A 57,671-nucleotide genomic window follows, 5' to 3' on the forward strand; every position below is an offset into this window, starting at 1 on the left:
ATGAAATTACCGTATTGACTGGTTGGCCAAATTATCCGGAGGGGAAAATTTATGAAGATTTTAATAAATATCCCCAAAAATACGCAAATTTTAATGGTGTGACCGTAGTACGGGTGCCTTTGGCTCCTCGGGGTCAAAGCGCGCTGCGGTTAATGATCAATTATTTTAGTTTCATATTTTCAGCATCACTGCTAGGTTCGTTAAAGTTGGCCGGGAAGAAATACGATCTTATTTTTGTATGTGGACTGTCCCCCATCACTGTTGCTATACCTGCGATTTTTCTGAAATTCATAAAAAAAACACCAATTGCACTTTGGGTATTGGATCTATGGCCGGAATCGCTTAGCGCAGTAGGCGTTGTGAAATCCAAAAAAATACTTGATGCCGTTGGAGTCTTGGTAAGATTTATATACAAAAATTGCGACTTGGTATTGGCCCAGTCTAAATCTTTCATATCCAGTATTGGGAAATACTGCAGTGAGAGTGAGAAAATAAAATATTTTCCCAGTTGGTCTGAGGATTTATTTAATAACGAATCAGTTGTAAGCGCTCCTGAAGTGGAAGCGAAGAAGGATATATTTAATATATTATTTTCGGGGAATATTGGCGATGCGCAGGATTTTCCAACTATATTAAATGCTGCGGAGTATCTTCGTGAACGCAGTGACATACGATGGATTATCGTAGGTGACGGGCGGATGGCAGGTTGGGTCCGGGAGCAGATAGTAAAAAGAAACTTGCAAAACAATGTGGTAATGACTGGCCGCTTTCCTTTGGAAAGAATGCCATCTTTTTTTGCCCATGCCGACGCCTTGCTGGTCTCGCTTAAAGCGAATGACATCTTTGCCATGACGATCCCAGGCAAGGTGCAAACTTATCTTTCGTCTGGATTGCCAATTATCGGCGCGATAGATGGTGAAGGGGCCGAGGTAATTCGCGAAGCGGGAGCTGGATATGCGTGTAAAGCGAGCGATGCAGAAGGTTTGGCTGCTGTTGTTGCCAAGATGGCGGCATTAAATGTTGAAAAACGCGATTCGATGGGTAAGGCTGGAAAAGCTTATTATGTTGCACAATTTGAAAAGAAATTTTTGATCGATAAATTAGAAAGCTATTTTCATAGCATGAGTTTAAATAAAAATAGTGCATAAGATATTTGTCGCGGAAATAAATAATTTTTTCGAGGCGTTGCGAGTTGCTATACCTCCACGTCAAAATATCTTGAACTGGTGGCCCGTGGTCAGTGGAAATGCAGCGACTCAGAAGACTGTTTCGTTTTTTTGAACAAGATTAAGTGATTTTATATGAAGCGTATTTTCGATCTCTTTTTAAGCCTGTTGCTACTGTTGTTTTTTGCTTTTCCACTTTTAATTATTGCTTTCTTTGTTAGAATAACATCAACTGGCCCAATCTTATATTGGTCTGATCGAGTAGGCCGGAATAATGCTATTTTCTCGATGCCCAAGTTTCGCACCATGCTGGTAGAAACTCCTGCAGTGGCGACTCATTTGCTGGCCGATCCTGGCAAATTTCTGACCCCGATCGGTTCCTTTTTGCGTAAATCGAGCCTGGACGAATTACCGCAACTGTGGAGCATAATCAAGGGTGACATGAGTTTTGTTGGTCCAAGGCCTGCACTATACAATCAAGATGACTTGATAGCATTACGTACTACATACGGTGTAGAGCATTTGTTGCCGGGCTTGACGGGCTGGGCCCAGATCAATGGACGGGATGAGTTACCCATTCCGGAAAAAGTAAAGCTGGATGTTGAATATCTGCAGCGGCAATCTTTTTCTCTTGATATGAAAATTATGTTTCTCACTTTTTTGAAAGTTATCCGAAGAGATGGGATTACGCATTGATAATTTGCAAATGCCGAAAAATTTATCCAGAAAGTACTCAAATTTTCTTATGGTCGTTAATCGCTGAATTGCCCACATGATTCCTTTTTTAAGCCTCTCGCGTCTTCATAAGCAAATAATTGCAGTCACTGCAGATATTATTCTGTTGCCATTAACGTTTTGTTTGGCGATATGGTTACGTCACGACGGTCTTAATAGTTGGTTGTTGCATCAATATGGCTTGTTGATTACCGCGTTACCCTTGATATCGATCCCTATTTTCATCAAGCTAGGGCTGTATAGAGCTGTCATTCGTTTCATCGACCACAAGATTGTTTACGTTGTGGTCTTTGGTGTAACGTTATCGGTGATTGCATTGGGTGCTCTTGGCACTTTTACGCAAACTGCGGGATACTCCCGCGCAGTTTTTGGTATCTATTGGGTTAGTGCAATCTTATATGTGACCGCAAGCCGATTCTTGGCGCGAAGCTACCTGCTACGTGCCAGCGGGGTGAAAGGGGTGGTGCGGGTTGCAATTTATGGGGCTGGTCAGGCCGGTACACAGTTGGCGAGTGCGCTCCGAGCGGGCAACGAGTACTTACCTGTTGCGTTTATTGATGACAAGAAGGAATTGAACAAGGCGTCTATCGCCGGTATCAAAGTTCACACCGCTGACGATTTACCTAATTTAATTGCCCGGTACAATTTCAAAGAGATTTTGCTGGCAATGCCGTCCCTGAGTAAGCTGCAGCAAAAACATATTCTCGATAAATTAGAGCCGCTCAAAGTCAAAATCAAGGTAACGCCACCCATCAAGAGCTTGATTAATGGCGAGCTGCGCGTGCAGGATATTCGCGAAGTCGAAATCGAGGATTTACTGGGGCGTGATCCGGTCGAGCCTAATCCGGACTTGATATCAGCGTGTATTACGAACAAATCTGTGTTGGTGACTGGAGCAGGCGGCTCCATAGGGTCTGAGCTATGTCGCCAGATTATCAGGCAACGTCCGTCACGACTGATTTTGCTGGAAATGTCAGAGTTTGGTTTGTACGCGATTGAGCAGGAGTTGGCCGAGTTGCAGCGGAGCTTAGGGCTAAAAATTGAATTATTGCCGTTTCTTAGCTCTGTGTTGGAAACTGAGAAATGTACTCGCATCATGCGTACCTTTGGCGTTGAAACGGTGTACCACGCTGCAGCCTATAAACATGTGCCATTGGTTGAACATAATCCGATTGAGGGCATCCGGAATAATGTGTTTGGTACCTTAAGCGTGGCGAAAGCGGCGATGGCCGCTGGCGTCAAATCATTCGTACTGATTTCTACTGACAAGGCGGTGCGCCCGACGAACGTAATGGGTTCAACCAAACGTTTCGCTGAGTTGATATTGCAAGCATTTTCACGTGTACAAGCTAAGGGTGCATCAAAGACCAGATTCTGTATGGTGCGTTTTGGTAATGTGCTCGGTTCGTCCGGTTCAGTGGTGCCTTTGTTTCGCAAGCAGATCATGGCGGGCGGGCCGCTTACCTTGACTCATCCTGAAATTACCCGCTATTTCATGACGATCCCGGAAGCTGCCCAGTTGGTATTGCAAGCGAGTGCCATGGGTCAGGGCGGGGACGTATTTGTATTGGATATGGGAGACCCGGTAAAAATCATTGATCTGGCGACGCGAATGGTGCATTTAAGCGGACTGGATGTATTGTCTGATTTGACGCCCGATGGCACCATAGAAATCAACCATGTCGGCCTGCGACCTGGAGAAAAGCTCTACGAAGAGCTTTTGATTGGTGAAAATGTCGAAGGGACAGAGCATCCGTTGATCATGCGCGCGCAAGAAGTAGAGATTCCGTGGGTGATTTTGGAAGGGTTGTTGAATAAGTTGGAAGAAGCATGCGCCAATTTTGACCATGAGGAAGTGCGAGAATTATTATTGCGTACAGTCGCCGAGTATACGCCGCAGTGTGGAATTGAAGATTTCATATGGCGCGCCAAACGCCACTTACCAGAAGCGGGCGACACGACGCTGCATTAACACAGGCGGAAAAATTTTGATTGAATTTCATTTGTCGGGGGTGGCATGGATTTATCCGGATTAACAGTAGTTGAGTTGCGTGCATTGCAGGATCAAGTCAAGCAAGCTTTGAAAGATCGTGAGCACCTGGAATTGGCCAAGGCACGCGAACAAATTTTGGCAATCGCCCAAAATGCGGGGATCTCACTGCAGGATTTGCTGGGCGCTCAGTCGCGCGGCAAGCACGCTGCGTCCAAGACCAAAGTGGCGGTTCGTTATCGCCATCCGTCGGATCCGTTGTTGCAATGGACCGGCCGTGGTCGTCAGCCTAAATGGGTTCAGGACTGGGTCGCTTCCGGTAAGTCGCTGGACGCCATACGCGTGTAACAATCACTGTTGTTTCTGTCGTCTGAAAAATAGTGCTGGCCTGACGACCGGCACTCAAAACTAAGACAGTGCCTGGAACCGGGCACTGTCTTAGTTTCGGCTAAACGTCCCATTTCTGCTGGTAGTGGCATGTGAACCAACAATTCACTGCGATTTTCTTGCCACAGAACGCCACATTCTCATTAAATAAAACCATGCTCCCGCTTTCAAAATCGATATTCAAGGCCTATGACATCCGCGGTGTCGTCGGCACCACGTTAGACGCCGGCATTGCTCGCCAAATCGGGCAGGCGTTCGGCGTTGCTGCGCGTGCCAAAGGCGAACAAGTAGTGATTATCGGCCGCGACGGCCGTTTATCCGGACCGGAACTGACCGCTGCCCTGGCAACCGGTTTGCAGGACGTCGGTGTGGATGTGGTGGATCTCGGCGTCGTGGTGACACCCATGGTGTATTTCGCGACCCATATACTTGGGGCGCAATCCGGGATCATGGTCACAGGCAGTCACAATCCTCCCGATTACAACGGGTTCAAGATGGTGCTGGCCGGTGAGGCGATATACGGCGACACCATTCAGCAGTTGTATCAGGCTATTGCGAATGGCAGTGTCAAGGCTACCGTGCCGGCGCCGGCCGGTAGCTATCGCCAGCATGACATCAAGGATGCCTATCTGCAGCGCATCGTGGGCGATACCAAATTGGCGCGGCCAATGAAGATCGTGGTCGATTGCGGCAACGGCGTGGCTGGCGCTTTTGCCGGCGAACTGTATCGCGCACTCGGATGCGAGGTGCAGGAACTGTTTTGTGAAGTGGACGGCACTTTCCCTAATCACCATCCCGATCCGGCGCATCCGGAGAATCTGCAGGACGTGATTCGTGCCTTGCAAAATTCCGACGCCGAGTTGGGATTGGCATTCGACGGCGATGGCGATCGTCTCGGTGTCGTCACCAAGGATGGCCAGATTATCTATCCGGACCGGCAGCTGATGTTGTTCGCCGCAGATGTGCTGACGCGTCATCCAGGCCGCGAGATTCTGTATGACGTCAAATGTACCCGCCACCTGGCGCCATGGATTGCCAAACACGGCGGTAAACCCCTGATGTGGAAAACCGGTCACTCGCTGGTCAAGGCCAAGATGCGTGAAACAGGCGCGCCGCTGGGCGGCGAAATGAGCGGTCATGTCTTCTTCAAAGACCGCTGGTACGGCTTTGATGACGGTCTGTACGCCGGCGTGCGCTTGCTGGAACTGCTGAGTCGCGAAAGCGATCCGTCGGCAGTGTTGAATGCATTGCCGCAATCCTCCAGCACACCTGAATTGCAATTGAAACTGGAAGAAGGGGAGAATTTCGCCCTGATCGAGAAATTACAGCGCGAAGCGAATTTCCCCGGATCTGACGAAATTATCAAGATCGACGGCTTGCGTGTTGAATATGCAGATGGTTTCGGCCTGGCTCGCTCATCCAACACTACGCCGGTCGTAGTAATGCGCTTCGAGGCTGAGTCGGAACAGGCTCTGGCTCGGATCCAGTCTGAGTTCAAGCGCGTGATTCTGGCTGCCAAGCCCGATGCATCGCTGCCTTTCTAATCAACCCGTCGAAGCGGCTCCGATTTGAACATCCTGATCGTTCGCGTCTCCTCTTTAGGCGATGTGGTGCATAACATGCCAATGGTGTCAGACATCCGACGTCATTATCCCGACGCGAATATCGACTGGGTCGTGGAAGAAGGTTACACCGGCCTGGTGCGCATGAATCCTGATGTGCGCCGCATCATACCGATTGCCCTGCGCCGTTGGCGCAAAAGCCTGTTGTCTGCCGCGACCCGGGCGGAAATGTCTAATTTCCGACAGCAACTCAAACAGGACGCCTACGATATCGTGTTCGATACGCAAGGTTTGCTGAAAACCAGCGTAGTAATGCGGATGGCGCGGCTTGCTCCCGGTGGCCAACGGGTCGGATTGGCAAACGCGACCGAGGGCTCCGGCTATGAGCCGCTGTCACGCATATTTCATACCAAGAGTGTCGAAGTAGGCCTGCATACGCACGCTGTATTGCGCGCCCGCGAAGTGGCGGCAAAGGCGCTCGGCTATAGCGTTGATGGCGTTGCAGATTTCAATCTGCATCCTCCTGCGATGACGCCCGCAGAGCGGCCCGCATGGCTGTCGGAGGAGGCATATGCAGTTTTTTTTCATGGCACGGCGCGCGCTGCCAAGCAATGGCCGAATGCTAGTTGGGTGCGCATTGCCGCCTTGCTCGCCGAACGCGGTCTGCCAGTGTTGCTGCCCTGGGGCAGCGATGGCGAAAGAAAAACTGCGGAGCAGTTGGCCAGCCAAATGACCAATGCGCAGGTGCTCCCCAAATTGCCATTGATGGAAGCGGTCTTGCTGGCCCAGCGTGCCGCATTGGTGATAGGCGTCGATACCGGCCTGACCCATATCGCTGCGGCATTCAACCGTCCGACCATTGAGTTATATTGCGATTCGCCTCGCTGGAAAACCGAAGGCAACTGGTCATCGCAAATTATCAACCTGGGTGAACTTGGCGCGGCTCCTACCGTGGAACAGGTTGCATTAGCGGTGGACAAGCTGACGCAACAAATCGACTGGCGGAAGGCAGCAGGAGTCGAACCTACCCGGGAGTGACTGGCACCCCCCACCGGGTTTGAAGCCCGGCCGCATCACCGGATACGTGTGCCTTCCTTGGTGCGCATGGTGCGCGCTTGGTGCGTTATCTTATCCTGATTCGCCATTCCAGCGCCATCAGAACCAGACCATCTCGCCGCCGCGCAATACGTGCGCATCACGTATGCGGCGGGTATAACCTATTCGATCGAAAAATTCCAGAATCTGGATGGCGCGCTTACGGCCTAGTCCTGTGGCGTCACGCCAGCGTGCGGCATTCACTCCGGTAGTAACTGCAGAGCCGTGCTCTGGCCTTTGTTCGCTAGCCACGCTCGCCAGCAGCGTAGCTAATTCACGGACACGCTCATGGTGATAAAACAGGTCGCGCTCAATTTGATATACCAGTCCTTGCCGCAGTAATTTACGCAATAGCTGCCGCACCGATTCCTCTGGAATTTTGTGTGTCTGCGCCAGTTCACGCACCCAGGGCGGATCAAATCCGGCGGCGGCCAGTGTTGGAAGCAGTTGCTGCGCCAGCGCCTGTTCGTCGTCTGACAGCGTTATCTTATGCTGCGGCAGGTGCAGCCACGGCCCGCTGCGCTGAATCGTCGCATCGCCTGTGAGGGAATCGACCACTGCCAACCACAGCGCGCTGTCCAGTGTCGGCAGCGTCATCCGTCGCAGGCGTGTGACGTCCACGCCTTGTTCGTCAGGAAAGCGTGCATGAAACTCTGTGAGCGCGGTAACCGTCAGCGTTCTTAAAGACTGCCATTGGGCAGACAGCATGACAAACGTATCCTGCTCTTGCGAACCGGTCGCAATGGATTGAACATCTTCCGGCAGTTGCAATGCGGTGGATGGCAATCCGCTGAGCTGCACCAGCATGGACTGGCGCACGCCGCCAGGCGCAGCTGCCTGCAGCAGCGCGCTGATGCCGGCGCCATTCAGCATGTGTTCGATCGCATCGAGCCAGGCGTGGCGTTCCGGCGTGCGACGCTTGCGTGCAGGGGCCGCCGGATCCAGCACATGGCCACCGCCGATGGTCATGTTTGCCTGCGCATTGCGGACGATAAAGCGGTCGCCCGGAATCACGCAGACAGGAGTTTCAAATTGCAGCTGCACTCTGCCGTGGTTGCCCGGAGATAGCGTATTTCCTTCCAGTAGCGTGACCAGGGCAACTTGATGCAAGGTACCTAAGTGCACATGCAGAGGAGAGCGATTACGCAGCAATACTCCGGCATGGGCCGACAGCTGAAGTTCCACATCAATCCGTGTCGACGGTGTCATTGCGCGCGGATCGGCCAGCCAGTCGCCGCGCTTGATGGCATCCTTGTCGATACCGCTCAGGTTGAGTGCGCAACGCTGCCCGGCGTGGCCGCTGGAGGCAGAGCGGTTTTGTACATGCAGGCTGCGGACGCGCGCCATGTCGCCGGCCGGCATCAGCGCGACGTGATCGCCGACGTCGACCCGGCCGGAAAAAACGGTTCCGGTTGCCACTGTGCCGTGTCCTGCAAGGGTAAACACCCGGTCGATCGCCAGCCTGAATAGTCCATCATCGCGATGTGGTTGCATGCGCTGTGCAACCTCTTGCAAATGGTGCTGCAGGGCGGCGGTTCCCGCATCTTGCGAGTCATGTGCCGCAACCGGAAAGACCGGGACGCCTGCCAGCGTGGTGGTCGCCAACAATTGCTGAATTTCGCTGGTGACTTCCGCAATGCGCGCTTGATCGACACGGTCGATTTTGGTCAGAGCCACGGCGCCGGTACTGACTCCCAGCCATTGCAGGATTTCCAGGTGCTCGCGTGTTTGCGGCATGACGCCGTCATCGGCGGCAATCACCAGCAATGCAAAGTCGATGCCGGAGGCGCCCGCCACCATGGTATGCACCAGATGCTCGTGGCCTGGCACGTCGATAAATCCCAATACTTCGCCATTCGGCAGCGGCGTGTAGGCATAACCAAGTTCAATCGAAATGCCTCGGACCTGCTCTTCCTTGAGACGATCGGTATTGACACCTGTCAGCGCCTTGATGAGTGTGGTCTTGCCGTGATCGATATGCCCGGCGGTGCCGACGATCATAGGGACAGATCCAGCAACTGCGTGTTGAACAAGCCCTCATCACGTTCTTCCAGGCAGCGGCAATCCAGCCACAGTGCGTCGTTGGCAATCCGTCCGATGACTGGGCGCGACAATTGGCGCAGGGCTTTTTCCAGTTTGTCGAGCGCGCGGCCATGGCGCTTGCCGCCATTGGCAGCATTTCCGGCACGCACCACCAGGCCGTAACTCGGCAGCTGGTCGACTGGCAGTGCGCCACTGCCAATCTGACTGAACATTGCTTCTGCGGTGACGGTGTAGTGGCTTCCCAATGCAATCTGCAATACGCTCAGCAGGCGTTCAGCCTGAGCACGTATATGCAACTGGTTGCGGGTAAGCAGGCGCAAGGTTGTGAGGCGCTCCGCCAGAAATTCCGGCGCCAGATAAAGTCTTAATACCGGCTCCAGTGCGGCCAGGGTAAGCTTCCCGACGCGTAATGCCCGTTTCAGCGGATTTTTTTTGATGCGGGCTATCAAGTCTGCGCGGCCGACGATAAGCCCTGCCTGCGGCCCGCCCAGCAGCTTGTCGCCGCTGAACGTCACCAGATCAGCTCCTTGCCGTATGGTTTCCCGTACCGTTGTCTCTCCGGGAAGGCCCCACTGCGTCAGGTCAACCAATGTGCCGCTGCCAAGATCAACCGTAACAGGCAGTCCGTGTGGCCGCGCCAGTTCTGCCAGCGTGGAAACGTCAACACTACGCGTGAAGCCGCTGATGGCGTAATTACTGCAATGAACCTTCATCAGCATCGCGCTGCGCGGTGTGATGGCGTTGGCGTAATCCGCCGGATGGGTACGGTTGGTGGTGCCGATTTCCACCAGTTTTGCTCCCGCGCGCTGCATGATGTCGGGGATGCGGAATGCGCCGCCGATTTCGACCAGTTCACCGCGCGAGACGATGACTTCTTTCTTCTGCGCCAGTGCATTCAGCATCAGTAGTACGGCGGCAGCGTTGTTGTTGACAACGGTGGCCGCTTCGGCGCCGGTGAGTTCGCACAATATGTCTTCAACCAGGTTGTCACGGTCGCCGCGGCCACCGGTTTCCAGATCGAATTCAAGATTGCCGGGAGATGTCAACGCACTGATTACCGCCTGCACCGCCTCATCCGGCAGCAGCGCGCGACCGAGATTGGTATGCAGCACAGTGCCGGTAAGATTGAACAATGCGCGCAGATGCAATCGACTGGCAGCTACCAGCTGCTTTCCGAGAATCTCGACCAGCTGTGAATTATCCACATCTGCCTGCACCAGTTTGCCGGCAAGGGCATCGGCCCTGAGCTTATCCAGATGCTTGCGTACAGCTGCAGTGAACTGAGTGCGCCCGTATTGCGCCATCAGCGGCTGGGCTTCAGTCAGGTTCAGAATACGATCGACCGAGGGAATGTCGCTGACAGAGGCGATCGAGGTAGTGGCTGCCTCGGCTTGCGTGATTGCACCAGCCATTCAGTTCTCCGTGGATTGCCAGAGTAAGGGGTTGCCGTGGCGGCGTGCGTAAACGGTTTCGCCCATAAGCAAATCGAGGGCCACGCTGGCAAGGTCATCGGCCAGCGGTTCGAGGTAAGGATCTTTTTCCTGGTAGAAGATCTTCAGCCAACTGTGGCATTCATCGCAGGTCTCGGCCTTGATGGCCGTCGAACCATCTTCTATGGCCTGGTAGGCGATACCTTTTGTGGAATCGCAATGGCTGCATTTGATGCGTACCATATGCCATTCGGCCGCGCACATGCTGCATTGCAGGTAGCGATGTCCCTGCGATTGCCCATCCATGCGCACCACGCTGGCAACCGGCGGTGAGCCACAGCATGGGCACAGGCCTGGTGTATCCAGCAGCGGCACATCGCGTTCGCGAAAGCGGGTCACCAGATCGCAGCACGCCACCTGTAAGGCCGCTGCGTAAAAAGGGGCACTGGCCGGATCGACAATCTCATGATTGTTGCGCAGGATTGCTTCAGCCTGACTGTCCCGCTCGTTGGCGCTGGTTTGTTGGAGTCGGGCTACCAGTTGCGTTGCGGCCGGCGGGATGTTGCCGGCGCTTGCGACGTGTTCGAGTAATTGGCCCAAGACAGTTTGCCAGTGCGGACTACGCACCTGGTCTGTAGCCAGAATCAGTGGCATCAAATGCGCGTGTGCCAGGTTGATGCGGGCCAGGTCCTGAGCATGATTGTCTGGCTCGCCGGCTAACTTGTTCAATGCTTGCTGCTGTGCCTCTGCCAGTACCGCCATCAGGTTCAGATAGCCGCCGATGGCATTTCCTGCCGCCAGCTGTTTCAGGCGTTGCGCGCGATTGCTGAATACGCTGGCGCGCTCCGGCAAACGAATGCGTGGAATGGCATTGTGGTCAAGTGCTTCGATTTCGCCCGGTTCGAGGATACGTTGCAAGTCGGTTCCTTCATTCGTCTGTCATTTTCCGGTACCAGGCCGGATGATGCTTGCGCGCCCAGGCACGGCTTACGGTGCCACGTGTCATGGCGCCTACCGTTCCCTTGATCCAGATGGCAGCGTAAATGTGCACGACGATGCCAACAATAAGCACGAAGCCGCAAAACGCATGCAGCACCACCGCAGCCCGGATTACAAATACCGGGAACATCCAGGAAAACCAGGCGCGCCAGATGACGATACCGGACAGCAGCAGCCCTATCATACAGGCGATCATGGTCCAGAACAGCAACTTCTGGCCACCGTTGTAGCGACCCACCGGCGGCAGATTTTCTTCGCGATTGCTGACCACGTCGCGGATACCTTTTAGCCAGGCAATGTCATTCTTTTCGATCAGATTGTAACGCCAGAAACCAACGGCCAGTATCGCAAAACAGACAAACATCACCAGCCCGATGAACGGATGCAAGATACGCGTCCAGGTGCCACCGCCCAATACAAAGGTGAGCCAGAACATCGCTGGATGGAACAACGCCAGTCCGGACAGCGCCAGCACCACAAACGTGATGGCAACCAGCCAGTGGTTGATGCGCTCCGTGGCGTTGTAACGTACGATGCGGTCTTTTTCTACATCTTGGTCGGCGTTGTTCATGGCGGCAGATCCTGCGAGTTGATGTTGGGATCGTGGGGATCATTCGTGTTGACAGCTGGCGTGCTGAGCAGCGCGGCACGCTTGGTGGCCGCATCGGTTTCCTTCTTCTCCGCCGCCTTGTCATCCTCCGAGACCTCGCTCGGTCCGACCTTGATATAGTGGAAAAATCCCGCCAGCGCCGTCAACGCGATACCTGCCAGCGCAAGCGGTTTGGCGGCACCTTTCCACAAACCGACCAACGGACTGATGTGCGGATTATCTGGCAGGCCATGATAGAGCGAAGGCTTGTCCGCATGGTGCAGCACATACATGACATGCGTGCCACCGACGCCTGGCGGGTCGTACAGGCCAGCTTGTGCGAAGCCACGCTCTTTTAAATCGACTATGCGCTCTTCTGCGTGCGCCTTCATGTCCTCTTTTGTGCCAAACACAATCGCGCCGGTAGGGCAGGTTTTGACGCAGGCCGGTTCCTGGCCCACGGCGACCCGATCTGAGCAGAGCGTGCATTTATAGGCTTTGTGGTCCTTCTTTGAAATGCGCGGCACATCGAATGGACAACCGGTGACGCAATAACCGCAGCCGATGCAGTTTTCTTCGTGAAAATCGACAATCCCGTTGTTGTACTGGACAATCGCTCCGGGCGAGGGGCAAGCCTTGAGACAGCCCGGATCTTCACAATGCATGCAGCCATCCTTGCGGATCAGCCATTCGAGATTGCCGTCCGGATTTTCGTATTCCGAAAATCGCATGACGGTCCACGAATGTTCCGTCATGTCAGGCGGATTATCCAGCACGCCGACGTTGACGCCGACCTCGTCGCGCAGGTCGTTCCATTCCATGCATGCGGTCTGGCAGGCTTTGCAGCCTATGCATTTAGTGACATCGATCAGTTTTGCGACAGTGCCGGTCACCGGCTCACGTACACCTGGCGGCGGCGTAGTGGTGGCCGAAACGCGTTTGATATCGAGTGATTGCAGGGCCATGGTTTCTCCTATGCCTTCTCAACCTTGACCAGGAACGACTTGAATTCAGGCGTTTGCGAATTACCGTCGCCCACACCCGGTGTCAGCGTGTTGGCCAGGTAGCCCGGTTTGGTCAAACCTTTGAAACCCCAGTGAATCGGGATCCCTACGTGATGTACCGGCTTGCCTTCAATCGTCATTTTCTTGATACGTTTAGTCACCACCGCCACGGCAATAATGTGGCCGCGCTTGGAACTGACCTTGACCCGCTCACCGGCGACCACGCCGACTTCCTTCGCCAGTTCTTCGCCAATCTCGACAAACTGTTCGGGTTGGAGAATGGCGTTGAGACGCGCATGCTTGGTCCAGTAATGGAAGTGTTCGGTGAGCCGATAGGTGGTGCCGACATGCGGGAATGCATCGGCCTTGCCGAACATGGCGCGGTCGTCGGGGAATACCCGCGCGCCCGGATTGCTGGTCGCCGCCGGATTTTTTGGAAACAGCGGGTTATAACCGACCGGCGTTTCAAACGGTTCGTAATGCACCGGGAACGGTCCCTCGGCCATACCGGCCTTGGCAAAGAATCGCGCCACGCCTTCGGGATTCATGATGAACGGCCCCATGCCACCGGCAGGCGCTTCATCCACCTTGAAATCGGGGACGTCGACACCGCCCCATTTCTGGCCGTTCCAGCCGATCAGATTGCGTTTTGGATCGAACGGTTTGCCATTGAGGTCGCATGATGCACGGTTGTACAGGATGCGCCGGTTAGCCGGCCATGCCCATGCCCAGTTCAGGGTTTGCCCGATACCGGTCGGATCGGAATTGTCGCGCCGCGCCATCTGATTACCCGCTTCGGTCCAGCAGCCGGCGAAAATCCAGCAGCCGCAGGCCGTGCTGCCGTCATCGCGCAGTTCTGCAAAGCCGGCCACCTGTTCGTTTTTCTTGCGGATGATCTTGGTAGCGTCCTTGGGATCCGCCAGGTCGCTGAGTGCGCGGCCATTGTATTCCCTGGCGAGTTCTTCCGCGGTCGGGCTTTCCGGATTGGCGTATGGCCATGACAGATTGAGGATCGGATCAGGATATTTGCCGCCGTCCTTGGCGTACATCTTGCGAATCTTCAGGAACAGTTCCGACATGATTTCCAGATCGCTGCGCGCCTCGCCCGGCGGTGGTGCTCCTTTCCAGTGCCATTGCAGCCAGCGGCCGGAATTCACCAGCGAACCGTCTTCTTCGGCAAAACAGGTAGTCGGCAGGCGAAATACCTCAGTCTGTATCTTGCTCGGATCGACGTCGTTGAATACGCCATGGTTCTGCCAGAACTCTGAGGTTTCGGTGGCCAGCGGATCCATGATGACCAGGAATTTCAGATTAGCCAGGCTGGCGCCGATTTTCCCCTTGTCCGGCGCAGCGGCCAGCGGGTTGAAGCCCTGGGCGATATAGCCGTTGACCTTGCCTTGCTTCATCAGCTCGAACACCTGCAGCATGTCATACGGCTTGTCCAGCTTAGGCAGATAGTCGTAGCCCCAGTTGTTGTCTGCCTTGGCGGCATCGCCCCACCACGATTTCATCAGGCTGACATGGAACTTGCCGTAGTTTTGCCAATAGCTGAGCTGATTGGGGCGCAACGGCTTGCTGGCGCGCACGGCGATATATTTACCGAAGTCTTGCTCGGATTCCGAGGGCAACGTCATGTAACCCGGCAGCAGATTGGTCATCAGTCCCAGATCGGTCAGTCCCTGGATGTTCGAGTGGCCGCGCAAGGCATTCATGCCGCCGCCGGCAATGCCGATATTACCGAGCAGCAGTTGCACCATGGCGCCGGTGCGGATGATTTGCGAACCGATCGAATGCTGGGTCCAGCCCAGCGCGTACAAGATGGTGCCGGCGCGCGTCGGCGACGCCGTGGATGCCAGCATCTCGCACACTTTCAGGAATTTCTCCTTGGGCGTGCCGCACACGCTCTCCACCATTTCCGGCGTATAGCGATCGTAGTGCTGTTTCATCAGGTTGAATACGCAGCGCGGATGGGCCAGGGTTGGATCGGTTTTTACAAAACCGTCGTCACCCAGTTCGTAATCCCAGGTGGTCTTGGTGTAGTTGTGTTTTTCCGCGTTGTAGCCTGAAAAAATCCCGTCGTCGAAAGTGAAGTCTTCCCGTACGATAAAGGTGAAGTCAGTGTAATTCTTGACGTATTCGTGTTGGATCTGATCCTTCTCCAGCAAGTAGCGGATGACACCGCCGAGGAAAATGATATCGGTGCCGGTACGGATCGGCGCGTAGAAATCCGCCACCGAGGCCGAACGCGTAAAGCGCGGATCAACTACGATCAGCTTCGCCTTGTTATGCGCCTTGGCTTCTGTCACCCATTTGAAACCGCACGGGTGCGCCTCGGCTGCATTGCCGCCCATGATGAGAATAACGTCCGAATTCTTGATGTCGACCCAATGATTCGTCATCGCTCCACGGCCAAACGTCGGGGCAAGACCTGCCACCGTCGGACCGTGTCAAACACGCGCCTGGTTATCGAATCCCAGAATGCCAAGACTGCGGATGGTTTTATGCGTCAGGTAGCCGACTTCGTTGCTGCTGGCCGATGCCGCCAGCATGCCTGTGGTCAGCCAGCGGTTGACGGTTAAGCCCTCCGGCGTCTTTTCGACGAAATTCGCATCCCGGTCCTGTTTCATCAATGTCGCGATGCGGCTTAGCGCATCGTCCCACGACATGCGTTTCCATTCCTTGGAACCTGGCGCGCGATATTCGGGGAACTGGAGACGGCTTGGACTATGTACGAAATCGAGCAAAGCCGCGCCTTTGGGGCAGAGCGTGCCGCGATTGACCGGATGATCCGGATCGCCTTCGATGTGAATGATACTGGGCGTGGCATTCTTGGCGCCATCACCGAGGCTGTACATCAGGACTCCGCAGCTGACGGAGCAGTAGGGGCAGGTGTTGCGGGTTTCGACGGTGCGCGTCAGTTTGTATTGACGTACCTCCGCCAGCGCGGGCGCCGGCGAAAATCCCATCAGCGCCAGACTCGAACCTGCCAGGGTAGCGCCAGTCGTTTTAAGAAACTGGCGCCGCGACATTTGAACCATGGGGATACCTCCCTGTGTTATTCAATTCATGTCAAACCACTATAGGAACCTGCTGATTTTCATTATAGATGGGATTCCTGTTTGCCAACAGAGCAAAATGCGGTCGCCTTGCTGCCGGCGATTACCACTCTGACCCACGTCGTCAGCGCATTTTGTTTTCTAATTGACAACTATTTGGTAGGCAAAATTATCATGCTGTTCCCGCCGTCATCGCAACGCGGCATAATACGGCCATGGAACAACAAATTCTCGAAATCGATATTGCCGACTGGCAGATCAGCACCCCGAATTCGGCGTGGATATCCGCGCTTGAGGCGGGAAAAGTCCTGTATTTCCCGCATCTCAGCTTCACGTTTACGGCCGACGAACAGCGCTTCCTGACACCGGCGGTACGCGATCCCAAGAGCCGCAATATCAGCCTGGATGCCAATGGCAGGCTGAAAGGCGCGCTGGGCGACGCAGCTGACCAGGAGGCGCTGGCCAACATGATCGGGCGCTTTCGGGCGCAGGCGCAGCAACTGATTCATTCCTTGCTCCCCGCTTATGCAGACACGCGCAGCGAACTGCGCATGGCGCCGACCAGCTATCGGCCGATGCAAGTGGAAACCCGCGCCCAGTCCTGGCGCGCCGATGATCGCCGCCTGCACGTTGATGCGTTCCCGTCGCGGCCCAATTACGGCGAGCGCATCTTGCGTGTATTTGCCAATGTGAATCCGGACGGCGTGCCGCGCGTTTGGCGGGTTGGCGAACCGTTTGAAGATGTGGCGCAACGGTTCTTGCCCAGGGTAAAAGCATATTCGCGCTGGCAGGCACAGGCGTTGAACGCCTTGCATGTCACCAAGTCCCTGCGTAGCGAATACGATCATCTGATGCTGCAATTGCACGACGCCATGAAATCAGATCCGGCATATCAAAAAGATGGTCCGCAGGTGACGCAGCCATTTGCCGCAGGATCGGTTTGGGTTTGTTTTTCCGACCAGACACCGCATGCTGTCATGTCGGGCCAGTACATGATGGAGCAAACCTTGCATCTGCCGGCAGCCAGGCAATACGATCCGGGCGCCAGCCCGCTCGCTATCTTGCGTCGCTTGACCGGCCGTGTGCTGACCGAATGAACGCTGCATCGGGTTTTGATGCGGGGCGAGCCTGGCGCATCCGCTTGTTGTATTCGGCAGTATGGTGGCTGGCGATGCCTTTCGTATTACTGCGCTTGTGGCGTCGTGGCGGCAAAGAACCCGGTTACCGCCAGCATGTGCCGGAGCGCATTGGGTTTTATCCGCCGCTGGCGCCATCGCTGGCATCGCGCAAATTCTTGTGGGTGCATGCGGTCTCGGTCGGTGAAACGCGTGCTGCGGAGCCTTTGATTGCGGCCATGCTAGATGCCTATCCAGAGCACGCCATTCTATTGACGCATATGACAGCAACCGGTCGCGCTACCGGACAAGCTTTGTTCGGTAAATCGCCGCGGGTGCTGCAATGTTTTCTTCCCTACGATACCGGCTGGATGGTGGGACGTTTCCTGCGCCATTTCTCGCCGCTCCTGTGCGTGTTGATGGAAACAGAAGTATGGCCGAACCTGATCGTTCAGTGCGGGCGTTACAAAGTCCCGGTGGCGCTGGTGAATGCGCGCTTGTCGGCACGTTCCCTGCGTCGCGGCAAACGTTTTTCCACCCTGATGACTGAGGCTGCCAGCGGCATGTCCTGTGTTGGCGCGCAAACCGAGGCGGATGCCGGACGTTTGCAGCAGCTCGGCGGCAACAACGTGCAAGTCACAGGCAACCTCAAGTTCGATGTCACGCCTTCTCCTGCCTTGTTGGCCGGCGGCGCTGCGATGCGCGGGCAGATCGGTAATCGCCCGGTGCTGTTGTGCGCGAGCACGCGTGATGGCGAAGAAGAATTGATTCTCGATGCTCTGTCCAGGCGCGGCCAGGATCCTGCCTTTGCAGATCTTCTGACCGCGAATTTGCTGACCGTCATAGTGCCGCGCCATCCGCAACGGTTCAATGAAGTGGCAGACATGGCTGCAGCAAAGGGATTGCCGCCGTTGCGTCGCTCTCGCCTGGCTGACGAACCGGTACCGCCGCAAGTGAAGGTACTGATCGGCGATTCGATGGGAGAAATGTTTGCCTATTACGCAATGTGTGATGTGGCATTCATCGGCGGTAGCCTGCTGCCGATGGGCGGCCAAAACCTGATCGAGGCGTTTGCGGTTGGCAAGCCGGTATTGATCGGGCCTCATACGTTCAATTTTGCAGATATTACCGAACAGGCAATCGCCGCCGGCGCCGCACAACGAGTGAGTGATGTCGACACTATGCTGGATACGGCACAGCAGCTATTGCAGGCTGACCAGCAACGCCAGGCGATGGGCGAGCAAGCTACCCATTTTGCGCAACAGCATCGTGGCGCCACCGCGCGTACCATGGCCATGCTGGCGCCGTTCATCTAATCTTCTTTTTACTATGCACGCGACTTTCATTGTCACCAAAGTGGTGAGCACGTTATTACTCTTGCCGACCAATCTGATCTTGTTATGCATCGCGGGTTTGCTGCTGCGGCGCGCGTATCCAAGTGTCGGCACGGTCGTTAGCCTGACATCATTGTTGCTGTTGGCTGTGTTAAGCACCAAGGCAGGTGCCTTACTGCTGGTGGCGCCGTTAGAGCAGCGCGTGCAACCGCCGGCGGCAAGTGCGGCGATTGCAGCTGACGGCGCACAGGCAATTGTCATATTGGGCGGGGGCAGATTGGCAAATGCGCCAGAATATGATAACGACGATACCCCAAGTTATTGGACCCTGGCGCGCCTGCGTTACGGTGCCAGGATACATCGCCAGACCGGGCTGCCGATATTGGTTTCAGGTGGCACTCCTGACGGCTCGAAGATATCGGAAGCTGCCGTGATGGCAAACAGCTTGCGTGAGGATTTTGCGACACCGGCAAAGTGGCTCGAAGAGGCTTCCGACGATACGGAGCAAAATGCAAAATTCTCAGCCAGAATGTTGGCGCAAGCGGGCGTGAAAAAAATCATTCTGGTGACCGATGCCTTGCATATGCCGAGATCTCAACTGATGTTTACCAGGACTGGATTGGAGGTGGTGATTGCGCCGACCGTATTCTTTAGCCGAGACCAGCTGACCTTGTTAAGTTTCTTGCCGTCGGGAGAGGGCATGCGTCGTAGCGAATACGCTATGCATGAATGGTTGGGAGTACTTTGGTACAAGGTTCGTCATGGTGATTCTCAACAAGCTGGCGGTGTGCCGGTTGCAAGTTGATGCGTTGTGTTCCCATGAAATAAAAACGCCGCACAAGTGCGGCGTTTTTTCGTTTCAACGTTCAACTCAAATGCGGATTACGACTTGGCCGCCAAGGTATTCTCATTCAACCCGCCACCCAACGAACGATACAGGTCGATCGCGTTATTCAAACGCAGCTGCCGCGTCTGGATCAGCGCCTGTTGTGCCGAGAACAGATCACGCTCGGCATTGAGGCGATCGGTGGAACTGGCGATGCCGTTCTTGTAACGCAGATCGGTCAATTTCACCCGTTGTTCCTGCGCCTTGACGAAGGCATCCTGAGCTGCCAGCTGATCTTCCAGCGTGCCACGGGCAACCAGCGCATCGGAAACTTCCCTGAATGCGCTCTGTATGGTTTTCTCGTAGTTGGCAATCGCCAGATTCTTGCGGATCTCGCTCAGCGACAGGTTGGCGCGGTTGCGTCCGCCCTCGAAAATCGGCAAGGTCAGCTGCGGTACAAACGACCAGGTACGGCTGCCAGCCGAGAACAGGTTACCGAGCGATGTGCTTGAATTGCCGATCCCGGCCGTCAGCGAAATAGTCGGGAAGAAGGCTGCACGTGCCGCACCGATGTTGGCATTGGCAGAACGCAGTTGCTGCTCTGCTTCACGGATGTCAGGACGACGGTTCAGCAGATCGGAAGGCAGGCCGGCCGGAATGTCGGTGACGATTTTTTCATCCGACAGCGATTGCGGCGCCGGCAGTTCGCCCAACGGCTTGCCGACCAGAAGTACCAATGCGTTGGTGGCCTGGCCGCGCTGGCGTACCAGCGTAGTCAGCGACACGCGGGCTGCTTGCACCAGTGTTTCGGAATTGCGCAGATCAAGCTCGGACGATGCGCCGACATCAAAGCGCAACTTGTCCCGCTTGTAGTCGTCTAGCCGGCTATCCAGGGTTTGCTCCGCCAACCGCTGCTGTTCGGCGTACGACTGCTCGGTCAGATACGCTTGCGCAACCTGCGAAATCAGGCTGATCTGCGCAGACTGACGGGCTTCCTCGGTCGCCAGGTAGCTCGCCAGTGCGGCATCTTTCAAGCTGCGGACACGGCCAAAGAAATCCAGTTCGAACGAAGTCATGTTCAGTCCGACCGAATAGGCCGTGCCGACTGCTGGTTGGCCTGGAACCAATTGATCGGCCGCTGTACGACCGCGAGTGCGGCTGAAATTGCCCTCCAGGTGCGGTAACGCATCTGAAGCGGTGATGTCGTACTGGGCACGCGCCTGTTCGATGTTCAGAGCTGCGGTACGCAGGTCGCGGTTGTTTTCAAGCGCCGAAGCGATCAGCGCCTGCAGGCGCTGGTCCGGGAAAAACTGGCGCCAGCCGAGCGCCGCCGCATCCAGCTGTGCCTGGCCGTCGGCAGCAGCCGGATAGCTGCCGGCTACCGGCGCTTCCGGCCGTACGTAAGTCGGCGCCATGGTGCAACCCGAGAGGACCCCTGCCAGTAGCAGGGCGCCAGTCAGCTTCTTGGGTAAGTGCGCCGTAATTGCCATCGCAGTAAATGCCATATTAAACATGCTGATTCTCCACATCTATTTTCTTGTTGTGCGAGGCCGCATGCAATTTCCGCTGGCGTTCGCTGCCTTTGAAAATCTTGCGTACCACCACGAAGAATATTGGCACCAGGAACACCGCCAGGACTGTCGCTGTGATCATGCCGCCCATTACGCCGGTACCGATTGCGCGTTGGCTGCCTGAACCGGCGCCGGTCTTGATCGCCAGTGGCAACACGCCCAGGATGAACGCGAACGAGGTCATCAGAATCGGCCGGAACCGCAGGTGCACCGCTTCCAGTGTCGCTTCAATCAGGCCCTTGCCTTCAGCCTGCAAGTCTTTCGCGAATTCGATAATCAGAATCGCGTTCTTGGCCGACAAGCCAACCACGGTAATCATCCCGACCTTGAAGTAGACGTCGTTCGGCATGCCGCGCAAGGTTACGCCCAGCAATGCACCGAGAATACCCAGTGGTACCACCAGCATCACTGCCAGCGGGATGGAAGTGCTTTCGTACAGGGCCGCCAGTACCAGGAACACCGCCAGCAGCGACAACGCGTATAACATCGGTGCTTGCGAGCCTGAGGTTTTTTCTTCCAGCGACTGGCCGGTCCATTCAAAGCCGAAGCCAGGAGGGAGTTTGGCAGTCAGTGCTTCCATTTCATCCATCGCTTCGCCGGTGCTATGGCCAGGTGCTGCGCCACCGGAGATTTTCATCGCCGGATAACCGTTATAGCGCGACAGTTGTACCGGGCCTTTGATCCAGTGCGAGGTGGTGAATGACGAGAACGGCACCATGTTTCCTTGCGTGTTCTTGACATACAGCCTGGCCAGATCTTCCGGTTGCAGCCGCTGCGGGGCATCGGCTTGCACAATCACCCGTTGTTGACGGCCCTGGTTAGGGAAGTCATTCACGTACGAGGAACCGAGTGCGGTCGACAACGTGCTGTTGATGGCGGCAAACGATACGCCCTGGGCATTGGCCTTGTCGCGATCGATTTCCAGTTGCAACTGCGGCGAATCTTCCAGACCTTCAGGACGGACGCCAGCCAGGATCTTGCTTTGCGCAGCCATGCCGAGCAATTGGTTACGCGCGGCAGTCAATGCCGCATGTCCTTGCCCCGAACGGTCTTGCAGACGGAAGGTAAAGCCGGTGGCGTTACCCAATTCAGGAATTGGCGGCGGATTCAGCGGATAGACGATGGCGTCCTTGATCTGCGAGAACACACCGAATGCCTTGCCCGCAATCGCGTCCGCGGATTGGTCCGGACCACGTTCGCTCCAGTCCTTGAGCGGTGTAAATACCAGACCGGCATTCTGACCGTTACCGGAGAAGCTGAAACCGGTAATGGCAACCACGTGGGCGACACCAGGCAATTTCGCGTAATAGTCTTCAATCGTCTTGATGACTTCCAGGGTACGGTTGCTGCTGGCGCCGGCAGGCAATTGCACGTTAGTGATGATGTAACCCTGATCTTCAGCCGGCAGGAACGATGCCGGCAGGCGTGCATACAGCAAGCCGACGCACACCAGAATCCCGCCATAGATGAACAGGTAACGGCCGGTCTTGGTCAGCATCTTGGCGACAATGCCTTGATAGCCGGTGGTGGCAGAGTTGAACTTGCGGTTGAACCAGCCGAAGAATCCCTTTTTCTCATGGTGATGTCCTGCTTCCACCGGTTTCAGGATGGTGGCGCACAGCGCTGGCGTCAGCGTAAATGCCATCAATACCGAGAACACCATCGAAGCTACCATCGACAGCGAGAACTGGCGATAGATGGCACCAACAGCGCCGCTAAAGAAGGCCATCGGGATGAACACAGCGATCAGCACCAGGGTGATACCGATCAGTGCGCCGGTAATCTGGCCCATCGCCTTGCGGGTTGCATCGCGCGGCGACAAACCTTCCTCGCTCATGATCCGTTCGACGTTTTCCACCACCACGATCGCATCGTCAATCAGGATACCGATCGCCAGCACCATGCCGAACATGGTCAGCACGTTGATCGAGAAGCCGAACAGCAGCAAGGTGGCGAAAGTGCCCATCAGCGCGACTGGTACCACCAGTGTCGGGATCAAGGTGTAGCGGATGTTTTGCAGGAACAGATACATCACCAGGAACACCAGGATGATCGCTTCTACCAAGGTCTTTACCACTTCTTCGATCGAGATCTTGACGAATTTCGAAGTGTCGTAAGGAATGGTGTATGCGACACCGGCAGGGAAGTACTTGGACAGTTCCGCCATCTTGGCGTGGACAGCGGTAGCAGTGCCCAGCGCGTTGGCGGTTGGCGACAATTGCACGCCGACGAAGGACGTCGGTTTGCCGTCGAGGCGGCCGGCAGTCGCATACGACTGACCGCCGATTTCGATACGGGCGACGTCGCGCAGACGCACGATCGAGCCATCTGCATTGGCACGCAACTGGATATTGCCGAACTGTTCGACGGTAGTCAGTTGCCCGGTTGCCACCACGGTTGCAGAAATCTGCTGTGTTCCGGGGCTAGGCAAATCGCCAAGCGTACCGCCCGCAACCAGTGCATTTTGCGCTGTGATTGCAGCCGTCACGTCGGCTGGCGTCAAGCTGAGGCCAACCAGTTTGACTGGATCGATCCAGATCCGCATGGCGCGTTCAGTACCGAACAGCTGTGCCTGGCCGACGCCAGGTACACGTTTGATTTCATTGAGCACGTTACGTGACAGATAGTCACCCAGCGCGATCGGATCGAGCTTGCCGTCGGTCGATGAAAGACCGATAAACATCAAGAAGTTACTACGCGATTTGGTGACTTGCACACCGTTCTGCGTAACCACCGCCGGCAGGCGTGCCTCAACCCGTTTCAAACGGTTCTGCACATCCACCGCTGCCAGGTCGGCATTGGTTTCCGGTGTGAATGTAACAGTAATAGATACCGAGCCATCGGCCTGGCTTTGCGACTCAATGTATTGCAAGCCGTCGGCGCCGTTCATTTCCTGTTCGATCAGGCTGGTAACGCTATCGTCAATAGTTTGCGCGGTAGCGCCTGGGTATGATGCGCTAACGACAATCGTTGGCGGTGCAATCGAAGGATACTGCGCCACCGGTAATTGCGTGATCGCCAAAGCACCCCCGAGCAGGATGAAGATGGCGAGCACCCACGCAAATACGGGGCGGTCGATGAAAAACTTGCCCATTAATAGGCTCCTTATTTAGCAGTTGAGGCAGCTGCGGCGGCGCTGGCGCCGGTGCTTGCAGCAGCCGGTGCAGCAGCTGGTGCGGCAGCAGCAGTCGGATTCCATGGCGACGGTTTAACTACAGCGCCCGGTTTGACTTTTTGCAAACCATCGACGATCACTTTATCGCCGCTCTTCAAACCATCGGTGACGATCCATTTATCACCCTGTGCCGTATCGGCTTTTACCGGCCGTACTGCCACCTTGTTGTCGGCGCCGATCACAAACACCGAGGAACCGTTAAGGTCGCGCTGGACTGCTTGTTGCGGTACTGTCAGGGCAGAGTCGTTCACTGCTTGCTCCAGCTTGGCGCGTACATACATGCCGGGCAACAGGCTGTGGTCAGGATTAGGAAACTCGGCGCGCAAGGTGACCGAACCAGTGGTCGGGTCGACCGTCAAATCGGAAAACAGCAATTTCCCCGATTGCGGATAAGTGCTGCCATCTTCAGTCTTCAGTGTCACCTTAGCCTGGCTTTGACCGGCGCTTTGCAACTGGCCGCTCTTCATTGCTTGCTGCAATTTGAGAATGTCAGTGCTGGACTGGGTCAGGTTGACGTAGATCGGATCGATTTGCTGCACGGTGGCCAGCTGGGTTGCTTCGCCTTGTCCAACCAGTGCACCCTCAGTAACCAGGGCCTTGCCGATACGGCCGGAAATCGGCGAGGTTACAGTGGCATAGCCCAGATTGAGGCTGGCGGTCTGACGTGCGGCTTTGGCGGACGCCACATCAGCGGCAGCTTGCTTTTGCGCTGCAACAGTGTCGTCGTACTCTTGCTTGCTGACTGCATTGACATCCACCAACGGTTTATAACGCTGTGCTTTCAGGGTTGCAGTCGTCAGATTTGCTTCGGCTCTGGCCAGCGTCGCCTGCGCGCTCTCGTACGCCGCTTGCATTGGCGCCGGGTCGATGCGGTACAGGACTTCGCCAGACTTGACGTCGCTGCCTTCGCGGAAGCTGCGTTTGAGTATGATGCCGGCGGTACGCGCGCGAATTTCGGCGATGCGTGTCGCTTCCAGGCGACCCGGTAGTTCAGTTGTGAGAGCCAGGCGTTCTGGCGCAACAGTGATGAAGGAAACACCTGGTGGCGGAGGCGCGCCCTGGGCATCTGGCTTTTTGCCACAGGCAGCGACAGCGGACAATACCGCGATAGCCAGGGTGATACGCGTGAGACGATTGATGGAGCTAACTGAATTCATAAAATTCTCGCACGGTAATTGAAGAAAGTCTGAGGAAAGACTGCAAATCTGACAGGTAACTCTGCTTCTGGAATTGACATAGGATATATAAGTAATTGCTTTGTTGCACCGGATGCGTTGCCAGAAAGCGGGTGGAACAGCCGGAATGCTGCTATTATACATACATGCATGAATGTATGTGCTTTGCATATGTTGCGCTTTGTTGCTGTTTGATTATTTATTTAATTATTTGCTGCAAATGCACAACGACCATGCACAGCACCGTATCAGTTTGGAGGTCAGCTCAAAATGGCTAGAAGTACAAAAGAAGAAGCACTGGAAACCCGTGGCCGCATCCTTGATGCCGCCGCGGAGGTGTTTCACCAGAACGGCGTATCGCGTACCACGCTGGCCGATGTTGCCGCTGCCGCCGACGTTACGCGCGGCGCTATCTATTGGCACTTCAAGAACAAGAGCGATTTATTCGATGCCATGTGCGAGCGGGTGCGCTTGCCGATGGAAGCGATGATTGAAAAAACCGCCGACGAAAATGCACACGATCCCTTAAACCAGTTTCGCAACAGATGTTTGTTTGCCTTGCAGGAAGCGACGCTGAATTCACAGTCGCGCAAGGTGTTTGAAATCGTTTTGCACAAGTGTGAACTGGTTGATCCGGAAGATCCAATTTTTATCCGCCAGCACGAATGTTTTTTACAGGGCCGTACTGATATAGAACGCTTGTTGCGATTTGCAGTTGCGAAAGGGCAGTTGCCGCGCGAACTGGATCCGGTCCTGGCCGCGGTCATGGTGCAGGGACTGCTGGTCGGCATACTGAGCAACTGGACCTTCAGTCCACACAGCTTCGATCTCGCGGGAAATGTCTCGAAAGTGGTCGATAACTGCATCCACATGTTCAAGACTTCGCCGTATTTGCTTAAAAATAACGAAACCTGAATAACGAAGCTTGGCTCAATAGACTGCCGGCACCAGCAAGCCATTGACTTGCTGCAGGTCTTCTTCTTTCAATGTCCCCACTGCGGACTTGAGTTTCAGGCCATTCATCAGCGTGTCGTAACGCGCCTTTGCCAAATCCCTGCGGGTGGAATACAGCTGCTGTTGCGCGTTCAGCACGTCGATATTGATGCGCACGCCAACCTGATAGCCAAGGCGATTGGAATCCAGCGATGACTGGCTGGAAATCTCGGCAGCCTCAAACGCCTTGATCTGCGCCAATCCGCTATTGACGCCGAGATAGGCCTGGCGCGCATTCAGCGCTGCAGTCCTGCGCGCATTTTCAAGATCGGAACGTGCTTTATCTTCCAATGCCACTGCCTGGCGCACGCTGCTGTTGACTGCGCCGCCGGCATACAACGGAATGGTCCATTGCACGCCGATCGAGTTGGACATTTGCGAGATATTGTAAAAAGGAATAGGACTGCCGCTGACATCCGAATGCGCGCGGCTGGCCACCAGATCGACCGTAGGCAGATGGCCGGAACGGCTCTTCTTGATCTCATGCTTCGCGATATCCACCGCTATTCCCTGGCCGATCACACCGAAATTCTGTTGTTCAGCGCTGCTAACCCAGCTTTCAATCGCAGCCGGCTGCGGCGCGCTGAGCTGGACGCCGGGGCGCAAGGTCGCCAGCGGCGCCGGCGGCTTGCCGATAATCTGCTGCAGCACATTGCGGGCGACTTCCAGGTTGTTCCGGGCCGCGATTTCCTGCGCGACCACCAGGTCGTAGCTGGCTTGCGCCTCGTTGGTGTCGGTAATGGTCGCGGTGCCGACGTCGAAATTACGTTTGGCGGAAGCCAGTTGCTCGGCAATCGCACTTTCCTGGGCCTGCAGGGATGCCAAAACGTCCTGCGCCGTCAAGATATCAAAATAGGCCTGGCTGACGCGCAATATCAAATCCTGTTGAGCCTGGGCAAACCTGACTTCACCGGCGGCCACCGATAATTTGCCTTCCTGGTACTGCTGCCAATAAGCCGGACGAAACAGCGGCTGGGTCAGCTGCAGGCTGTAGTTGTTGGTGATGGTGCTCCAGGATTCTCCGGCGCGGTTGTAATTGCCACCGAAGCCGACCGTCGGCAACAGGCTGGCGCGGCCTTGTACGCCAGCTTCGTTGTTGGCGCTCAGTTCATAGCGTGCGCTGGTATACACGGGATCGTTGGCCAGCGCTTGCTGAAAGGTCTGGACCAGATCGACTGCGTGCGCATTCACGGCCAGCAATGCACTGGCGACCAACGAAACCATCAGGGTATTGCGCATTACATTCTCCGGAGCAGTGCGGCAGGTCGGTGCATTTATCTAAATAGCGATATCGGGATGTCTAGTAGGTCGGCATGCCTGGATCGACCTGCTGCGCCCAGGCATGGACGCCGCCGGTCAGGTTGCTGACGGCAGAAAACCCCTGACGCTCGAGAAATGCCGCGACCTGCATGCTGCGCGCACCGTGATGGCAGATGCAGACGATTGCCTGATCTTCTTCCAGGTCGTTCAAATGCGCGGGCACGGTTTGCATCGGCATCAGCCGTGCTGCATCTATATGGCAAGTCTCGTATTCCCAAGGTTCGCGCACGTCCAGCAACAACGGCGTCGGACGTTGCGGATCGGCGATCCAGGCGGCCAGCTCTGAGGCAGTGAGATGTTGCATAGATTGGCTTAGAACTTGAAGTTGGAGTGAACAGCGGCGTCACGCAACGGCTTGACATCGGTTTCAAACAGTTGACGGGTGCTGTAGCTATTGTCCGAAGTACGGGTAATGATTTGTGCAGTCATCACCGGTGCGTCGCCGAGGATTGCCACAATCCGGCCGCCGACATTGAGCTGCTTCAGGAAAGCGTCCGGCAGCGTGGAGAGCGAACCGGAGATCACGATCACGTCGTAGGTTTTGGTTTCGCTTTGGTCCCAACCCTGGGCGCCGCTGCCAAGTGCAACCTCGACATTGGTGATGCCGTACGCAGCCAGGTTCTTTGCTGCCAAGGTTTTCAGCTCGGGATCGATTTCAACCGTCGTAACATGGCGCGCCTTGTAGCACAGCAACGCGGCCATGTAACCGGAGCCAGAGCCGATTTCCAGCACTTGCTCATGTTTCTTTACGGCAGCTTCTTGCAACAGGCGTGCTTCAACCTTAGGCGCCAGCATGCTTTCGCCGCCTGGCAACGGGATCTCAGTGTCGGAAAATGCCAGGCTCTTGTAGGCGGCAGGGACGAATTCTTCGCGCCGTACTACCGTCAGCAGTTCCAGGACGTCCAGGTCCAGCACATTCCAAGGGCGAATTTGCTGTTCGATCATGTTGAAGCGGGCTTGTTCGATATTCATGGTTAAGGCTCGGTAGTGAAAATAAAGGGCTCATTCTATCAAAGGCCACCCTCAAAAACCTATTGCGCGGTACGGCAAATACAGCAATCCCAGGCTATGCCGCCGGCGATTGTTGTTAATACGGGCTTTCAAGACGGATCTCAAAGCCAGTCTTAAGACAGCTGCTGCCCGTCCTCATCGACATCGGTTACAACGGTATTGCCTCGCCACTTGCGTTTGACCCAACTGCCGAAATCATCCAGATAGGTATACATCACCGGCACCACCACCAGCGTCAATAGTGACGAAGTGATAATCCCGCCGATGACAGCCTGTCCCATTGGCGCGCGCTGTTCGGAGCCTTCGGCCACGCCAAAGGCCAGCGGCACCATGCCGAACACCATCGCCAGCGTCGTCATCAGGATAGGGCGCAGGCGCACGTGCGCCGCCTCCAGCAGGGCGGCACCGCGTTCGGCGCCGGCTTTACGCGCCTGGTTGGCGAAATCGACCAGCAAAATCGCATTCTTGGTCACCAGGCCCATCAGCATGATGAAGCCGATGATGGAAAACATGTTCAGGGTGGAGCGGAAAATCATCAACGCCAGGAACACGCCGATCAAGGTCAGCGGCAGCGCCGACATGATCGCCAGCGGTTGCAAGAAGCTGGCAAATTGCGAAGCCAGGATCATGTAAATGAAAATGATCGCCAGCCCCAAGGCGGCCAACGCGTAGTTAAACGATTCCTGCATGCTCTTGGTGGTGCCTCCCACCTGATAACGATAGCCGGCGGGCCAGTGCATGCCGTCGAGCGCCGTTTTGACGTCGGCATTGACCTGGCCGGCGGAACGGCCGACCGCGTCGGCAGACAACTCGATCTCGCGATTCAGGTCGCGCCGGTTGATCTGGTTGGCGCCGGTGGATGCGGCGATGTCGGCAACCTGGCGCAACGGCACCATCTTGGCCGAGCCGTCGCTGTTGAGCTGGGTGCTGGCTAGCATCAGGCGCGATAAATCTTCGCTGGCATTACGGTCGGACGGCGCCAGGCGCACGTTGACATCGTAATTTTCATCGTCCGGGCCGCGCCAGCTGCTGACCGCTTCACCGGCCAGCAGGGGGCGCAAGGCGTTGCCGATTTGCGCCACGCCGATACCGAGGTCGGCGCCGATATCGCGTTTCGGCGTCACCGCGATGTTGGGTTTGTTGTCTTTCAGGCTGGAGTCGAGATCCACCAGGCCAGGCACCGCTCGCATGCGGCGCTGCGCTTCGGCCGACAAGCGTTCCAGTTCTTTCAGGTCGTGGCCGAGCAGGCTCAGCCGTATCTGCTTGCTATCGCCGCCAACCGCCGCCAGCGATCCAACCTGGGTCACGGTGATGCCTGCCACCTGTGACAGGCGCTGGCGCAGCAACGGCGTCAATTCGGCATTGCTGCGTTTGCGCTGCTGGCGCGGGGTCAGGCGGATAAAGATGGAAGCGTAATTTTTACCCTGCGATGCGCCGGTATTGACGGTGCTGTAGATATCCTGCACTTCGGGGAATTCGCGCAGTATGCTTTCGACCTGATGGACCTTGGTTTCAGTCAGCTCCAGTGAAGAGCCGACCGGCGTATAGAATGTGACGCCGCTTTCGGAGTAATCGGCATTCGGAATAAACTCCGTGCCGACCAGTCCGGCCGCCGGCAGCGCCAGGCCGGCGACGAAAGCCAGTATGGCAATTCCTACCGTCATTTTACGATGTCCGAGAGACCATTTGAGCAGCACCTGGTAACCGTCCGACAACCATTGCACCAGGCGCTCGAACACTTCCAGCACACGGCCGATGGTGTTGGCGTAGACGCCACGGCGTTGCTTGTGGCCGGCGGCATCGGTATGCAGTGCCGGATCGGGCCAGATGGAAGACAGCATCGGATCCAGCGTGAACGAAACAAACATGGAGATCAATACCGCCGCCGTCACCGTGATGCCGAACTGGTGGAAGAAGCGTCCAATGATGCCGCCCATGAAGCCGACCGGCAAGAACACGGCGACGATGGAAAAGGTGGTGGCCAATACCGCCAGGCCGATTTCGGCGGTGCCGTCGAGCGCCGCCAGTTTGTGGCTCTTGAAGCGGCCGTTAAGTTTCATGCCGGCATGGCGCACGATATTTTCACGCACCACGATAGCGTCGTCGATCAGCAAGCCGACGCACAGCGACAACGCCATCAGCGTAATCATGTTGATGGTGAAGCCGAACATGTTCATGAACAGGAACGTGCCGATCAACGCCACTGGCAAGGTCAGCCCGGTGATGATGGTCGAGCGCCAGGAATTGAGGAACAGGAATACGATCAGGATCGTCAGTGCAGCGCCTTCCAGCAAGGTTTGCCGGACATTGTGGACGCCGACCCGGATTTGCCGCGAGCCATCCTGGATGGCCTGGATCTTGACGCCGGGATGCAGGGTCTGCATGGTAGTTTGCAGCTCTTGCATGGCCTGCATCAAGCCATCCGCCACTTCGATCGTGTTTTGTCCTTGTGCCTTCAGGATATCCAGCGCCAGAGTGCGCTGGCCGTTGTAGAGCGCCAGGTTCTCCTGCTCTTCCTGGCCATCGACCACGGTGGCGATTTGCGACAGCTTGACACTCTGGCCGCCGCGTATCGCCACCACGATATCGTTGAAGTGCTGCGGATCCTTGAACTTGCCCAAGACTTGCACCACCTTTTCGCTGTCGGTGCTGCGGATCGCACCGGTCGGCAGTTCTTGATTTTCATTTCGAATTGCATCTTCGACTTGGTTGATGCCAATCCCCAGCGATTCCATCTCCACCGGTTTGACGTAGATATTGATTTGCCGCTTGACTCCGCCCACCAGCGTCACCGAACCGACGCCACGCACATTCTCCAGGCGCTTCTTGACGATTTGATCGGCGATGGTAGTCAGTTCGCGCAAGTCGCGCGGCTTGGCTTTGGGATCATTGGTGACGGAGATCGAAAAGATCGGCGCATCGGCCGGATCGTAGCGCGTGATCAGCGGTTCCTTGATCTCCTTGCGAAAGGCGGCTTTGACCGCCGCCACTTTTTCCCGCACATCCTGCGCACCTTGGGTCGGATCGACATTCAGGTTGAATTGAACGATGACCACCGACTGCCCTTCATACGAGCGCGATGTCAGGGTATCGATGCCATTGATGGTGTTGACCGCTTCTTCAATCGGGCGGCTGACATCCGATTCCACCGTTTCCGGCGAGGCGCCGGGATACAAGGTTTGCACCACCACCACCGGGAACGTGATGTCTGGAAACTGGTCCACCCGTAACCGGTCGTAGGAAAACAGCCCCAGCACCACAAAGGCCATCATCATCATGGTGGCCAGTACCGGATTGCCAATGCTGATGCGCGTGAACCACATGGCTTAGCCCTGGCTGCCGGCGGGTTTGGCGGCAAGTACCTTGACGCTGGCGCCGTCCGGCAGATTACCGAGATTCACCTTGACGATGCGGGCGCCGTTGCTGACGCCGCTCAGGATTTCCACTGCATTGCTGCTATCGCCGTCGCTGCCGCGCAACCCCAAAGTGACGCTGCGGCGCTGCACCTTGCCGTTTTCTATGAGATATACGTAGTGGTCGCTGGCGTCGCTCTGGATTGCCGATTGCGGCGCAGTCAGCACGCCGTTTTTCCGCGACAGGGTTAGCTGCGCTTCGCCAAACATGCCAGCCCGTAGCAAGCCCTGCGGATTGTCGATCTGGATATACACCATGATCGAGCGCGAACCGGTTTCAATCGATGGATTGATGCGGACCACCTTGCCGACCACCGGGGCGGGTAAACCGCCCAGCGTCAACCGGACTTCCTGGCCCAGAGCCACGCTCAGGATGTTCGAGGTCGGTACCGCGGCCGCCATTTCCATTTGCCGCAAATCGACGATTTCCAGCAGGTTATTGTCGGGCGATACCTTCTCTCCAGGTTCCACCGAACGGCGGCTGATCAAGCCGCTGATCGGTGCCCGGATAACCGTATCCGACAACGCCTTGCGCGCTACATCCAGTGCACCGTTGGCGGAGTCGACGTTTGCTTTAGCGATGTCATACTGGCTGGCGGCGTTGTCGAAGGCATTTTTCGAAATGAAGCCTTTTTCCACCAGAACCTTGTTGTTGGCGCGGGTCTTGCTGGCGATATCGAGCTGGCCCTGCGCTGCTACTTGCGATCCCAGCGCCTGATTGACGCGTGCCTGATATTCGCTGGTGTCCATCTTGACGATGACCTGGCCGCTGCTGACGCTTGCACCTTCCCTTACCAGTACTTCCCGTACTTCACCGCTGACCCTGGCTTTGACCTGGGCCTGATTGACCGCGCGCAGGGCACCCGAAAGCGTCAAGATCTCGCGCAGATCGTGTGGCGCCACCTGCATCACATCGCTCGCCAGGAATTCCAGGCTGGGGGGCGCGGTTTTTTGCGGCGCCGGCAGTGGCGGCTTGCGTTGCGCCAGGAAAGCGGCACCCAGCACTGCTGCAATACCGACAACAGCGATGGCGATCCAGAGTTTATGTCGTCTCTGCGTAGTCATCGAGCAGCTGGAACAGATGTTGGCTGGGTTGGTTGCCGGGTTGGCTGGCTCAGCAAGCCATGCAGGCAGAGGTCGATAAAACTGCTCAGATAAGTTTCCGGGTTGACCGCTTCGACGTGGCAGGGGTTGAGAGGTTGCTGCCACATCATCAGCATGATCACCGGTGCGACCAGTACATTGGCGGTCTGGTGGACGTCGATCGCACGAAATTCGCCGCGCTCGATGCCACGCTGTAGCAGGCGCACCAGCATGGCGTCGCCGCGCATGCTGATTTCTTCGCGATGGAAGGCTGCCAGTTCGGGGAAATTGCCCGATTCGGCCATCATCAGTTTGGTAATCCCGGTCAGTTTGGTGGCGCCGATACGCTCCCACCAGACCAGGATGATGTGGCGGAACAGATCGGCACTGGAGCCGTCGTAGCTGCCGATGATGTCGTCGGCTTCATCTAGCAGCGGCAGCATGTTTTCACGCACCACCGCCTTGAACAATTCTTCCTTGTTCTCAAAGTACAGGTACAGCGTTCCTTTGGAGACGCCAGCCCGGGCCGCAACGTCGCCCAATCGGGTGGCGGCAAATCCGCGTTCGACAAATAAATCCAGCGCGGCCGCCAGCAATTCCTGCGGACGGGCTTCTTTGCGTCGAGCCCAACGGGGTTTGGAGCTGAAAGGGCAATTCATGAATGCTTGGGCTGTCTACCAGGTTGGTTATTAACTGACTTTGGAGTCAGTAATGTAAGCGGCAACCGTGGGGGTGTCAAGAAAGCCGGTTGAACGGGCTTGGACTTGAGGGTAGCGGAGGTGATTGCAAGTAGAATCTGGCCTTCGGTTCAATTTGCAGTGCCATAGATCGTAAAATGTTTTCAAAATACACACTAATTATCGAGGTTACGGCGTGAGTGCAGATGTGAGCGAAGCTGGCATTTCTTGTCGCCCCGATTGCGGCGCCTGTTGCACCGCGCCGTCGATCTCGTCGCCGATTCCTGGCATGCCCGACGGCAAGCCGGCTGGCGTCCGTTGTATCCAGCTGGACCAGGCCAATCTCTGCCGGATTTTCGGCAGTCCCGATCGTCCCGCCGTTTGCGCCAGCCTGCAGCCCGCATTGGATATGTGCGGCAATTCCCAAGCGCATGCGATGCATTACTTGGCAACGCTGGAACGATTGACCGCTGTGTAGGGTCAGTCTGATGATCGGCAAAAAAAGGAAAAATTCGAATGCAATCTAAAAACTTTACTTCCAGCAAGGTCATGCCGGCGTTGTTGGCGCTAATCGTTACGCTGCTCTTATCGTCATGTGCCGCCCTTATCGGACCGCGCGATGTCGAATTTCCGTTGACTAAATTGCAGCAATCAGTCGACAAGCACTTGCCGTTTTCGCAACGTTACCTGGGCCTGTTCGAGATTACCGCCAACAAGGCCCAGCTGAGCTTGCCGCCTGAGCAGAATCGCTTGTCGATGGTCACAGACGTGACTCTCACCATGCCCTTGCTAGGGAAATCATGGAGCGGCAAGATGGCGGTCTCGGGCGTACTGACCCTGGATAATCCGCACAGCGCCGTGACGCTGCAGGAGCCCAAGCTGGACAGCCTGGTGCTGGACGGCCTCGACAATACCTACGCCGCACAAGTAACGCAGATAGGTAATTTGCTGGCGCATCAGTTGCTGGCCAACGTCCCGTTGTATACCTTCAAGCCGGAAGATTTACGTTATGCCGGCGTCGCTTTCATGCCGACAAGAATCGGCACCAGGCCCGAAAACCTGGTGGTTACCTTTGAACCGGTAAAATAGCGGGCTGTTTTTAAGAAATATCCAGCAACTTTACAATGGCCGGGGCGGTATCATTCGGCCCGGAGCCTGATTTCCTTTCACTTTTTTACTCCCACACTACATGGATATTGTTCTCGCGTTAAAAGTGCTCATCATGGGCCTGGTCGAAGGTTTCACCGAGTTTTTGCCTATCTCGTCGACCGGTCACCTGATTCTGGCCGGCAGCTTGCTGGACTTTACTGCCGACATTACGCGTGAAAAAGCCGAAGTGTTCGAGATCGCCATCCAGGCCGGCGCGATTTTCGCCGTGTGCTGGGAATACCGGGCCCGTATCGCCGCGGTCTTGCGCGGCCTGCCTAACGATGTCAAGGCGCGCAAACTGGTTATCAACCTGATCATCGCTTTTATCCCGGCAGCGATACTGGGGCTGTTGTTCAGCAAGATGATCAAGGAAAAACTGTTCGCACCTTTGCCGGTGGCGATCGCACTGATTGTCGGCGGCTTTGTGATCCTCTGGGTTGAGCGCCGTAACAAGAACGGTGATCGGGTTGCCAGGGTCGAATCTGTGGACGACATGAGCGCGCTGGATGCGCTGAAGATCGGCATTGCCCAGGCGTTCGCGCTGATTCCCGGCACCAGCCGTTCGGGCGCAACGATTATCGGCGGCATGATGTTCGGCCTGTCACGCAAGGCGGCTACCGAGTTTTCATTTTTCCTGGCAATTCCTACCCTGTTTGCCGCCACCATTTATTCCCTATATAAAGATCGCGCGCTATTGTCGGCGGCCGATATCCCGCTGTTCTCGATCGGCACTGCAGCGGCGTTTGTCTCGGCGTTCCTGTGCGTGCGCTGGTTGTTGCGTTATATCAGCAGCCATGATTTCACCGTGTTTGCGTGGTACCGGATTGTGTTTGGCCTGGTGGTGATTGTTACCGGATATACCGGTTGGGTAAGCTGGACGCATTGAGCGCGCATCCTGGCTGTAGAAAAAGAGTCATCGTTTTTTTGAAATTTGTAATTATTCAATCCTGAACTGGAGATTGCTGTGGCAAGTGTATGTTCCGCTGGTACCGATATCGGGTTTGCATCGCTAGACTATTTACAGGTAGCGATTCTGGGCGTGATTCAGGGGATCTCTGAGTTATTGCCGATTTCTTCCACCGCGCATATGCGTATCGTTCCAGCCATACTCGGCTGGCACGATCCCGGCTCCGCTTTTTCTGCAGCGATGCAACTGGCGGCGCTGGCGGCCGTGGTCAGTTATTTCTGGCGCGATATACGCGAAGTCACTGTCGGCAGCATCACGGCGGTACGTGAACGCAATTTCAGCAGTCCGTCATTCCGTCTCGGTGTGGCTATCATCGTGGCGACGATCCCGATCGGGATTGCAGGACTGTCCCTGTCGCATGTGTTGAACGCCTGCGGCTCGCCGTTGCGCAGCCTGAGTGTGATCGGCTATGCCTGTATCGCCATGGGCGTGCTGCTGGCGCTCGCAGAACTCAGTTGCCGTCATCGCCGCACTGTTGGCGAGATGCGTATGCGCGATGCCGTAATCGTCGGCCTGGCGCAGGTTGGTGCGCTGATTCCTGGCGTGTCGCGTTCCGGTTCGACGCTGACTGCCGCCTTGTTCCTTAATTTCAAGCGTGAAGAAGCAGCGCGCTTCTCCTTCCTGCTCGGTTTGCCTGCGATTGCGCTGGCCGGGTTGAAAGAGTTGCTGGTGCTGTTCCATTTGCATATGCCGCTGGAGACCTGGATGTTGCTGATCTTCGGCCTGGTGATCGCCAGCATTTCGGCTTTTGGTGCGATCTGGGGTTTGATGAAATTCCTGGAGAAGTTCTCAACCTGGCCGTTCATCGTCTATCGCATCGCTTTGGGAGTATTTCTCCTGATCGGTGTTCATAACGGCTTCCTCAGCTAAGACAATAAGACAAGATTTCTCAATCAAGTAATTAATTAATGCCACATTCGCCAGATTCAGCAGAAGCATCCGCCAGTTCCGACCCGCAAGCACTTCATATACTGCAAACGGTATTCGGCTATCCATCTTTTCGTGGCCAACAGGCTGAGATTGTCAGTCATGTGGCTAATGGTGGTGATGCGCTGGTGCTGATGCCGACCGGTGGCGGCAAGTCGCTGTGTTACCAGATTCCGGCATTGTTGCGGGATGGGGTCGGAGTGGTGGTGTCGCCGCTGATCGCGTTGATGCAAGACCAGGTTGATGCGCTGGCGGAAGTCGGCGTGCGCGCCGCTTTCCTGAATTCCACGCAAACCTACGAAGAAGCATCGCAGATCGAGCGCCGCGTGCGCAGTGGCGATCTCGATCTGGTGTATGTGGCGCCGGAACGTTTGCTGACGCCGCGTTGCCTGGATTTGCTGGAATCTTCCAAGATTGCCTTGTTTGCGATTGATGAAGCGCATTGCGTATCGCAATGGGGGCATGATTTCCGGCCCGAATATATCAAGCTGTCGATCCTGCACGAACGTTTTCCAGACGTGCCGCGGATTGCGCTGACAGCCACTGCCGACCAGCAGACCCGCGAAGAAATTGCGCTACGCCTGCAACTTGAGCAGGGCGCACGTTTCGTTTCCTCCTTCGATCGTCCCAACATTCGTTATCAGATTGTTGAAAAAGCCAACGGCCGCAAGCAGCTGCTCGATTTTATTCAAAGCGAACATGGCGGCGATGCCGGCATCGTGTATTGCCTGTCGCGCAAGAAGGTTGAGGAAACCGCTGAATTCCTGGGGCAGCAGGGGATCCAGGCCTTGCCCTATCACGCCGGCATGGATTACGCGCAACGGACCAAGAATCAAGGGCGCTTCCTGCGTGAAGACGGCATCGTGATGGTGGCCACCATCGCCTTCGGCATGGGGATCGATAAACCGGATGTACGGTTCGTCGCGCATCTGGATTTACCCAAGAGTATTGAAGGTTATTACCAGGAAACCGGCCGCGCCGGCCGCGATGGCGGCCCCGCTAATGCCTGGATGGCGTACGGTTTGCAAGACGTGGTGCAGCAACGGCGCATGATCGACGAGTCGGAAGCCGGCGAGGTCTTCAAGCGGGTGCTGGGCGTCAAGCTGGATGCCATGCTGGGGTTGTGTGAAACCCTGCATTGCCGCCGCGTGCGCTTGCTGGATTATTTCGGCCAGGGCTCGGAGCGTTGCGGCAATTGCGACACCTGCATGAGCCCGCCGGTGTCATTCGATGCGACGGTGGTGGTGCAAAAGCTGCTGTCGACGATTTACCGGGTCGACCAGCGCTTCGGCGCGATGCATGTGATGGATGTCTTGCGCGGCATAGACTCCGACAAGATCAAGCAATGGCGTCACGATCAACTGTCGACGTTTGGCATCGGCAGCGATCGCAGCGAAGCCGAGTGGCGGGCGATCATGCGGCAGTCGATTGCGCTTGGCCTGATCACGGTCGACCACGAGGCATACAGCGCGCTCAAACTGACCGATGCGGCGCGGCCGGTGCTGCGCGGCGAGCAAGCTGTACAGTTGCGGGAATACCAGAAACCGGTCAAGCAGAAACGCAGCAGCAACAAGCCGAAGGGCTATGTCGAAACGGATCTGTCGACGCTGGAACAGGCGATTTTCGAGAAGTTGCGCTGGTGGCGGGTCGAGACTGCGCGCAAACACAACGTGCCCGCTTACGTCATCTTCCACGATGCCACCATGCGTGAAATCGCCAAGGCGCAGCCAGCTTCCCTGGATGACTTGCGCGGTGTCAGCGGTGTCGGTGAGAAGAAGCTGGAAACCTATGGCGCGGAAATTGTGGAGCTGATTGCCGAGTTTGCATGATGCTGCAACTGTAACCAGGTAGCGTGGGCACGCTTTTGTGCCCACGCGTGAACTCACTCCACCTACTTACGGAGTCGTACCCAAAGCCGCCATCAGGGCTTGCCTGATTTTCGCTTCTTGCGGAGCAACCCCAAAACCTACCATCACACCTTGCGCATCAAAGAAGCGGCAGATAGTGGTGGCGCCATCCAGTTCGATTTCCCAGCGACCGGCGGTTACCGTGTGCGGTGGCGGCGGTATCAGGGCCAGCGGATAACTCGGTGTCTTGACGATCACCGGCGAATGTTTCAGATCGATTTCGGTATCTTCACCAGTCAATGTCTTGGCAATCGCACGCGCAGCGGTAAGGATCGGTGCGATGTATGGCAACGGGCTGGTGCGGCCTTCACGGTCGACGCAGTACTCGGCGCAATCGCCAAGCGCGTACACGTCGGCAGCGCTGGTACGGCCATGGCTATCGACCATGATGCCGCGGCCGGTGGCCAATTGCGCTACTTGCGCCAGAGCCAGGTCGGGACGCAGGCCGACGGCCGACAAGACCACATCGGCAACCACCACTTCGCCATTCGACAGGGTAATCTTGATTGCATCGTCGGCATGGTCGATGCTGGCGGCAGTCGTACCAAGTCGCAAGTTGATGCCACGCGCAGTCAGTGCTGCGTGCAAGCCTTCGCACAAAGCTTGCGGCGCCAGCGCTGCCAATGGCAATTGATTGGGATCGATCAGCGTAACCGCATGGCCGTGCGCGGCAAGATCGTCGGCAAATTCGCAACCGATCAAACCGGCGCCCAGAATCGCGACGCGGGCCGATGCTTGCAGGTCGGGCAGCAACTTGGCGCGGAAGGTAGCGTAATCGTCGATGTGATTGACGGACAACACGCGGTCGCTGGCGTCGCCGGCGAGGTTCAGCCGGATCGGCTGGGCGCCGACGGCAAGCACCAGTTGCCGGTATTCGAAAGCGCCGTTGCTGGTGTCAACTACCTTGCGTGCAGTGTCGATGCCGTTGACCCGGGTTTTGGTCATGATATTGGCGCCGATCTGTTCCGCCATTTGCGCCGAGCTTTGCGAAATCAGTTGCGCCGCCACTTTCTTTTGGGCGAAGGCGTTGGAAAGCATCGGCTTGGAATAGAAACCGCCATCGTCGGCCGTAATGATCAGTAGCTCGGCGCTCTTGTCCAGCTTGCGCACTTCGCGCGCCAGAGAGTAGGCAGCCATGCCGGCGCCGATAATGATGATGGGTTTCATGGGGATGTCCTGGAGGGTGGTTGGCGGTGATGAAAAAGCGGTCTTCAAGCTTGTCTGCATTGAGCGGTAAGCCGCCGTCATGCGTGCGGGGGGCAATTTTATTACAACATCGGTGTTACCGGCTTGATCTCGATCATTTTCCGGGTATTCCCAGTGAACACTGCATATTGTCGATTATGAATAATAAATTGATTGTAATTAATTGATAGTTATTATTAATAATTGCGTGAAATCCTCATTCACAATGCGAAATTCGCATAGCTCACGGCGAGCAGTCTGATAAAATCAAAGACTTTCACTTGTTAAGACTTGGGGACAGAGGCATATGGATTCGATGATCGATAAAAAAGAAGAGCTCCGCCAACAATTGCGCCAAGCTGCGCTTGAGTATCACGAGTTTCCAACCCCCGGGAAAATAAGCGTAACCCCGACCAAACTGTTGACGAACCAGCGCGATCTGGCGCTGGCTTATTCGCCCGGCGTTGCTGCCGCTTGCGAAGAAATCGTGGCCGACCCGGCCAATGCATTCCGCTACACGGCACGCGGTAATCTGGTTGCGGTTATCACTAACGGCACCGCCGTTCTCGGCCTTGGCAATATCGGCCCGCTGGCATCGAAGCCGGTGATGGAAGGCAAGGGCGTGCTGTTCAAGAAATTTGCCGGCATCGATGTCTTCGATATCGAAATCAACGAGCACGATCCGGAAAAGCTGTGCGACATCATCGCCTCGCTGGAGCCGACGTTCGGCGGTATCAACCTGGAAGACATCAAGGCGCCAGAGTGTTTCGAGATTGAGCGCAAATTGCGCGACCGCATGAAGATCCCGGTCTTCCATGACGACCAGCACGGTACCGCTATCATCGTCGGCGCGGCGATTCTGAATGGCCTGAAGGTTGTAGGCAAAGACATCAAGAGCTGCAAGCTGGTGGTCTCCGGCGCAGGCGCCGCAGCACTGGCCTGCCTGGATCTGATCGTCGATCTCGGCTTCCCGATTGAAAATATTTTCGTCACCGATCTGGCTGGCGTGGTCTACAAAGGCCGGGTCGAACTGATGGATCCGGACAAGCTGCGTTTCGCGCGTGAGACCGATGCACGCACCCTGGCCGAGCTGATCCCGGGCGCTGACATTTTCCTCGGCCTGTCGGCCGGCGGCGTGCTCAAGCAAGACATGGTGAAGGCGATGGCGCCACGGCCGCTGGTGCTGGCGCTGGCTAACCCGACGCCTGAAATCCTGCCGGAAGACGTCAAGGCCGTACGCGATGATGCGGTCATGGCGACTGGCCGTTCGGACTACCCGAACCAGGTTAACAACGTTCTGTGCTTCCCTTACATTTTCCGCGGCGCGCTCGATTGCGGCGCCACGACTATCACGCGTGAGATGGAAATTGCGGTGGTGCATGCGATTGCCGAGCTGGCGCAAGCCGAACAATCGGACATCGTTGCCACTACCTACGGCATCGCCAATCTGTCGTTCGGACCTGAATACATCATTCCAAAGCCGTTCGATCCGCGTCTGATGATCAAGATTGCACCGGCAGTCGCCAAGGCCGCTGAAGCGTCCGGCGTCGCCAGCCGTCCGATCAAGGATATGGACGCTTATATCGACAAGCTGCAGCAATTCGTTTATCGCAGCGGCACCTTCATGCGGCCGTTGTTCCAGGTCGCCAAGAAGACCGCGGCCGAGAAAAAGCGGATCGTCTACGCTGAAGGCGAAGAAGAACGCGTCCTGCGCGCAGTGCAGGTGGTGGTCGATGAAAACCTGGCGCGGCCGATCCTGGTTGGCCGTCCAGCGGTGCTGCAACAGCGCATCGAGCGTTTCGGCCTGCGTCTGAAAGCCGGCGTCGATTTTGAAGTCATCAATCCGGAATTCGATGCCCGCTATCGCGATTACTGGCAAACCTTCCTGGCGATGACCAAGCGCCAGGGCGTGACAGAGCAATACGCCAAGCTGGAAATGCGCCGCCGTCATACCTTGATCGGTTCGATGGCTATCCACAAAGGTGATGCCGACGGCATGATCTGCGGTACTTACGGCACCACCAGCCTGCATCTGAACTACATCGACAAGGTACTGGGCCGCCGCGAAGGTGTGAATGTCTACGCCGCGATGAATGCCTTGATCCTGACAGATCGCCAGCTGGTATTGGTCGATACCCATGTCAACGAAGATCCGACTGCCGAGCAACTGGCGGAAATCACGATCCTGGCAGCGGAAGAAATGCTGCGCTTCGGCATCAAGCCACGCGCAGCCCTGCTGTCGCATTCGAATTTCGGTTCCAGCGACAGCGCTTCTGCGCGGAAAATGCGGAACGCCCTGGCAATCATCAAGGAATTGGCGCCGGAGCTGGAAGTCGATGGCGAAATGCATGGCGACACCGCGCTGAACGCCGAGCTGCTGAGAAAAACGATGCCGGATTCGTCGTTGAAAGGCGATGCCAACCTGTTGGTCATGCCGAACATCGATGCTGCCAATATCGCCTACAACCTGCTCAAGAACACCTGCGGCAATGGCGTGGCGGTCGGCCCGATCCTGTTGGGTTGCGCCAAGCCGGTCCACATCCTGACGCCATCGGCAACGGTGCGCCGTATCGTCAACATGACCGCCTTGTGCGTGGTGGATGCGATTTCGGCACGGTAAGACGCCGGTAAGTTATAAGTATCGGTAGTACGCAAGAATAGAAGGGCCCGACTTTAACGCCAAATGACCGGCGGTAAAGTCGGGCTTTTTTTTGTTTTTGACATGTATGTCATCCCTGGATTATTGTGAATGCGCTGTTTCATTAAAAAAGACGCATTTATTACAATATCAGGAGATGCGATGTCACAGTATCCCAAGAGCCCGTTGATGGGACAGATGATGAGCCAGCCGCTGCTCATTTCCAGCATTCTCCAGCACGCAGACCGCTATTTCGGCAGCAACGAAATAGTTTCGCGGCGAGTTGAAGGAGATATCCATCGCTACACCTACAGTGAGTGCCATCGCCGCGCGCGCCGGCTTGCCCATGCCTTGAGCACGCTGGGAGTGAAGATGGGCGAGCGGGTTGCCACGCTGGCATGGAACGGTTATCGACATATGGAAGCGTATTACGCGGTATCCGGTTCGGGGGCGGTGCTGCACACTATCAATCCGCGCCTGCATCCGGACCTGATCGGCTACATTGCCAACCATGCCGAAGATCAATACCTGCTGTTCGATGTCTGCTTCCTGCCGTTGGTGGAGGCGGTGGCGCCGCTGGCCAAGACCATCAAGGGTTACATCGCCATGTGCGGCCCCGAGCATCTGCCGCAAGACAGCAAGCTGCCCAACCTGATGTGCTACGAAGCCTTGCTGGAAGCCAGCGCGGATGAGTACAGCTGGCCGTTGTTCGATGAGAATTCCGCCTCCAGCCTGTGTTATACCTCGGGCACCACCGGCAATCCCAAGGGTGCTCTGTACTCGCATCGCTCGACCGTATTGCATTCCCTGGCATCGACCATGCCGGATACCATGAACATATCGGGGCGCGACGTCGTGTTGCCGGTAGTGCCGATGTTTCATGTCAACGCCTGGGGTTTGCCATACGCGGTACCGATTACCGGCGCGAAAATGGTGTTTCCCGGCCCCGGACTGGATGGGAAATCCCTCTACGAACTGTTCGAGCAAGAGCAAGTCACTTTTTCTGCAGGCGTGCCGACGGTCTGGCTCGGCTTGCTGAACTATATGGATCAAAATCAGCTGAAGTTTTCCAGCTTCAGACGCACCATCATCGGCGGTTCTGCCTGTCCGCCAGCAATGATGAAGGCTTTGCGGCATCGTTATGGCGTAGATGTGGTGCACGCCTGGGGCATGACCGAGATGTCGCCGCTGGGCACCACCGGCAGCCTGCAAACCAGGCATTTATCCCTGCCTCTTGAAGAACAGGAATTGCTGCTGCAAAAGCAGGGCCACGCGATCTACGGCGTCGATATGAAAATTGTCGACGACGCCGGCCAGGAACTGCCGTGGGATGGCGTCACTTACGGCAACCTGATGGTCAAGGGGCCGTGGGTTGTCGATACCTATTTCAAGAATGAGGGCGGGGCGCTGCTGCAGGACGGCTGGTTCCCAACCGGCGACGTGGCGACCATCGATGCCGACGGTTACATGCAGATAACCGATCGCAGCAAGGACGTCATCAAGTCAGGCGGCGAGTGGATCAGCAGCATAGACCTGGAAAATATCGTGATGGCGCATCCGGCGGTGCAAATGGCCGCCTGCATCGGAATGTTTCATCCGAAGTGGGACGAACGGCCATTGCTGGTGGTAGTCAGGAAGCCGGGCATGGAAGTGAGTCGCGAACAGCTGCTCGAATTTTTCGAAGGCAAGATCGCCAAATGGTGGACGCCGGATGATGTGGCTTTTGTCGACGCCTTGCCGATCGGCGCTACCGGCAAGCTATTGAAAAACAAGTTGCGGGAACAGTTCAAGGGATATGTCTTGCCGACTGCCTGAAGCATTGTTGTAGCGGCCGACAGGTTTACTGCAGCTCTCCCGCCTGTTTCCATGGCACGCGTCCGGTTTGCACCGTGCCTGCGGCGCGCTCGCAATGCGCCGGCTGGTCGTCAAAAAACATATGCGGTTTGAAGGCGGCCAGCACATCCGATTTGACGAGACCGCCCATGAAGAAGGTTTCATCGATCGCCACATCCCAGGCGCGCAAGGTGCGAATCACGCGTTCATGGGCCGGTGACGAGCGCGCCGTCACCAGCGCGGTACGGATAGGCGCAGCGTGTCCATCCGGATTCTTGAAGTTATTCTGGATATACGACAGCGCCAGCAACAATCGCGCAAACGGACCTTGCGGCAACGGCAGCATGGCGTTCTCGCGTTCGTGTTTCTCGAATGCTTCAATCCCCTCGGTTTGATAAATTTTTTCCGATTCATCTGAAAAAATAACGGCATCACCATCAAACGCGATACGGATCTGCTCCAGCTCCTCCAGTGCATTCTCCGGTTTTTGATACAGCAGCGCCGCCGCCACGCCGGAATTCACGGCAGCCTGGACATCATCCTCATGCAAGGACAAGAACAGGCTGACATTGAAAGCGTGCAAATACGGCGCCAACGAAGCGCCCCCCGACAGCACGGCACGCGTAATGTCGAGGCCGTAATGCTTGATCGAGTTGAAGATGCGCATCGAGGTCTCGCTGGAATTACGCGACATCACGACAACCTCGACGAAACGCTGGCCGGTCAGCTGATTCAGTTTCAGCAGCGCTTTTACCAAGGCGAACCCGGCGCCAGGTTTGAGGACCTGGTCTTCATTGAGCAACTGGTGACGACGATATTCTTCCAGTCCCTGTTGCCGAAAGATCGCCTCTTCGGTTTCCAGATCGAATAGCGCACGGGATGAAATCCCGATTACCAGCAAATTATCTAAGGACTGCGGCATGGTTGGTAGTCTTGATGTCGATTAGCGAGAGCGCTCATTATAGGCGTTGGGGCAACTATTAACGGATCGCCAGGGACATGCTTGTAATGTGGTGTTTTTTGCAATTTATTCGTCGTATTAAGCCGGCTTTGTTCCTTCGCGTTACGTTACATGTTACGTGTCAAAGGCCGCAGCGGCCGGCACGGCAATGTTATCGTTCCAGGAGTAAAGATTTCTGTTAGTCATTGATTTATAAGTTCTTTTTCTCATTTTCATGGTGTTGGGCGAGCTGCAACTATTGCTGTTTCGAAGGCGTTTCTGGCTGGCACGCTCTTTGCGAAAAGACAGTAGGCATAGCTTTATCCGAGTCATCAAAAAGGGAGATAGATCATGAAAGCATCAAAAAAAAGCGGATTGCTGGCAGCATCCATGTTACTGACAGCATTGCTCGCCGGATGCGGCAGCGGCGGCGGCATACATGCTGATGGCGCCGGCGGCAGTTCAGCTGGTACCGGTCCTGGCGGCACCACACCGACTACCCCGCCCCCAGTCACACCGCCGACACCTCCGACACCACCGACTGCTACATCGAGCAATCTGATCTCGAACGTAGGCACTACCGTATCGAGCGTGGGCACAGCGGTTGACGGTGCCGGCAATACGATAGTCAGCCAGTTGCCACTCACGCCGGCTACCAAGACTGCATTGACTGGCGTGATCGACAATGCCAGCGGTATCGTCACCGTGCTCGGCGGCGGCTTGACTAACGGCCTGGGGCAAATTGGCACGGCGCAGGACCCGGTGGGCATCACAGTCGGTAGTACCGGCGGCGTGGTAGCGCAGGTTGGCGCCACAGTGAATAGCACAGGACAGGTAGTCACCAGCTTAGGCAGCAGTGGTCCGCTTAGCGCCTTGGCGCCGGTAACCGCACCGGTTGGCGGTTTGGTCAGCACCATCGGCAACACCATCTCCGGCACTGTGGCGCCGACGCTCACTACGGCATTGACCACCGGTCCGGTACAACAAGTGACGCAAGCGGTGAGCACTGCGATTGAGCCTTTGACCACCACTGCAGGGACCTTGCTCCAGACCGTTGGCAATACCACAGCGCTTAACCAGCCGGCTAATCTTTTGCTGGGTGTGGTTGGCGGCACTGTTGCCAGCGTCGGGGGCGGCCTGACTAATTCCGGCGTTCCTGTCGTCAGCAATCTCGGCCCGGTAGTGAGCAACACTGGTAATCTGGTTGGCGGCCTGGCTGTCAGCGGCGTGACCGGCACCGGCCAGCCATTATTGGGAAATCAAACCGGCGGCATCTTGCAACCGGTTGACAACGCGCTGCTTGGCGCTCTCGTCGGACCGCTGGCTCCAGTGGTTAGTACTATCAATGGCCTGACTGGCAGCCTCACCGGTGCAGCAGCCGGCGCTGGTAGTGGTCCTCTGGCTCCAATCACTGGTCTGTTGGGGACTTTGGGTGGTGCCGCAGGCGGTGCAGGCGGTAGCAGTCCTCTGGCTCCAATCACTGGTCTGTTAGGGACTTTGGGTGGCGCCGCGGGCGGTGCAGGCGGTAGCAGTCCTCTGGCTCCAGTCACCGGTTTGTTAGGGACTTTGAGCGGGGCTGCGGGTGGTGCAAGCGGTAGCAGTCCTCTGGCCCCTGTGACAAATTTGGTAGCCGGATTGACCTCATCGGTTTCCGCCGGGACTGGCGGCACCGCTGGTGGTGGACAAGCGCCTGGATTGCTGAGCGGTTTGTTGGGAGGTTTGGTTAAAAAATAAGCAGAATGGTGGTTTGTAAAAAAGGCCTTGGTCATGACCAAGGCCTTTTTTGTTTAGCAGAGAGGCTAAACAGTCAAGACGTGAGGAGGCGAAATGACAACGTATGAAATAACAAATTAGTTGCACTGCATGAATTATTGCCGTAATTTAATAATAACTTCACATCGCGACACGTCCCGACTAATTGGGTGGTTTTACCGTCTACAACGAACGAGAGCCGTAGCAGCATGCAACTATTCAAATCGAGGTGTTACCACCGTGCTGCGGTGATCGCGGTCAGCAGTGCTTACTGTCTGATGGCATCGTATTCTTTGCCGGCACATGCGGATGGGCGCAGTCCGCTGCAAGGTAATCCGGCCGATACGTTACCCAAAGCCGAGGCGCCGCCAAGCGCACCGGTGACTATCAATATCCAGACCCAGGCGGTGGATCCAGCGCTGCAAAAATTGTTGGCAAGTCATCTGACGCCCTCGCGTTTCCAGATCGCCGGGGTGAAAACCCTGCCTTTCGATCAGATAGCTGCATTGTTTGCGCCGTTGGCTAACCGCGACACGACAGTCGCCGAATTGCTGGCCGCTGCCAACAAGGTCACGCAGATGTACCAGGACCGGGGTTACCCGCTTTCATTTGCCTTTATCCCGGCCCAGAGTTTCGAGAATAACGTGGTAGTGGTCACGGTCGTCGAGGGCTACGTCAAGAACGTCAAGATCGAAGGTAATCCTGGCGGCAATGAAGAGCGCCTGAAGCAGATTGCTGAACAATTGCAACAAGAACGGCCGTTACGCCGCGCCACTTTTGAGCGGGTCGCCGGCATCCTCAGCCTGCAGCCAGGAGTCAAGATTGTCGCCAACGTAGCACCGCCGACCACCACCGATGGCGCCGCCGATATGGTGCTGACGGTGAAGCGGCGGCCAATCACGGTCGGGGTTGGCGCCGATTACCGGCAACCCGGAATACGCGGTTTACTGACCGCCAGCACCAATGGCCTGACGCCGCTGGGCGAGCAGGTGACAGTCAGCACGCTGCAACCCAGCGGACCGCAGGACGAAAAATATTATGCGATCAATTATGTCCAGCCGATCGGCAATGACGGCCTGTTGGGTAAGCTGAACTGGTCTGATTACCGGGCCAAGCCGGAGAATTCGGCTTTGGAAAGTCAGAACATCCAAAATCGCTATCAAACCAAAACCGTGCACGCTGGTGGCTCTCTCAGTTATCCGGTGATTCTGGATAATACCCATAGCCTGACGGTAACTGGTGGTGCTTATGCCGCCGAGAATAGTCAGGTTCTCACTGCTGCACCTCCTTTAGCGCCAATCTCGATCAAACTTAGTTCGCAAGTGCGGGTATTGAGTGCGGAAGCTGCCTGGGTAGATGTCAAGACCGGGCCGGAAAAACTGCAGCAGACGCGTCAGTTGAGTGTCGGCGTATATAAAGCCATAGACGCGCTCGGCGCCAAACGTGAGAACAGCAACGTCGACCTGGGCTTTACCAGGGTCACCTTGCAAGCGGCGCAATCGAATCAACTGCCGGGCGGCTTCGGTGTTGCGGTGGCCACCAGCGTGCAGTACAGCAGCAATATTTTGCCGACCTCGGAACAAATCGGTTTCGGCGGCAAACTGTTCGGTCTAGCCTATCCGGTGGGTGAATTGGCCGGTGACAAAGGCTGGGGTGTCTCAGCCGAAGTCAATCGCCTGTTCCCGATGAGTTACACCTATCTGAAAACGGTGCAGCCTTATTTCCTGGTGGACCATTCACGCGTGTATTCAAATTCCGGGCCGTTGACCCACGATACCCTGGGTTCTGTTGCGCTGGGGGTACGCTTTTCGGACGGCCGTTATTACACATTGGATCTGTCGCTGGCAAAGCCGGTGGGGGACGTTCCGATTAATTCCAGTTCGAGATCGCCGCGTGTGAATGCATCCTACTCGTATCAGCTGGATTAAATTTCGCGTCATATTTGGGATTGGATATCGACCCGCTCAAACGTTGAAGATATGTCGGAAGCAGCCGGAAAAAAGGTCATTTATGTGTCTTTGCGTAGACATTCAGTCATGTGTCAAACCATCAAGATCAAGCTATTTTTATGATGAAAAAAAAGCTATGAAAATCATATGCCGATAGTTGAATTTTGGTATTGCTTGTAGTTAATTTTTAATTGCTTTAATGAAACTATTTATTTCATAATGCAAAATGGTATTTCAGCGGGGAATTACATTTCTCCTATGAAAAGATGGGTAGAGGAAATGTTCTATTAATAAGTTTCTAAACAGAATATTTATCTTGAGGTAATGTTTATTCAGGGCTATGCTGGTACCGCGTAGTCCGAGATCAGGAGTCGTTATTCACGGTTGAATGTGGAGTCGTATGGCCGTGGATTGCAACACTTAGGGTAGCTGCTTTAACGAGGTATGTGTTTTTTCAGGAGATCACAATGAATGCCAAATTAATGAAATTTCTTCGGGATGAGGATGGTGTTACCGCTATTGAGTATGGCCTGATTGCAGGACTGATTGCTGTAGCGATCATTCTCGGGGCTACGACCATGGGAACCCAACTGGGCGATATATTCGTCAGCATCGGCGGCAAATTAACAACAGCAGCAACTGCAGCCGCAAAATGACAGGAGCAGGCGCTCAATCCAGGAATCGACCGTTGACCGCGTGGCATGCACATTACACCAATGTATAAGTTTTACTAGTTGGAATGACAATGCTGGATACAAGTTTTTTTGTGTCGATACTTTTCCTAGTCTTCTGCAGCGCGATATTTTTGTACGACTACTTGTTTCGCCGCGTGCCGAACAACGTTTTGTTGATTGCTGCAGCTTCTCAATTGGTGTGCCTCGTGCTGTTTGGCAAAGGACTAAATGGGATAGGCTGGTTGAGCGCGTTCTCGGGCTTCGCCATTGGGCTGGCATTTTTCTTACCGTTGTATGCATTGCGAGCGATGGCAGCAGGTGACGTCAAGTTTTTTGCCTTGCTTGGCTTGTTGCTTGGACCTGGCGCGTTATTGCCAGTGTTCTTGATAGCGTCGCTGATCGCCGTCGTTCACGTCGTATTGCTTTACGGCTTCCGGTTGGGAATAGGATCGCGTGTGCAAGCAGCCTTGACGTGGGTGATACACCGGCCTTTGTACCAGCGGATGCTAGAGAAGCGCGGTAACCGCGTTGGTATTCCTTATGCGGCCTACATGGCTCTGGCTGGAGCCTGGATGGGGATGCATGGCGCAGGAGTAGCGCCAGGATTCATTTGAGTTCTCGTTTGTGTCATGCGCGTCAGCGCAACACGCGTCGGTAGTGAACTGATCGTATCTGCGGTAAAGATCGGGAGCAGGGATGTATAACAAATATAAATATGCGGCTCATTCCGATATGGGAGCGAGAGCCAGGACTACAGCCAAGCGCGGTATTGCAGCGATAGAGTTTGCATTGATCTTTCCGGTATTTTTTCTAATGCTGTACGGGATAATTAGCTATGGCATGATTTTCCTGGCGCAGCAGTCAATGACACTGGCCGCAGAGGAGGGGGCGCGTGCCGCGCTGCGTTACACCGCCGTCGATGCCGACCGCGGCACGGCGGCCTGTGCTGCAGTCGCTCCGCTAGTCAGCTGGCTAGTCAACGTCGATACATGCCAACCACCTTCACCGGCTCCATGCGCCGCCCCCAGCAGCGCACGATGCATCACGGTCAAAGTCACTTATCCATATACCACTTATCCACTGGTTCCAGCGTTGCCGGGCCTGGGTGTTGCGCTACCCACCACACTGGGAAGTTCGGCCACCGTGCAAATTGATTGAATATTATCTTGGCATTCGACCGGGAGTTATTTATTTGCTGAGCATATTTCGATTTTTATCGATCACGAGTTGATGAGCCTATGACTCAGTGTCTTTGTCGATTTGAGTTTTGCATGGGAACTACTTTGAACATCTTATCTGTTTGGACGGGCATCGAGTACACGCTATGAATAACCTGACAAAAATTGTTGCAGCAATATTGGTAGTGGCGGCGCTCAGCCTGGCATTTGTGGCATGGTGGCTGGGCAGTCGCCCGCCGCCGCCGATTTCGGCGGCGCCGACCGCGGTGGTCGCCAACACTTCCAAACAATATGAGGTTGTGGTGGCGGCGCGCGCGCTGGCGGCGGGCAAGGCGATTGCCACCGATGACATCAGCTTGGTGACCTTGCCGATCAATCCTGCCGGTGCGTATAGCCAGGCTAGTTCGGTAGTCGGAAAAATTCCCTTGATTGACATCGGTGCCGGTACTCCGATTACAGAAAGCGGCCTGGCGAGCGGCCTGGCAGTGAAATTGGCAGATGGTGAACGCGCGGTAGCGATTCCCGTTGATGAAATTGTAGGCGCTGGCAATCGTGTCCAGGCGGGCGATTACGTGGATGTTTTTTTCACCCTCAAGCAAGGCCAGGAGATTGAAAAATCACAATCGCGTTTGCTCATGTCGCGCTTGCAGGTTCTGTCTTATGGCGCGGCAGTGATCGGTACTGCTACCAGTGGCGGCGGCGCCGGAGCGATACCGAATCAGCAGACCTCGCAATCGGGCCAGCAAGTGCAATCGTCGCAGCAAGCCCAGCAAGTCGCCCGTACTGCAGTGTTGGCGACGCCTGTCGCTGATGTCAATCGATTGCTGCTGGCAACCCAGAACGGCAAGTTGATGCTGGCATTGCGCAATCCTGGCGATGCAACAGCGCCTGATCCAGCATTGTTCCCGGTGCCGACAGCCGTGCTCGCGGGGAAAAAGGACCTGACCCGGGATCAGCAGCAAGCCATGAAGCAGCCCGACAATCAAGCTTTTGCCGGCATGGAGATGAGCGGGTTGACTGGCGACTCCAAATCCGCATCAAGCCGCAAGCCGTATACGAATAACGCCAATAGCGTCGCAGTGCAATCGGGCGCGGCGCAGAACCGCGGTGCCAATAATTCCGGAACAGTCGAAGTGATCCGCGGTACGCAACGAGAGTCAGTGGCCTTTTGAGGCGAAGATGTTTTTCAATGACAGGCCTATATCAATAACAGGATTGACCGCAACTCATGAAAATTCACGACCTAGTTCTGCCATTGCTATTGAGCGCAAGCGTAATTCCGGCATTTTCCATGGCCGCTACCGCGGATATCACCCTCGGAATGCGCGAGCAGCAGAGCCTGCCGGTCGCAGGTACGCTGGAGCGCATTGCCGTAGCCGATCCGGAAGTGGCGGATGTGCTGATGGTACGCGGTTCCGGCGGCAAGAGCGGCAGTGTGATTCTGGTCGGGAAAAAATCCGGTACCACGACGGTGACGGCTTGGACCAAAGGCATGCCGGCTAATACCTGGAGAGTGACGATACAGGGTGACTTGCAGGCTGCCCTGGCAGGACAGGGTGGCGCTGACGTGAAAGTTCGTGGCGCAGCGAGCCTGATCAGTGGCCAGGCGGCCTCGTTACTGGAACATACAAAAAGTAGCGCTGCAGCCGCTGACGCTGCAGGCAAAGGCAAGGTACTCGATATCTCGACCATAGATAGCGGCAACGTGGTGCAGATTGACGTCAAGATTGTCGAGTTCAGCAAAACAGTATTGAAGGAAATCGGGTTTGATTTCTCAGCCGGCCTGAATCGCGGCAACTTCAGTTTTAATCTGGGAAGCAATCTTGCTTCCAACGGCGGATTGTCAACGGTATCGTCGGCATTCGGTCTGCTAACCAAATTTAGCAGAGGTAGTTACAACCTGAGCAGTAACTTGCGCCTGATTGAAGGTAATGGCATGGCGCGCGTATTGGCAGAACCATCCTTGACCGCGCTTTCGGGGCAAAGCGCAAGTTTTCTGGCGGGGGGCGAACTACCTATTCCTCAGTCGGGAGGTCTCGGCACCACCACTATTGTCTACAAACCTTTCGGCATAGGCTTGACCGTGTCGCCGACCATTCTGTCCAAGGGCCGGATCGCTTTGAAAGTTGCACCTGAAGCCAGCGATATCGATTATGCCAATGCCATCAATATCGGTGGTGCCGGCAGTCCATCGATCCCGGCGATTACCACGCGGCGTGCAGATACCACGGTTGAGCTAGGCGATGGAGAAAGTTTCATTATTGGTGGCCTGGTCTCACGCTCCACAAAATCCAATGTTAATAAAATTCCGTTACTTGGAGACTTGCCTATTATCGGCAGCTTTTTCCGTAACCTGAGCTATACCCAGAACGACAAGGAGTTGGTGATTATCGTCACACCACATGTGGTCCAGCCCATCGCAAAGAATGTACCGCTGCCACTGCCGGGCGAAGAACAGGAACGCCGCAATACAGCAGGTACTGCGTGGGGAAGTTATCTGCTTGGAGGAGCCAGCCGGGATGAGTTGCCAGGATTTTCGAAGTAAGCGATAACTATTTGGGCCACATGATGAACGCTCGCAACAAGGCTTTGAATGAACTGACGGCGCTGAGCCGCTTCGTATTCTGCTCGCGTAACAGCACGCAAGCCGAATGGCTCGGCGCAGCCCTGAGTAAATGGGGCACCTTGCTACAAGAAAAAGCCGACGTGGCGGAATTAGTATCACGCATAGTTGAACTCAATCCCTTGCTGGTATTGCTTGATTTTTCCGGGGTTGAGTCAATCAGCGAGCATGGCGGGGTTCTGACCATTGACTCTCTCGGCACCACCGCTCACGCGATTGAATTGGCGCGTGCATTAAGTAAAACATTACCGACGCTACCCTTGGTGGCAGTTGGTTCCATGGCGTTTCCCGAAGGGACGATTGCCGCGTTGCGAGCCGGCGTAAGTGACTTCATTGATGTCAGTGCTTCGGAAGATGAGGCACGCGATGTAGTACAACGTGTGTTGGCCAAAGCTGCGGCGCGAAATCCAGCGCCAGTCAAGCGCGGGCAACTGGTGACATTGCTCGGTGTGCGTCCCGGGATCGGCACCAGCACGCTGGCGGCGCATCTGGCGGACATGATTCAGCAACGCAATACCAGTCACGATGGCAAGCGAAATGCGGCCGACAGTCGTGTGGCCCTGCTCGATCTTGGCCTGCCTGCCGGAGACGGCAAGTTATATCTGAGCGCCAACGGCAATTTCGATTTTGCCGAAGCTGTGCGTAATCTGCGCCGCCTGGACGAAACGCTGGTGCACACCGCGCTACCGCGTAGCCCAGGTGGCGTAACCGTGATTTCCCTGCCGCACAGCTTGAGTGAGATGCGCACCGTTTCGCATCACGATGCGCTGGCTTTGTTGGACCGCTTGCGCCTGTATTTCGATGTGCTGATCGCAGATCTTGGCGGCTTTACCAACCATGAATTCATTGCCAACCTGACCGGGGCGGCCGACCAGGTATGGTTGGTGACGGATCAAAGCGTTGGGGCGCTGGTGTCGCTGGCGGGTACGTTGCAAGAATTGAATGGCCGTCATCCGGATGACGGCAAACGACGCCTGGTAGTGAATCGTTATGACGATCGTTTCGGCATGGCTGCCGGTCAGATTGCCGAGCGTTTCAAATTGCCGTTGCTTGCGACTTTACCGGAACGCACACTGAAGCTGACTGCCAGCGCTAATCGGGGCAAGCTGCTACATGAAGTTGCTCCGCACGATTCCTACGTAAAGGCGCTCGATGGTTTGATCGATGGCTTACTCAGTAATGACGAGACGGTGTCGCACAAGAACGGGGTGGGACGTTGGCTACCGAAAATTTTATTACGAAAATAAGCAGGCCGATTTAAGTACAACGTAAGCGTGATGCGCACCGCGATCTTGGTACCTGTCCAGTAACTGGAAACAAACAGGCAAGGAGCGGCTCCAGATGAAAGACGGGAGATACAAACGTGAGTAACCAGATTGAATTTGCTGATGATGACCAAACGTTTTCGAATACCCAGGAATTCCAGGATATCAAGACGGCGGCCTATGATCATCTGCTGACGCGGATTGAAGAGCTGGGCGCTGAATTCGGGCGCTGGTCGCGCAGTGCGATCCAGCAATTCGTCAATCTGGACGTTGACGGTTTTGTCCGTTTGCAGCGCATCCCCTTGAATGAAGCTGAGGTACGGCAGATTGCCGACGCACTGACCAAAGAGCTCGCGGGCCTGGGGCCGCTGGAAGACTTGTTGGCCGATCCGACCGTCGAAGATATCCTGATCAATGGCTATAACGACGTATTCGTTTCGCGCCACGGCATATTGCAGCGTGAAACATTACGCTTTACCGATAACGCTCATCTGTTGCGTATCGTCCGGCGCATCCTGGCGCCGCTCGGGCGTCGGCTGGATGAATCGAATCCCATGGTTGATGCACGTTTGCCGGATGGCGGCCGGTTGAACGTGGTGATTGAACCGTTGTCGGTGGACGGGCCCATGGTATCGATTCGCAAGTTCCGCAAAGAGCCGCTGAAGCCTACCGACCTGCTCAATCTCGGCACCATGAATGACGAGATCTATGCGCTACTGGATAACGCCGTCAAGGCACGCTGCAATATCCTGGTTTCAGGCGGAACCAGTTCCGGCAAAACATCCCTGCTGAATGCCCTGGCATTTTTTATCCCGGAAGCTGAACGTGTGGTGACCGTGGAGGATACCGCCGAACTTTCGCTCAACCACCCGCATGTGGTGCGTCTGGAATCGCGTTTGGGCGGCTTTGAAGGTGCCGGCGCGGTCAGTATCCGTGACTTGATCCGAAACAGCCTGCGGATGCGCCCGGATCGGATTATCGTCGGTGAAGTACGCGGCGCCGAGGTACTGGAAATGCTGCAGGCCATGAATACCGGTCACGATGGATCGATGGGCACGATTCACGCCAACACCCCGCGCGAATGCTTATACCGGATCGAAATGCTGGCCGGCTTTGCTGGATTCCAAGGCAGCGAAAGCAGTCTCAGGCGGCAGATTGCCGGCGCTCTCGATTTCATCGTGCAAATTGGCCGGCTTTCCAATGGCCGCCGCCGTATCGTGTCGATTACCGAAGTCACCGGCATGGGCGACAACATCATCACCCTGCAAGAACTGTATAAGCACGAGAGCTATATCGGCCCGGACGGCGAAGAAGCGGATCGCTGGGTATCGCTGGGCATCTTCCCGCATGCACCCAAATTGCAACGGCAGCGCCAGCTTGGCCAGCAAAGCACTGGCAGTCCGAATACCGGTGGCTTTGGTCAAAACACCAGTACGCAACCTGGAAGACGCTAGTCATGCATATCGTTCTTTGGTTACTTGCTGCGGCTCTGCTAATGGCAGGCACTGCGCTATGGCTGTGGCAGCGCGCGCAACAACGTTCGCGGCAAGATCTCAGCGCTGCGTTCGTGGAAAGGCAGATTCAAGGAATGCAGCCGGTGCAGCAGCAGTTTCAAGGCGGGAACGAAACGGCGCCGCATTTGCAATTGCAAATAGAAGCTTTGCGTCATTTCTTTTTGCGCGCAGGGATTCAGCAACCTGACGGCAGGTTGTATTTTCAGTTGCTGGTGCCTGGCGTCGGCCTGACCTTGTTGGCTTTGTTGTTCGGTGGATGGCTTTCGGCGCTGGGAACGTTGTTCTTATACATAATGCTGATGATTTTTTATTTTTGGTTAAGAAGTTCGAAATTGCAGCGCACTATGGTGCGGCAATTGCCAGGATTCCTGGACACTTTGGTACGCCTGGTCACCATTGGCAACAGCATAGGCGCGGCTTTTCAAACTGGCATCGTAGGTGCCGAGGGACCGTTGCGGGTAGTACTGGATCGTGCCAACCGACAAGTGCAAGCCGGGGTTGACCTGGAACATGCTTTGCGCCAGCAGGCAGCAATTTTTCGATTCAAGGAACTCGATTTGGTGGCTGCGGTGATCGGCGTTTCTTCACGCTTTGGCGGACGTTCCGATTTGGTTCTGGAACGCATGGCGGCATTTATGCGTGATCTGGAACACGCTCAAAATGAGTTGGTCGCTCTATCGGCGGAAATCCGTCTGTCAGCCTGGATCATGGGTATCTTGCCTGCCGCTATCGGTTTGTTCCTGATTATTTTTAATAACAATATGTTTCTCAATATGTGGCATGACCCCATTGGGAAAAAAATGTTGATCGGTGCAGTCGTTCTCGAAGTGATCGGTGGTTATGGCTTGTTTCGACTGGCGAAGTCGGTCTGACTGCAAGTTTGATGTTGAGTGCTACATGAGGTGGAATTACGTTGAATACAACGCAACATACGCTGATTATCCTGGCGATCCTATTGATGGCAGCTGCTCTGTTGTTGGTGGGTGGGGCGCTGATAGCAAGGGCGTGGCGGCTCAAACGCAATCTGGCCACGATTGATCAAAAAATCGCTGCACACGACAGGCCCGTGGCTATGCCTCATGCGCAGACTGAACCGCCAGGCTGGCGCGAACGCCTGATTGCGCTCAGTGCGAATTGGCTGGATACCCCGGTGGGGCGCCAGTTGGTGGCGGAGGAAGATCGTCATCTGTTAGATCAGTGCGGTGTCAACGATACGCGTGGACAGTCTCAATTCTTTTTGGCTCGGGTAGTGTTGGCGATCAGTTTGCCGCTGCTGGGGCTGTTGCTGTTTGATCGCGGAAGATGGTTATCACTGCTGTTGATTCTCTTTTTTGGCATCGCCTTGGGATACATGTTGCCAAAGTGGGTGATGCAGCGGGTTGCGCGCAAACGCCAGCGCCAGGCTGCCGACGAACTACCAT

45 protein-coding genes and 1 tRNA gene (2 of these 46 running past the window's edge) are annotated in these 57,671 nt (G+C 55.8%); 28 read left to right on the plus strand and 18 right to left on the minus strand.

All coding sequences use genetic code 11. The features are described 5' to 3' along the window. From BM205_RS11285 to waaC, 6 genes are all read left to right on the plus strand, one after another. On the plus strand, positions 1-1,148 hold the 3' portion of the coding sequence (locus BM205_RS11285) for a glycosyltransferase family 4 protein (RefSeq protein ID WP_092414601.1). 85 nt of this gene lie to the left of the window's left edge; only the last 1,148 of its 1,233 coding nucleotides appear in the window; its start codon lies beyond the left edge, outside the window; it ends in the stop codon at positions 1,146-1,148. A 153-nt stretch (positions 1,149-1,301) separates the two neighbouring features. Then, positions 1,302-1,862, plus strand: coding sequence for a sugar transferase (locus BM205_RS11290; RefSeq protein WP_092414602.1), 561 nt, complete (start codon positions 1,302-1,304; stop codon positions 1,860-1,862). A gap of 76 nt (positions 1,863-1,938) precedes the next feature. Next, positions 1,939-3,873: a polysaccharide biosynthesis protein gene (locus BM205_RS11295; RefSeq protein ID WP_092414603.1), complete on the plus strand. Its 1,935-nt coding sequence runs from the start codon at positions 1,939-1,941 to the stop codon at positions 3,871-3,873. A 45-nt stretch (positions 3,874-3,918) separates the two neighbouring features. Further along, positions 3,919-4,239: an H-NS histone family protein gene (locus tag BM205_RS11300; RefSeq protein ID WP_092414604.1), complete on the plus strand. Its 321-nt coding sequence runs from the start codon at positions 3,919-3,921 to the stop codon at positions 4,237-4,239. 194 nt (positions 4,240-4,433) lie between these two features. Further along, positions 4,434-5,822, plus strand: a complete 1,389-nt coding sequence (locus BM205_RS11305) for a phosphomannomutase/phosphoglucomutase (protein ID WP_092414698.1) — start codon at positions 4,434-4,436, stop codon at positions 5,820-5,822. 24 nt (positions 5,823-5,846) lie between these two features. Beyond that, the gene (gene waaC / locus BM205_RS11310) at positions 5,847-6,878 is read left to right on the plus strand and encodes a lipopolysaccharide heptosyltransferase I (RefSeq protein WP_092414605.1); all 1,032 of its coding nucleotides are present in this window, start codon (positions 5,847-5,849) and stop codon (positions 6,876-6,878) included. On the opposite strand, the gene BM205_RS11315 is transcribed toward waaC, so the two are convergent. From BM205_RS11315 to fdnG, 7 genes are all read right to left on the minus strand, one after another. Next, positions 6,840-6,935, minus strand: a tRNA-Sec gene (locus BM205_RS11315). The two genes, waaC and BM205_RS11315, sit on opposite strands and share 39 nt — an antisense overlap. Positions 6,936-6,995: 60 nt before the next feature. Beyond that, complete coding sequence (gene selB / locus BM205_RS11320) at positions 6,996-8,936, minus strand: selenocysteine-specific translation elongation factor (RefSeq protein WP_092414606.1); 1,941 nt, start codon at positions 8,934-8,936, stop codon at positions 6,996-6,998. After that, the gene (gene selA, locus BM205_RS11325) at positions 8,933-10,390 is read right to left on the minus strand and encodes an L-seryl-tRNA(Sec) selenium transferase (protein ID WP_092414607.1); all 1,458 of its coding nucleotides are present in this window, start codon (positions 10,388-10,390) and stop codon (positions 8,933-8,935) included. Before selA ends, selB begins: the two co-directional genes overlap by 4 nt. Next, positions 10,391-11,326: a formate dehydrogenase accessory protein FdhE gene (fdhE, locus tag BM205_RS11330; RefSeq protein ID WP_092414608.1), complete on the minus strand. Its 936-nt coding sequence runs from the start codon at positions 11,324-11,326 to the stop codon at positions 10,391-10,393. Positions 11,327-11,336: 10 nt separating this feature from the next. Continuing rightward, positions 11,337-11,978: a formate dehydrogenase subunit gamma gene (locus tag BM205_RS11335; RefSeq protein WP_092414609.1), complete on the minus strand. Its 642-nt coding sequence runs from the start codon at positions 11,976-11,978 to the stop codon at positions 11,337-11,339. Beyond that, on the minus strand, positions 11,975-12,961 hold the full coding sequence (gene fdxH / locus BM205_RS11340; RefSeq protein WP_092414610.1) for a formate dehydrogenase subunit beta: 987 nt from the start codon (positions 12,959-12,961) through the stop codon (positions 11,975-11,977). Before fdxH ends, BM205_RS11335 begins: the two co-directional genes overlap by 4 nt. An 8-nt stretch (positions 12,962-12,969) precedes the next feature. Beyond that, complete coding sequence (gene fdnG / locus BM205_RS11345) at positions 12,970-16,038, minus strand: formate dehydrogenase-N subunit alpha (RefSeq protein WP_139227242.1); 3,069 nt, start codon at positions 16,036-16,038, stop codon at positions 12,970-12,972. Positions 16,039-16,271: 233 nt separating this feature from the next. Here fdnG and BM205_RS11355 point away from each other — a divergent pair, with 233 nt between their 5' ends. Genes BM205_RS11355 through BM205_RS11365 form a run of 3 tightly spaced genes read left to right on the plus strand, consistent with a single transcriptional unit; the run spans position 16,272 to position 19,310 of the window. Next, positions 16,272-17,153 carry a Kdo hydroxylase family protein gene (locus BM205_RS11355; protein ID WP_092414613.1) on the plus strand — a complete coding sequence of 294 codons (882 nt, stop codon included), beginning with the start codon at positions 16,272-16,274 and terminating at the stop codon, positions 17,151-17,153. Further along, entirely contained in the window at positions 17,150-18,487 is a 1,338-nt protein-coding gene (gene waaA / locus BM205_RS11360) for a lipid IV(A) 3-deoxy-D-manno-octulosonic acid transferase (protein ID WP_254783852.1), read from the plus strand. The genes BM205_RS11355 and waaA overlap by 4 nt, the downstream gene beginning before the upstream one ends. Positions 18,488-18,500: 13 nt before the next feature. After that, positions 18,501-19,310: a YdcF family protein gene (locus BM205_RS11365; protein WP_175511243.1), complete on the plus strand. Its 810-nt coding sequence runs from the start codon at positions 18,501-18,503 to the stop codon at positions 19,308-19,310. A gap of 77 nt (positions 19,311-19,387) precedes the next feature. On the opposite strand, the gene BM205_RS11370 is transcribed toward BM205_RS11365, so the two are convergent. The 3 genes from BM205_RS11370 to BM205_RS11380 are packed head-to-tail and all read right to left on the minus strand — an operon-like array spanning position 19,388 to position 25,234. Then, on the minus strand, positions 19,388-20,836 hold the full coding sequence (locus tag BM205_RS11370; RefSeq protein WP_092414700.1) for an efflux transporter outer membrane subunit: 1,449 nt from the start codon (positions 20,834-20,836) through the stop codon (positions 19,388-19,390). A 1-nt stretch (position 20,837) separates the two neighbouring features. Next, positions 20,838-23,996 carry an efflux RND transporter permease subunit gene (locus tag BM205_RS11375; protein WP_092414615.1) on the minus strand — a complete coding sequence of 1,053 codons (3,159 nt, stop codon included), beginning with the start codon at positions 23,994-23,996 and terminating at the stop codon, positions 20,838-20,840. An 11-nt stretch (positions 23,997-24,007) separates the two neighbouring features. Beyond that, a complete protein-coding gene (locus tag BM205_RS11380) occupies positions 24,008-25,234 on the minus strand; it encodes an efflux RND transporter periplasmic adaptor subunit (protein ID WP_092414616.1) in 1,227 nt (408 codons plus the stop codon). Positions 25,235-25,522: 288 nt separating this feature from the next. On the opposite strand from BM205_RS11380, the gene BM205_RS11385 reads away from it, so the two are divergent. After that, positions 25,523-26,167, plus strand: coding sequence for a TetR family transcriptional regulator (locus BM205_RS11385; RefSeq protein WP_092414617.1), 645 nt, complete (start codon positions 25,523-25,525; stop codon positions 26,165-26,167). Positions 26,168-26,182: 15 nt separating this feature from the next. Here BM205_RS11385 and BM205_RS11390 read toward each other — a convergent pair whose 3' ends face one another. The 6 genes from BM205_RS11390 to BM205_RS11415 all read right to left on the minus strand — a co-directional run bounded on the left by BM205_RS11390 (position 26,183) and on the right by BM205_RS11415 (position 33,731). Further along, on the minus strand, positions 26,183-27,484 hold the full coding sequence (locus BM205_RS11390) for a TolC family outer membrane protein (RefSeq protein WP_092414618.1): 1,302 nt from the start codon (positions 27,482-27,484) through the stop codon (positions 26,183-26,185). A 61-nt stretch (positions 27,485-27,545) separates the two neighbouring features. Continuing rightward, positions 27,546-27,869 (minus strand): rhodanese-like domain-containing protein, encoded by a 324-nt coding sequence (locus BM205_RS11395; protein ID WP_092414619.1) that lies wholly within the window; start codon positions 27,867-27,869, stop codon positions 27,546-27,548. Positions 27,870-27,877: 8 nt separating this feature from the next. Then, a complete protein-coding gene (locus BM205_RS11400) occupies positions 27,878-28,537 on the minus strand; it encodes a protein-L-isoaspartate O-methyltransferase family protein (RefSeq protein ID WP_092414620.1) in 660 nt (219 codons plus the stop codon). Between the two features lie 152 nt (positions 28,538-28,689). Further along, entirely contained in the window at positions 28,690-31,899 is a 3,210-nt protein-coding gene (locus BM205_RS11405; protein ID WP_092414621.1) for an efflux RND transporter permease subunit, read from the minus strand. A gap of 3 nt (positions 31,900-31,902) precedes the next feature. Next, a complete protein-coding gene (locus tag BM205_RS11410) occupies positions 31,903-33,054 on the minus strand; it encodes an efflux RND transporter periplasmic adaptor subunit (protein ID WP_092414622.1) in 1,152 nt (383 codons plus the stop codon). After that, the gene (locus BM205_RS11415; protein WP_092414623.1) at positions 33,051-33,731 is read right to left on the minus strand and encodes a TetR/AcrR family transcriptional regulator; all 681 of its coding nucleotides are present in this window, start codon (positions 33,729-33,731) and stop codon (positions 33,051-33,053) included. The genes BM205_RS11410 and BM205_RS11415 overlap by 4 nt, the downstream gene beginning before the upstream one ends. Before the next feature lie 241 nt (positions 33,732-33,972). Between BM205_RS11415 and BM205_RS11420 the strand changes: the two genes are divergently transcribed. The 5 genes from BM205_RS11420 to recQ all read left to right on the plus strand — a co-directional run bounded on the left by BM205_RS11420 (position 33,973) and on the right by recQ (position 38,621). Beyond that, positions 33,973-34,227: a YkgJ family cysteine cluster protein gene (locus BM205_RS11420; protein ID WP_092414701.1), complete on the plus strand. Its 255-nt coding sequence runs from the start codon at positions 33,973-33,975 to the stop codon at positions 34,225-34,227. A gap of 38 nt (positions 34,228-34,265) precedes the next feature. After that, the gene (locus BM205_RS11425) at positions 34,266-34,838 is read left to right on the plus strand and encodes a DUF1439 domain-containing protein (protein WP_092414624.1); all 573 of its coding nucleotides are present in this window, start codon (positions 34,266-34,268) and stop codon (positions 34,836-34,838) included. A 100-nt stretch (positions 34,839-34,938) separates the two neighbouring features. Further along, entirely contained in the window at positions 34,939-35,784 is an 846-nt protein-coding gene (locus BM205_RS11430; protein ID WP_092414625.1) for an undecaprenyl-diphosphate phosphatase, read from the plus strand. A gap of 78 nt (positions 35,785-35,862) precedes the next feature. After that, complete coding sequence (locus BM205_RS11435) at positions 35,863-36,735, plus strand: undecaprenyl-diphosphate phosphatase (protein WP_092414626.1); 873 nt, start codon at positions 35,863-35,865, stop codon at positions 36,733-36,735. 38 nt (positions 36,736-36,773) lie between these two features. Further along, on the plus strand, positions 36,774-38,621 hold the full coding sequence (recQ, locus tag BM205_RS11440; protein ID WP_092414627.1) for a DNA helicase RecQ: 1,848 nt from the start codon (positions 36,774-36,776) through the stop codon (positions 38,619-38,621). Positions 38,622-38,687: 66 nt separating this feature from the next. Here the strand turns inward: recQ and BM205_RS11445 are convergent, their stop codons facing one another. Beyond that, positions 38,688-39,866, minus strand: a complete 1,179-nt coding sequence (locus BM205_RS11445) for an FAD-dependent oxidoreductase (protein ID WP_092414628.1) — start codon at positions 39,864-39,866, stop codon at positions 38,688-38,690. A 325-nt stretch (positions 39,867-40,191) separates the two neighbouring features. On the opposite strand from BM205_RS11445, the gene BM205_RS11450 reads away from it, so the two are divergent. Next, positions 40,192-42,504 carry an NADP-dependent malic enzyme gene (locus BM205_RS11450; RefSeq protein WP_092414629.1) on the plus strand — a complete coding sequence of 771 codons (2,313 nt, stop codon included), beginning with the start codon at positions 40,192-40,194 and terminating at the stop codon, positions 42,502-42,504. A gap of 180 nt (positions 42,505-42,684) precedes the next feature. Beyond that, positions 42,685-44,337, plus strand: a complete 1,653-nt coding sequence (locus BM205_RS11455; RefSeq protein WP_092414630.1) for a 3-(methylthio)propionyl-CoA ligase — start codon at positions 42,685-42,687, stop codon at positions 44,335-44,337. A 25-nt stretch (positions 44,338-44,362) separates the two neighbouring features. Here the strand turns inward: BM205_RS11455 and BM205_RS11460 are convergent, their stop codons facing one another. Further along, positions 44,363-45,277: a 5'-nucleotidase gene (locus tag BM205_RS11460; protein WP_092414631.1), complete on the minus strand. Its 915-nt coding sequence runs from the start codon at positions 45,275-45,277 to the stop codon at positions 44,363-44,365. A gap of 369 nt (positions 45,278-45,646) precedes the next feature. On the opposite strand from BM205_RS11460, the gene BM205_RS11465 reads away from it, so the two are divergent. The 11 genes from BM205_RS11465 to BM205_RS11515 all read left to right on the plus strand — a co-directional run. After that, positions 45,647-47,029 carry a collagen-like triple helix repeat-containing protein gene (locus BM205_RS11465; RefSeq protein WP_092414632.1) on the plus strand — a complete coding sequence of 461 codons (1,383 nt, stop codon included), beginning with the start codon at positions 45,647-45,649 and terminating at the stop codon, positions 47,027-47,029. 227 nt (positions 47,030-47,256) lie between these two features. Then, complete coding sequence (locus BM205_RS11470) at positions 47,257-48,975, plus strand: ShlB/FhaC/HecB family hemolysin secretion/activation protein (protein WP_092414633.1); 1,719 nt, start codon at positions 47,257-47,259, stop codon at positions 48,973-48,975. 488 nt (positions 48,976-49,463) lie between these two features. Then, the gene (locus tag BM205_RS11475; protein ID WP_092414634.1) at positions 49,464-49,652 is read left to right on the plus strand and encodes a Flp family type IVb pilin; all 189 of its coding nucleotides are present in this window, start codon (positions 49,464-49,466) and stop codon (positions 49,650-49,652) included. 89 nt (positions 49,653-49,741) lie between these two features. Continuing rightward, a complete protein-coding gene (locus BM205_RS11480; protein WP_092414635.1) occupies positions 49,742-50,284 on the plus strand; it encodes an A24 family peptidase in 543 nt (180 codons plus the stop codon). A gap of 118 nt (positions 50,285-50,402) precedes the next feature. Continuing rightward, positions 50,403-50,828: a TadE/TadG family type IV pilus assembly protein gene (locus BM205_RS11485; RefSeq protein ID WP_254783858.1), complete on the plus strand. Its 426-nt coding sequence runs from the start codon at positions 50,403-50,405 to the stop codon at positions 50,826-50,828. Between the two features lie 166 nt (positions 50,829-50,994). Beyond that, a complete protein-coding gene (cpaB, locus tag BM205_RS11490; protein ID WP_092414637.1) occupies positions 50,995-52,020 on the plus strand; it encodes a Flp pilus assembly protein CpaB in 1,026 nt (341 codons plus the stop codon). Positions 52,021-52,076: 56 nt separating this feature from the next. Next, the gene (locus BM205_RS11495) at positions 52,077-53,393 is read left to right on the plus strand and encodes a type II and III secretion system protein family protein (RefSeq protein WP_092414638.1); all 1,317 of its coding nucleotides are present in this window, start codon (positions 52,077-52,079) and stop codon (positions 53,391-53,393) included. Positions 53,394-53,413: 20 nt separating this feature from the next. Continuing rightward, positions 53,414-54,718 (plus strand): AAA family ATPase, encoded by a 1,305-nt coding sequence (locus BM205_RS11500; protein ID WP_092414639.1) that lies wholly within the window; start codon positions 53,414-53,416, stop codon positions 54,716-54,718. Between the two features lie 116 nt (positions 54,719-54,834). Further along, positions 54,835-56,190, plus strand: coding sequence for a CpaF family protein (locus tag BM205_RS11505; protein WP_092414640.1), 1,356 nt, complete (start codon positions 54,835-54,837; stop codon positions 56,188-56,190). A 2-nt stretch (positions 56,191-56,192) separates the two neighbouring features. Further along, entirely contained in the window at positions 56,193-57,122 is a 930-nt protein-coding gene (locus BM205_RS11510; protein ID WP_092414641.1) for a type II secretion system F family protein, read from the plus strand. A 41-nt stretch (positions 57,123-57,163) separates the two neighbouring features. Next, a protein-coding gene (locus tag BM205_RS11515) for a type II secretion system F family protein (protein WP_092414642.1) crosses the window boundary here: on the plus strand, positions 57,164-57,671 show its 5' portion. It continues 449 nt past the right edge of the window; only the first 508 of its 957 coding nucleotides appear in the window; its start codon is at positions 57,164-57,166; its stop codon lies off the right edge, out of view.

Origin of the sequence: Collimonas sp. OK307 (assembly GCF_900113705.1) — a bacterium.
In the GTDB taxonomy this organism is placed as follows: domain Bacteria; phylum Pseudomonadota; class Gammaproteobacteria; order Burkholderiales; family Burkholderiaceae_D; genus Collimonas.

What these genes read in the sequence shown, in the direction of transcription:
- BM205_RS11380 (WP_092414616.1), bottom strand. Translation starts at nt 25,234, where the DNA reads ATGAATTCAGTTAGCTCCATCAATCGTCTCACGCGTATCACCCTGGCT.
- fdxH (WP_092414610.1), bottom strand. Translation starts at nt 12,961, where the DNA reads ATGGCCCTGCAATCACTCGATATCAAACGCGTTTCGGCCACCACTACG.
- BM205_RS11305 (WP_092414698.1), top strand. Translation starts at nt 4,434, where the DNA reads ATGCTCCCGCTTTCAAAATCGATATTCAAGGCCTATGACATCCGCGGT.
- BM205_RS11365 (WP_175511243.1), top strand. Translation starts at nt 18,501, where the DNA reads ATGCACGCGACTTTCATTGTCACCAAAGTGGTGAGCACGTTATTACTC.
- BM205_RS11470 (WP_092414633.1), top strand. Translation starts at nt 47,257, where the DNA reads ATGCAACTATTCAAATCGAGGTGTTACCACCGTGCTGCGGTGATCGCG.
- BM205_RS11450 (WP_092414629.1), top strand. Translation starts at nt 40,192, where the DNA reads ATGGATTCGATGATCGATAAAAAAGAAGAGCTCCGCCAACAATTGCGC.
- BM205_RS11460 (WP_092414631.1), bottom strand. Translation starts at nt 45,277, where the DNA reads ATGCCGCAGTCCTTAGATAATTTGCTGGTAATCGGGATTTCATCCCGT.
- BM205_RS11290 (WP_092414602.1), top strand. Translation starts at nt 1,302, where the DNA reads ATGAAGCGTATTTTCGATCTCTTTTTAAGCCTGTTGCTACTGTTGTTT.
- BM205_RS11485 (WP_254783858.1), top strand. Translation starts at nt 50,403, where the DNA reads ATGGGAGCGAGAGCCAGGACTACAGCCAAGCGCGGTATTGCAGCGATA.
- BM205_RS11390 (WP_092414618.1), bottom strand. Translation starts at nt 27,484, where the DNA reads ATGCGCAATACCCTGATGGTTTCGTTGGTCGCCAGTGCATTGCTGGCC.
- BM205_RS11500 (WP_092414639.1), top strand. Translation starts at nt 53,414, where the DNA reads ATGATGAACGCTCGCAACAAGGCTTTGAATGAACTGACGGCGCTGAGC.
- BM205_RS11475 (WP_092414634.1), top strand. Translation starts at nt 49,464, where the DNA reads ATGAATGCCAAATTAATGAAATTTCTTCGGGATGAGGATGGTGTTACC.
- BM205_RS11495 (WP_092414638.1), top strand. Translation starts at nt 52,077, where the DNA reads ATGAAAATTCACGACCTAGTTCTGCCATTGCTATTGAGCGCAAGCGTA.
- recQ (WP_092414627.1), top strand. Translation starts at nt 36,774, where the DNA reads ATGCCACATTCGCCAGATTCAGCAGAAGCATCCGCCAGTTCCGACCCG.
- BM205_RS11410 (WP_092414622.1), bottom strand. Translation starts at nt 33,054, where the DNA reads ATGACTACGCAGAGACGACATAAACTCTGGATCGCCATCGCTGTTGTC.
- BM205_RS11430 (WP_092414625.1), top strand. Translation starts at nt 34,939, where the DNA reads ATGGATATTGTTCTCGCGTTAAAAGTGCTCATCATGGGCCTGGTCGAA.
- BM205_RS11355 (WP_092414613.1), top strand. Translation starts at nt 16,272, where the DNA reads ATGGAACAACAAATTCTCGAAATCGATATTGCCGACTGGCAGATCAGC.
- BM205_RS11335 (WP_092414609.1), bottom strand. Translation starts at nt 11,978, where the DNA reads ATGAACAACGCCGACCAAGATGTAGAAAAAGACCGCATCGTACGTTAC.
- selA (WP_092414607.1), bottom strand. Translation starts at nt 10,390, where the DNA reads ATGGCTGGTGCAATCACGCAAGCCGAGGCAGCCACTACCTCGATCGCC.
- BM205_RS11400 (WP_092414620.1), bottom strand. Translation starts at nt 28,537, where the DNA reads ATGAATATCGAACAAGCCCGCTTCAACATGATCGAACAGCAAATTCGC.
- BM205_RS11405 (WP_092414621.1), bottom strand. Translation starts at nt 31,899, where the DNA reads ATGTGGTTCACGCGCATCAGCATTGGCAATCCGGTACTGGCCACCATG.
- BM205_RS11455 (WP_092414630.1), top strand. Translation starts at nt 42,685, where the DNA reads ATGTCACAGTATCCCAAGAGCCCGTTGATGGGACAGATGATGAGCCAG.
- BM205_RS11300 (WP_092414604.1), top strand. Translation starts at nt 3,919, where the DNA reads ATGGATTTATCCGGATTAACAGTAGTTGAGTTGCGTGCATTGCAGGAT.
- BM205_RS11510 (WP_092414641.1), top strand. Translation starts at nt 56,193, where the DNA reads ATGCATATCGTTCTTTGGTTACTTGCTGCGGCTCTGCTAATGGCAGGC.
- BM205_RS11370 (WP_092414700.1), bottom strand. Translation starts at nt 20,836, where the DNA reads ATGGCATTTACTGCGATGGCAATTACGGCGCACTTACCCAAGAAGCTG.
- selB (WP_092414606.1), bottom strand. Translation starts at nt 8,936, where the DNA reads ATGATCGTCGGCACCGCCGGGCATATCGATCACGGCAAGACCACACTC.
- BM205_RS11385 (WP_092414617.1), top strand. Translation starts at nt 25,523, where the DNA reads ATGGCTAGAAGTACAAAAGAAGAAGCACTGGAAACCCGTGGCCGCATC.
- BM205_RS11425 (WP_092414624.1), top strand. Translation starts at nt 34,266, where the DNA reads ATGCAATCTAAAAACTTTACTTCCAGCAAGGTCATGCCGGCGTTGTTG.
- BM205_RS11395 (WP_092414619.1), bottom strand. Translation starts at nt 27,869, where the DNA reads ATGCAACATCTCACTGCCTCAGAGCTGGCCGCCTGGATCGCCGATCCG.
- BM205_RS11480 (WP_092414635.1), top strand. Translation starts at nt 49,742, where the DNA reads ATGCTGGATACAAGTTTTTTTGTGTCGATACTTTTCCTAGTCTTCTGC.
- BM205_RS11295 (WP_092414603.1), top strand. Translation starts at nt 1,939, where the DNA reads ATGATTCCTTTTTTAAGCCTCTCGCGTCTTCATAAGCAAATAATTGCA.
- cpaB (WP_092414637.1), top strand. Translation starts at nt 50,995, where the DNA reads ATGAATAACCTGACAAAAATTGTTGCAGCAATATTGGTAGTGGCGGCG.
- BM205_RS11375 (WP_092414615.1), bottom strand. Translation starts at nt 23,996, where the DNA reads ATGGGCAAGTTTTTCATCGACCGCCCCGTATTTGCGTGGGTGCTCGCC.
- waaA (WP_254783852.1), top strand. Translation starts at nt 17,150, where the DNA reads ATGAACGCTGCATCGGGTTTTGATGCGGGGCGAGCCTGGCGCATCCGC.
- BM205_RS11465 (WP_092414632.1), top strand. Translation starts at nt 45,647, where the DNA reads ATGAAAGCATCAAAAAAAAGCGGATTGCTGGCAGCATCCATGTTACTG.
- BM205_RS11415 (WP_092414623.1), bottom strand. Translation starts at nt 33,731, where the DNA reads ATGAATTGCCCTTTCAGCTCCAAACCCCGTTGGGCTCGACGCAAAGAA.
- BM205_RS11445 (WP_092414628.1), bottom strand. Translation starts at nt 39,866, where the DNA reads ATGAAACCCATCATCATTATCGGCGCCGGCATGGCTGCCTACTCTCTG.